Source organism: Nonomuraea sp. NPDC003727 (assembly GCF_053586935.1).
The window spans coordinates 1-55148 of sequence record NZ_JBSFNE010000029.1 but is presented as its reverse complement, the minus strand read 5'-3'; the positions used below and the strand labels follow the sequence as shown (position 1 = coordinate 55148).

Genomic DNA, 55148 nt, shown 5'->3' with positions numbered 1-55148 from the left:
GGGACCACCTCGGTCAGGACGGCGGCTGCCTCGTCTTCATAACCCATGTGGTGCTGCGCGTGCGCGCGTTTGGTGAGGTAGGTGGCGCGGTCGCGGACTTTGGTGGTGGGGAACTGCTTGAGCGCTGTGACCAGGTGGTCATCGGCCTGCTGGTACAGGCCCAGATCGAGGTAACAGCTGCCTGTCTGGGCGTGAAATTCGGCCTCGTCGAAGTAGGCGATGAAAGCGGGATCGTCGTCGGTGGTGCCGTGCCCGAGGTAAGTGTCGGCGGCGGCAATCAGGCGTTCACACTCTGCGACTTGCCGCAGCGCGGCGCAGGCGCGTGCTTGCCGGAGCGCGAGCATCGCGTTCGTCCGCGGCGTGGCATGACCAGCGCCCGCGCGGGCCCGTTGGGCCAGGTGCAACGCTTCAGGAAGGAGTCCGAAGTCGTAGCACTGCAAGCTCATGGACTTGAAAATGTTGGCGCCCTGGACACGATCACCAGCGGCGTGCGCGGCGTATATGGCAGCGGTCCAATAGCGCTGGGCGGCTGCATGCAGTCCGGCATCGAAGCAGGCAAAACCCGCCACCCGGCCCAGTTCGGCGGCCAAGCCGTGCAGCCGGCGCGCGACATTGGCGCTGTAGGAGGCCTTGTCAAGAACCTCATTGACCATGCCGAGCTCGGCGTCGATGAGCCTGCGAGCGCGCTGGCCGCCGTATGCGGCCTCCAGTAGGCGCAGGCGAGGTAGTCACTGGCTGCGTCCTTGGGCCGACTCACCCACCGTCATGGCCAGGCGCGTCGTGGCTTCCCACGTCGCCTCGGGGGCCGCGCCAATCGCCCGCCTTGCGGTGCCGAGCAGTTCCACTGCCGACGAGTAGCTATCGGTTGGCGCGTCAGGAATGGCCCATGTTGGCGCGCCGATTCGCTCCATCCGCTCACGAGCCACGTCCTGCTCGCTCCATCGGTGTGCGAGGGCGACCAGGTCGTCCGTGCTGAGCTCCACAGTTCTCCTCGCATGCTGGCATGGCCGCGCGCGCTGGGCGGGTCGCCGAACTCGCTGCGGCTCGGCCGGAGATCAGCCGAACTGTACACGAAACACACACGAAGATCATCTGTCAGGATGGGCTGGGGCCCGCCGTAAGGTCTCGCTCACCTTCGGTCAGCGCGCCGCGATCGCCCGGCTGCGCCAGGACGGCCGCGCTCAGGTCGATGAGAACGCCCTGTTCGCCATGGTGGAGCAGATGCGGCAGATCACTGAGGACGCGGCCGCCAAGACCCGACGGGCCCGGCGTGAGGTCGAGCGCCGCTCGGCGACCCCCGCGCCGCACGCAGCAGGGCCGCCGTTTCCGCCGCCGGTCGAGGGGCGCGCGGATGAGGAGCCGGTGCGGCCGTTCGAGGTGATCGAGCAGTGGTGAGCCACGAGCCGGACGGCAAGCCGGACATTGTGCCGGAGTTCGAGATCGAGCTGGAGCCAGGGCGGGTGGAGGATCTGTCGCACCTGCATGAAAGCGCCCGGCCGGTGGCCCGGCTGCCTGCCGCCGAGCGGCTGGCCCGGGTCCGGGCGGACTGGTGGATCGGCTACACCCGCGCCAGGCAGGCGCTGGAGCAGTTGCACACGCTGCTGGCCTGGCCGGCCAAGCAGCGGATGCCGAACCTGCTGGTGATCGGGCCGACCAACAACGGCAAGTCGATGATCGTGGAGAAGTTCCGGCGCTCGCATCCGCCGATCTCACACCCGGAGGCGGAGGAGATCCCGGTGCTGGTCGTGCAGATGCCCTCCGACCCGCACGTGGCCCGCTTCTACACCGCGCTGCTGAGCGCGCTCGGCGCGCCGCTGCGGCCCCGTCAGCGGCTGGCCGAGCTGGAGCAGCTCGCGGTTCGGCTGCTGCGGCAGGCCGGCGTGCGGATGCTGGTGATCGATGAGCTGCACAACGTGCTGGCCGGGCGCGACGGGGCGCGCCGCGAGTTTCTCAACCTGCTGCGCTTCCTGGGCAACGAGCTGAAGATTCCGCTGGTCGGTGTCGGTACCCGGGACGCCTACCTGGCGATCCGCTCCGATGACCAGCTGGAGAACCGCTTCGCCCCGTTTGTGGTGCCGCGCTGGGAGCCCGGCCGGGAGGCGAGCACCCTGCTGGCCAGCTTTGCTGCTGCCTTCCCGCTGCGCCGTCCCTCCTTTCTGGCCACCCCGGAGATGACCGAGTACCTGCTGGCCCGCAGCGAGGGCACCATCGGGGAACTGGCCGCGCTGCTCACTGAGGCCGCCGTCGCGGCGATCGAGTCCGGCGAGGAGGCCATCACCCAGCGCACCCTGCTGCTGGCCTCCTACGCCGGCCCGACCGAGCGGCGCCGCAAGTTCGAACGCGAGCTGATATGACGCGCGCGGACTGGCCGGAGAGTCTGCGCCGCTGGCCCGTTCACCCCGAGCCCGCCCCTGGTGAGGCTCTGTCCTCCTGGCTCGGTCGTCTCGCCGCGCTGTATCGGCTGTCGGTCGAGCAGCTGCTGACGTACAACCTGGGCGCGGCGTCGGCCGAGTTCGACCGCGGCGCGGACCTGGACTACCAGGTGCCTGCGATCATCGTGCACGCGCTCGCCGCGCGGACCGGCGTCGAGGTGGACCGGCTGCGCCAGATGACGGTCGGCGGGTGCGTGCCGTGGCTGGCCGACACCCTGAATTCCTTCGACGGCCCGCAGGCCTTCGCCGCCTATGTCCGGCAGGAGTCGGTGCTGCTGCCACCGGGCAAGGCCGGATACCACGTGGTCAACCGCTGGCGGCCCTGGCTTCCGGTGACCGGGCGTCCGTGGCGAACGGCCCGGCGCATCTGCCCCACCTGCTCGACCGACCCGGGGCGCGGCGTCGTTTTGCTGGCCGCGCTCCCCCTCATGACCAGTTGCGCAGAGCACGGCTGCCGCCTGGAGAACCTCCACGATGTTCGCCGGGCCCACCGCTACGGCGAGCCGACGCCCCCACGCCCGGCCCCGGCCGCCGTCGCTGCGCTGGACCGGCTCACCTTCGAAGGCATCACCACTATGGGCGTCACCCTGCCCGGGCGGAACGTGCACGTCGGCGAGTGGCTGCGCCTGTTGCGGACGCTGCTGGACGAGGTCAGCATGGTCGACTCCCGGGCCGGTCCCGGCGCGGCCGCCGTCCTGCACCAGATCTGGGACGCCGCCGGCCTGCCGTTCCGGGCGGGGCTGTCCTTCTGGCGGCCGTACGAGCGGCTGAGCGCCCCCTACCAGGAAGCGATGCTGCACGCGGCGGCCACCGCGGTGCAACTGGCCGCGGACGGGACGATCATTCCCGGCGGCACGCTCGGCCCGGCGCTGCAGCCTGCTGCCCACCGGAACGGGCACCGATGACCAGGTGGAACGGCCCGACCTTAGTTTCGCGTCGCCTGAGGCCTACGAAAGAGGCGCACGCTTTGCAATTTCGCCAGGCAATCCAGCGACGACGCAGCAGATAACCTAGCCTTCGTGAAACGTCGCCCCCCTCGCTCGCTGGACATCAGTCTCGACGATGGACGCATCATTGAGGCAGGCATCGACATAGGATCTGGCGCCCGCATGAGACGACCGGAGTTGCTTGACGAGATTGGGCGGCGCCTCTTCGAGAGCTGTCCTATCTGCGGCGGGCCTCCAGAGAAGGACGAGCATGTGCCCCCCAAGAGTATTGGTGGGGTCATCATGACGCGGACCTGCCGTGGCTGTAATCAAACCTTCGGGGGTCGTGTAGAAGGCGGAGTGAAAGACTGGTTCTACGGCGCGACCAGCGAGGTCGAATTAGCTTCTGAAAACGTGCGAGGCTCTCGAAGAGTCGGCAAGATACAGATCATGCCAGCGCGGGGTGGAGGCTTCCTCGTGACTATGGGGGGAGGAAGCGAAGACGACTTCCGGGCCATGCTGCTGAGCAAGCAGGTGGTCGTCAGAGGCCGAGGCCCCGATCCCAACATACTCCGCCTTGCCTTGTTGAAGCATGTTTACCTGGCGCAGTGTCTACGGTCCGGAGTCCCGGAAGGAGCCCTGGCGGATCACATTCGAGAAAGCATCGTAGCGGCGCGGGGACGCCTCACGGCGCGACCCCATGCCAGTAAGTCCGGTAGCGCTCGGGCTCACCGTTGTTCGTTTCTCCGTAGATGAACGTCTGTCAGCGTCCCCGCTCGTGGCTGCACGTATCGAACTTCCGGACGGACCAATGGATGGGGTCATCATGCTAGGCCGCTTCTTTGTGTCCTGGCCTGCCTATCCTCCGGCGGACATCCAACCTATCGATAATCCGTGGATTGAATACGTTCTCGAAGTGGGGGACCCGGTCACCGGGACCATCGTTCGGAAAGGCTGACACCCGAGTGAGGCATCGGGCGCGCAGGCGAGACGAGGATAAGGAATCGCTGGACTCCGTGATCACCCGGCCACGGCCGCGGATGTGGTGGAGGCCTCGTCGTGATCGCGCAGCATGCGCAGGACGGTGGCCGGGGAGGGGTGCTGGCCCTTCTTCTTGCCCTTGGTGATGACGAGGCGAGCGGCGATGTCGCGCAGGCTGAGGTTCTGCCGGCGCAGGTGCAGGGCCATGGAGAGCATCGCGTCGTCGGTGACGGCGGCGCCGCCGATGGTCTTACCGCGGGCACGGGCGGATTCGTGGCCTTCCAGGGTGCGGTCGCGGATGTACTCGCGTTCCATCCCCGACAGCGCAGCCAGCACGGTGAACACCACGCCGGACGGGTCATGGCTGCCCTGCAGCTCGCCGGTGAGGAACTCCAGGCCGATGCTGGCGGCGCGCAGCTGCTCGGCCAGGGCGGCCAGATCGAGGCCGCGGCCGAGCCGCTTGTGCTCGTGCACCACGAGCGTGACCGCCACCCCGGCCGTGCGGAAGTCGTGGGCCAGGGCGACGGCCTTGTCGAGCTCGGGCCGGACCGTGGCCCGGGTGGAGATCTTCTCGGCGAAGACCCGGGTGACCCCTGCGGCCTTCAGCGAGTCGAGCTGGGTGTCCAGGGACTGGCGGACAGTAGAGGCGCGGGCGTACCCGATCCGCACATGCCCGGCCGGTTCGGCGCCGACCGTGGCCGGGCGGGGCAGCTCGATCCACAGCGTGCCCGGCTTACGGCCGGCCGGGGTGGCCACGCTGAGCGCCTTGGCGAGCGCGGGCACGAGCCGGAAGCGGGCGGTGTGGTACTGGACGGCGACCTTGCCCTTGCCGGTCCGGCAGGGCGATCCGGCCGGGGCGGCGCAGGAGGTCATCGGGCAGGCGTGGGCCTCCACGCGGAGGTAGTCGTCATCGGACACCACCTGATCGTTTCATGGATGCGTTTCAATCATCCATCTGTTTGCACCGACCTATGAAACGGTGTTCCCCCTGGACGGGCCCGGCCGAAGATCGTGTTTCATGGGTCGTCGCCTGTGAAACAGAGGAGCGGAGAACGGACGACGGAGGCTGGCCTGCCTCGCAAGTCAGGTCTCTCAGGGAAGGTTGACCGAGCGGCCGTCGGGCTCGGCCGGGTCGATGTGCCAACTGAGGATCCGTTTGGGATGGATGCGGATGATCTCTGGCGCGACCGTTCCCGGCGGGCCGGGTGGGTTGTCCACGGCGAGGGTTTCCGCCCGGCCGCGGATCTCCACACCCCGGCCCATACCCGGTTTGATCGCCTCGGGGCCGTCGGGCGTCATATCGTCTACGACGAAGCTCACTCGCGGGTTGGCCTGGATGTTGCGCCAGCGCTGCGTGCGTGCCACCCACGGTCCACCTAGATCGATGGTCCCGTCCGGGTTCAGGCGGAAGCCCAGCGGGCGCACGTGCGGTGTGCCGTCCGGGCCCAGGGTAGCCAGCCGTCCCATGGGCTGCCGGTCGAGGTAGTCGCGTTCGGCGTCGTTGAAAATCATCTCTTCTTTGCTCGCCTTCTTCCTGTGCCGGTCGGTCCGATCGGCCGCCGCTGCCGTGCTGCGGCCGCAATCTCGCTACATCTGATCGAAGATGCCGGCGACCTTGCCGAAGACCCGGATCGCCGCCTGGAGATCCTCGGGGGGCACGTCCGACATCGCTTCCTGCCAGCGTTGCCGCCACCGTTCGCGCGCCTCGGCGACGAGCTCGTGCCCGCGATCGGTCAGTACGATCTGCATCGCGCGCCGGTCGGTGAGGCTGCGCTCGCGTCTGATCACTCCCCTGGTCTCGAGAACGTCCAGCATGCCGGTCATGGTCGCCGGGGTGACGTCGGCATAGTCGGCCAGCTGACGGGCGGTGGCATGTCCCGCTTCAGCCAGGCCGTCGAGGGCGCGCAACTGCGTTCCGGACAGGGCGTCGCCGCTGGCCTGCTCGCGGCCGCGCTTGCGCCGGAACGCGGCGAACATCGCGGCGACCGCCAGTTCCACGTTCTCGAGCTCAGTGTTCACATTCGGATCCTAACAGTCAAGACCCTAATGGTGTGGACCTTTAGTATATGGGTCCATAATGTACGGAACCTAACTAATGGAGCCGGAGGTCTCCCCATGACTGAATCCCTGGCCCCGCCCACCCCTGCGCCCCGGCTCGGCCGCGGCGCGGTGACCGCGGTGATGGCGGCGCTGATGCTCGGCCTGCTGCTCGGCGCGCTGGACCAGATGATCGTGGCGGCGGTAATGCGCACCGTCGCCGATCAGCTGAACGGCCTGACCCTGCAGGCGTGGGCGACCACCGCCTACCTGATCACCGGCGTGGTGTCCACGCCCCTGTACGGGCGATTGTCGGACATCTACGGCCGCAAGCCCCTCTACCTGATCTCGATCTCGCTGTTCCTGCTCGGCTCGATCTTGTGCGCGGCGGCGCAGTCGATGTACGAGCTGGCCGCGTTCCGCGCCGTACAGGGACTGGGTGCCGGTGGCCTGATGGCGCTGGCGTTCGCGATCCTGGCCGACATGCTGCCGCCGGAGGCGCGCAGCCGGTACCAAGCCTGGTTCGGGGCGGTGTTCGGGATCTCCAGCGTGGCCGGTCCCGTGCTCGGCGGCATGTTCGCCGGCATGGACGGTTTCCTGGGTGTGACGGGGTGGCGCTGGGCGTTCCTGGTCAACGTCCCGATCGGCATCGTCGCCCTGGTGCTCGTCGTGACGCTCTACCGGTTGCCGCACACTCGCACCGATCACCGCATCGACTACGGCGGCGCTGCGACGCTGCTGCTGGGACTGGTGCCCCTGCTGATCGTGGCCGAGCACGGCTCCAGCTGGGGCTGGACGTCGCCGCGCACGCTCGCCCTGATCGGGGTGGGCGTCGCGGGGCTGCTGGGGTTCGTCCTGGTCGAACGGCGGATGGGCGACTCAGCGCTGCTGCCGCCGCGGCTGTTCGCCAGCCCGCAGTTCACGATGAGCAACGCGGTCAACGTCGTCGTCGGCATGGGCGTGTTCGGCGGGCTGTCGGTCCTGCCGCTCTACCTGCAGATCGTCAAGGGCCTGTCCCCGACCGAGGCGGGCCTGATGCTGATGCCGCAGACCTTGGGCATCGTCGCGGCCGGCCGGTTGTGCGGCTCCTTCCTCACCCGTACGGGACGCTACAGGGGCCTGCTGATCCTCGGCCTGGCCGTCATGACCGCCTGCGCGTTCGGTTTCGCGCAGCTGACCCCCGGCACATCTCTGTGGTTCACCGGCCTGATCACGACCGTCATGGGCCTGGGCATCGGCCTGTGCTTCCAGGTCATGCTGATCGCTATCCAGGCGTCCGCCCCGACAGGCACCATGGGCGCCGCCAGCGCCTCCTACACTTTCTTCCGGCAACTCGGCGGCACCGCCGGAACCGCGATCTACCTGTCGGTCCTATTCGCTCTCGCCGAGGGCCGCATTACTGCCGCCTTCCACCAGGCAGAAAGCACCCCGGCGTTCCAATCAGCCCTGCACGACCCTGCGGTGACCGCAGATCCCAGCGCACAGCATCTGGTAGCCAGCCTGCACGATTGGTCCGACGTCGACCTCAACAACACCTCCTACCTCGACCATCTCGACGCCCGCCTGGCCCGGCCCGTGCTGGACGGCATGGCCAGCGCGATGGACACCGTCTTCATTGTGGTCGGCTGCGTCATGGCCACAGGTTTGGTCCTCGCCCTGTTCCTCAAGGACAAGACTCGTGATTGACCTGGAGATCTGGTCGGACGTGATGTGTCCCTGGTGCTACATCGGCAAGAAGCGCCTGGACCGCGCCCTCGCGCACCCTGAGGAGGTCCGCATCACCTGGCGCAGCTTCCAGCTACGTCCCGACCAGCCGCCGACTCCTGGTGCCACCCTTGCCGAGATGATGGCGCGACGCTTCGACCTCGGCGCACTGGACCTCACAGAGATGTTCCAGCGGATTCGGCGGCTGGGCGCGGCCGAGGGTCTGGAGCTGAACCCCGCCACCGCCCGCCCGGTCAGCTCCTTCGACGCCCACCGTCTGATCCACCTGGCCACCGCCCACCGCCTTGCCAACGTCGTGGTCGAACGACTCTTCCACGCCCACCTCACAGACAACATCAACGTCGCCGACCCTCAAGTCCTCCACACCCTCGCCATACAGGCCGGTCTGCCCGCCGCGGTGGTCCGCGCCGTTCTCGACACCGACGCCTACGCCGCCGACGTCCGGGCCGACGAGGAACGCGCGGCCCATCTCGGCGTCCGCCAGGTCCCCACGTTCGTCATCAACGGCACACCCGTCCTCTCCGGAGCCCCCGACCCCACCGAGTTCCAAGCACTCCTGACGAGCGCGACGGTGCGATAACACCTCGCGGTCGTCCTGGCCCCTTCTCCGCCCCCCATGCGAGCCGACCGCGGCCCACCTACTCCGGCCGTTTCCCGCTCGCATGGCACAGGCGGCCCGGCCGAACCATGCCGGGGCGAGGCCAAGTGGCGGCCGATGAGGCGCTGGCAGGCCAGAACCTGAACGCGGCCACGGGCCGCGAAGGTCGGCCAGTACGTCGCGGCCGCGGGTGGCTGCGGTCTTCCAGTCCAGCGGCGTCGGCGCGCTCCCACCGGCCGTGGTCGCCGGGGTTGCTCCCAGCATCACGTGCAGAGAAGTTCTGACATCCGTGCAGCCAGCTCCTGAAAACGACACCGGGCGTACCCGACCGGTGTGTCGGCACCGGGGTTGCGGGACGTTTCCGAGACGATGCTCGGCATGACGACCGCCCCAGTAAGGGCTACTCCTGCGGCCCGAAAATCTCCTCGACGAACAGCGTTGTGGGCAGGTCGGTCAACGCCTGAATCCGCACCTAACCCAGTGCCGGCGGGTGCTCGGCTGGACGGCGTCCCCAGGCCGAGATCAGCGGCGCGAGTGTCAGGTCGAGTTCGCCCGCGTGGATGGCGGCCAAGTGCGCGTCGATCTCGACGTCGTCGGCCAGGCCGGCCGCGAGCAGCTCGCCGCGCACGTGCCGGATGGTCGCCGCCTCCAGCCGGTCGCAGGCCAGCCCGCCGACCGGGAAAGAGCCCGCCGCGGCGACATCTACCAAGCCGGCCTCACGCAATGCCCGCGGCAGTGTCCGGCCGTAGCGCAGGTCCGCGCCGCGGCGCGTCAGCAGCTCCCGGACCGCGTCGCGCAGCCGGTTGGCCCGCCGCTGCGCCGGGCCGCTGTCGTCCAGGCATGCCAGTGGCTGCAGAGCGGTATCGGCGTCCTCGACCAGCAGCCAGCCGCCGGGCCGCAGCGCCGCCGCCATCGTCGCCAACGCCCGAGCCCGGTCGGGTACATGGACCAGCACAAGCCGGGCGTGCACTAGATCGAACGTCCCCAGCTCCGGGGGCGGATCAGCGGCGACGTCGTGCCGGCGCACCTCGTACCCGCCGCCTGCCTTCAGCCACGACGGGTCGATGTCCGTGGCCAGCACGTGCCCGGTCGGACCGACGGCCGCCGCGAGCGCCTCCGGGATACTGCGGCCACCGGCCCCCACCTCCCAACAGCGCGAGCCAACCCTGACCCCCAGTCGATCGAAGTGCCCCAGCGTCACATCGTCGAACAGCTCGGCCAGCCAAACGAACCGCTCGCCCGCCTCGGCGCGCGCGTTGTCCAGCAGGTATCCGCGGGCGGGAGCGGGCTCTCCACCGAGCGCGGTAGTCCCGCCTATCGGATCCGGTCGGCCACCGACGTGCGGCGGGCGGGGCGAGGAGGTCATCACTTCATGGTCACCTCCTCAGACCACCAGCGCCACGACGACGGGAGAGGGATATCTCACACATCCAGCGAACCCCGCATGTCCTACTGCACGGTTCTGCACCGTGACGCGCCGGAAGGGGTACATGTATTCGGCCCCCACAGTCAGCGCACCAGGCGCGGGACAGCGCGCTGACCGGAGTGTCGGCTACGGCCGGTTCGACCTCGTACCAGACGCCTTCGATCACGACGTAAAGTCGGTGGATCCAGCAGATGCACGTCCCCGTTCATGACGGGTGGTACCTCTTCTCCAGTTCGGGATCCGGGGCGCGCCACTCGCAGGGCTTGGCGCCGGTGGCGACGTCGCGGTGCTGTTACGCGACGCGCACATCGGTCGATGGGCCTGAGCGTTGTTTTTTCGCCGGAAGCTACGGGTGGCCCCGTAGGCGGGTTGGCCGACGTAGGCCAGGAGCGATGGCGACAGCCTGGCGGGGTCTGCGGCGAGCTGGTCGGCGGTGTCGAGGCTGATGGATAGATGTTGGCTAGCAGCGGGGAGATGACCCCTCCCTGCGGAGTCCCGGTGAGAATCTCCGCAGGCCACCGTGGAGTTCGACAACCCCGGCGCACAGGAACGCGCTGACCAGCCGCATAACCTTGCGGTCCTTGAGCCGTTCGCCCACCAGATCCATCAGGACATGATGATCGACGTTGTCGAAGCAAGCCTTGATGTCGCCCTCGATGGCCCACTCGTAGGCGCCCGGCTTGCAGGTGAAATGGCGAATCTCGGCGATGGCATCCTGAGCCCGACGTCCAGGCCGATACCCAAACGAAGCTGGGTAGAAATCGACCTCGAAGATCGGCTCCAGGATCAGCTTGAGCGCCATCTGCACCACCCGATCGCGCAGCGTCGGGATCCCCAGATAGCGGACAGCGCCGTTCTTCTTGGGAATCACCGCCTGCTGACCGGCAGCGCTCGGAACGTCCCATCCTTGAGCAAGGACCGCAGGTCCTCCAGAAACGGGATCACTCCGAGGCGTTCCTCGACGTAGTAACGCGTCACCGCGTCCACGCCCGCTGTCCTGGCACCCCGATTGCCAGCCACCCGCTCCCAGGCCACCAACAGCGTGGCCCGGTCATAGATCAAGTTGAATACATCATCGAACCGGCGTGCCGGTTCTTCCCATGCCCATCGGTGCAGCTTCAGCTGATGATCGAGTACCCGCCGCTGGCCACCTCTTCCGGCCATTCATGCGGCGGCGCGTCGTTATTCAACAACGTTCCTTCCCGACAGCAGTGCTGCTGCCATCGCGCTGTCGCCCTTCCCCATGCACACGGCTTTCCCGTCCTCGGAGTACTACGGCGACTCCGCCACGACCCGACATCATCAGCGGACGTCGCGCCTTTTCCGGACTATTCAGCTGCGCGCGGGCGCGAGGCCTCGGGGCCAGCGCCCCTGAAGGGGGCCATGCCCGAGGACCTACTGACGGCCTTGTTCCAGCCTCACCCGAGGTCAGTCACTTGTAGGCGTGACCGAGCCGTCACAGGGGCCGGCGGCCGCGTTGAAGCAGTCCGGGGTGCAGGTTGTGCTGTGCGCTGACGGCACGTTCCTGAGCAAGCAGCGCATCACGCAACGCATCGTGGAGCTGGGGATCGACGCGGTGTCGGTGTCGCTGGATTCGGCCGACGCCGTTTACGACGACACCTGGCCTCCCCCGCCGAACAAGTGCGACGGCTGGCAGCGCGTCGTCGACGGCGTGCGCACTGCTGGCCGCGCGCGGTCCCGCCTCAGGGCCGCGGGTGGGCCTGTACACCGTGGTCACCCGTCTGAACCTGCCGGACATCGTCGCCATCCCTCGCCTTGCGGCTGAGCTCGGCTGCGACTACGCCGTGCCGCAGCCCGTCTCCCTCGATGACGACCCTGTCGCAAAGCATCGGATGAGTCCGGCGAACAGCCGCTTCCCGACATCGGCCAACCGGAAAGGTCGATGCATCTGCGGACACAGCCGGTCTGTCCTTCGCGGCCAACCTTTCGATCTTGTTCGGTCATCTTCCGATGCTTGCCCGGCCCGCAGCGGCCGCAGCAGCCGGGTTCGACGTCGCCGAGATGTGGTGGCCGTGGAACACTCCCGTGCCCAACGACTCCGAACTGGACGCCCTGTGCGCTGCCCTTGCTGATGCCGGTGTGCGGCTCGCGGCCCTGAATTTCGACGCCGGGGACATACGATCGGGGGACTGCGGCCTGCTGTCCAGCCCCTCGCGAGCCCGCCGCTTGCGCGACAACATCGATGTCGCCGTCGGCCTGGCCCAGGCCACCAGATGTCCGATCCTCAACGCCCTGTACGGCGACCGCGAGGACGCAATCCCCCAGGAGTCACAGGACGAGGTCGCGATGGAATGCCTGACACAGGCCGCACAGACCGCGCACGCCGCAGGCGCCTTGGACGTTGTCGGCGCGGGGGCCGGCGTTCACGCGTCACCTCCGGCGCCCAGCGGCTGTGCCGTCCGGCCGGAGGTCCGGCCCGCCGCGGGCAGGGCGACACCGATCATGGTGTCAATCTCGGCGAGTTGTTCCTCGGTCTGCTTTTCGGTGCCCTCGGGGCGCATCGGCCCGCGACCATACCGCCACCGGTCCGCGCGATCGCCGCGGCGAGGTGACCGGCGGCACGTCGGCGGGTAGCAGACGATGATGAGAGCGCCGACGTCTCCTCGCGTCGCCTACCCGGTGATGTACCACCACTGGTCGACGATGACCTTCCTGCACTGGCGGTACCCGCCCGCCGTAGTCCGGCCCCTGGTGCCCGACGGGCTGACGGTCGAGACCTTCGACGGCGCGGCGTGGGTCGGGCTGACCCCGTTCCTCATGGAGGGGGTGCGGACGCCGGGACTGCCCGCGCTGCCGTGGCTGTCGCGCTTTCCCGAGACGAACCTGCGCACCTACGTCCGTGACGAGCGGGGCCGCGGCGGGATCTGGTTCCTGTCGCTGGATGCGGGACGGCTTCCCGCCGTCCTTGGCGGCCGGGCCGGCTACGGCCTGCCGTACTTCTGGTCGGACATGTCCGTCCGCGCCGACGAGGCGCGCGTGCGGTACCGGTGTCGCCGCCAGTGGCCCGAGCCGAGCGGGGCGCGCTGCGACGTGGACGTGGCGCCGGGCACGGAGCTGGCCGAGCACGAGCGCGACGCGCTCGCCCACTTCCTGACCGCCCGGTTCCGGCTGTTCACCCTGATCGCGAACCGGGTGGCCGCGGCCGAGGTCGAGCATCCGCCGTGGCCGCTGCGCAGTGCCCACGTGGTGCGCCTGGAGCAGGATCTCGTCGAGGCGGCGGGGCTGCCCGCGCCGGACCACTCGCCCCTCGTGCACGCCTCGCCCGGGGTACCGGTGCGGGTGGGGATGTGGGGCTGGTGAACCACCGATTCTTCACTGTGTGACCTGTATCGCATACTTTGTCGGGTAATTTCGGCCAATCTTCCACTCAGTACATTTTTTCCGCTCCTGTTGTCCGGCCTGGCCCGGGACCGGCCCCCGGAGCTGCCCTACCGTCGTAGCCCCGAGACGAGGAGGCGGCACCGGTGAACTGGCACATCCATGACTACCGCGAGGACGATCTCGCGGCCGTGGTCCACCTGATCGACACCACGGCCGGGCTCGGCCAGGAGTCGGTGTTCTCCCTCGCCGAATGCATCGGGGCGCTGACGTCGCGGCAGCCCGCCGTCGTGGCCGTCCACCGCGGCGTGCCCGTCGGCGCGGCGCTCTCCCACGTGGCGGGCGAGCGGGCCTGGGTGATGCGGATCGCGATCGCCTCCGCCTGGCGTGGGCGCGGCCTGGCCAGCGCGCTGCTGCGGGAGCTGGAGCGGCGGCTGGTCGACGCGCGGGTCCGGCGCATCGCCTACGTCCTGCCGGAGGAGGAGCTGATCGGCGAGGGGCTGGTCAACGCCGGCTACACCCGGCGCCCCGCGGTGGCCTACTTCGAGAAGGCCGAGCCGGCCGGCGGCCTCGGCGCCCACTGGCTGGCCGAGCTCGGCGGCCGCTTCCTGCCGAGGGACCTGTGGGACAAGGTGGCCGGCATGGAGGTGGAGAAGGACCTGATCGAGCGGCGCGTCGTGCTGCCGCTGGCCGAACCCGAGCGGGCCGCCAGGCATGGCGTGCGCCCGCCCAGGGCGATCGCCCTGTTCGGCCCGCCCGGGACCGGCAAGACGACCTTCGCCCGCGCGATCGCCTCCCGGCTCGGCTGGCCGTTCGTGGAGCTGCTGCCGTCCCGGTTGGCCGGCGACGGCAACCTGGCCGAGGCGCTGCGCACCGCCTTCGCGCGGATCGCCGAACTGGAGCGGGTGCTGGTCTTCATCGACGAGGTCGAGGAGATCGCCGCGGTGCGCGCCGAGCGCCCGGAGGCCGGCAGCCACGGCATCACCAACGAACTGCTCAAGCTGATCCCCGGCTTCAGGGAGCGTGACGAGCGGCTGCTGGTCTGCGCCACCAACTCCATCCGGTCGCTGGACCCGGCGTTCCTGCGGCCAGGCCGTTTCGACTACGTGGTGCCGATCGGCACGCCCGACGCGGCCGCCCGCTCGGCCATCTGGACGCGGTACTCCGACGGGCGGCCCAACGTGGATCTGGACAGGCTGGTCGCGGCGAGCGAGCTGTTCACCCCGGCCGACATCGAGCACGCCGCCAGGACCGCGGCACAGGCCGCCTTCGAGCGGGACCTCGCCGGCGCCGCGCAGTCGGCGGACCTGCCCGCGGGCGCGGGTACGGCCGACTACCTGGCGGCGATCGGCCAGTGCAGGCCCACCGTCACCGCCGAGATGATCGAGGAGTTCGGCGCCGACATCACCACCCACGCCAGGCTCTGAACGGCGGGCGCCACCCGATCGCCACCGAATCGCCACTCTGGGCGGACCGTGGCCGGAGGAAGGGTTAGCGCAAAGGCGCCCCTGGTGAGAACAGCTCCGCCGCGGCCGTCCCTGATCCGGGGTCGCCGCGCCCGCGGAAGGAGATCACTCATGCGCGCCGTCACCTACGACGCCTACGCCGCCGACAACTCGCGGCTCAGGGCCGGCGAGATCCCCGATCCCAAGCTGGGGCCGGGCGAGGTGCTCATCGAGGTGCGCGCGGCCGGGGTCAACCCGGTGGACTGGAAGGTCATGGCCGGTCTGCTGGACGGGATGATGCAGACGATCTTCCCGGTCGTGCCGGGCTGGGACGTCGCCGGGGTGGTGCGCGCGGTCGGCCCCGACACGCCGGAGTTCGCGCCCGGCGACCACGTCATGGCCTATGCCCGCAAGAGCGTCGTGCAGGCCGGGACGTTCGCCGAGCTGGTCACGATGCCGGCCCCCGGGGTCGCGCGCAAGCCGTCCGCGCTCGACTGGAACCAGGCCGGAGGGCTGCCGCTGGCGGGGATGACCGCGCAGCGGACCCTTGACCGGCTGGAGGTCGGTCCCGGCGACGTCCTGCTGGTGCACGGGGCGGCGGGCGGCGTCGGCGGTCTCGGCGTGCAGATCGCCCGCGACCGGGGCGCCCGCGTCATCGGCACCGCCTCCGAGGCCAACCACGGCTACCTGCGCGAGCTGGGCGCCGAACCGGTGACCTACGGGGAGGGCCTGGCCGGGCGGGTCCGCGAGCTGGCCCCGGACGGTGTGACGGCGGTGGCCGACTTCGCCGGCGGCCAGCTCGAGGCGACCCTCGCCGTGCTGGCCGAGGGCGGCCGGCACGCGTCGATCGCCGACAACACCGTGGAGCGGCACGGCGGCCACTGGATCTGGGTCCGGCCGGACGGCGCCAAGCTGGCCGGGCTGGCCGAGCTGGCCGACCGGGGCGCGCTGACGGTCGAGGTGGCGCAGACCTTCCCGCTGGAGCAGGCCGGCGCCGCCTTCGACGTCAGCCGGAGCGGCCACGGCCGCGGCAAGCTGGTGATCACACCGTGACCCGCCCGGCCGCCGGGTTCCGGACGGCCGGGCGGATCAGGGGCGATCTACCGGAGTCCGGCGCCGGCCACGATGTCGGCGACCGTCGGGTCGTCGCCGAACGCCCCACCCTCCAGGGTGGTGTTGGCCGCGAGGATCACGCCCTCCGGGGGCCGGCCGGGGTCGGCGTCCCAGACGTTGCCGATGAAGGCCACGTGCTCCAGCGGCGGTGACACCTCCAGCACCACCGGCTTGTCGGCCCTGTGGACGACGTTGCCCTGGACGGTGACCCAGGTGGCGCCGTAGTCGGTGTAGAGGCCGAAGTTGTAGGGCGTGATCGTGTCGCGGACGACGTTGCCGCGGACCAGCGCGCCGGTGGCGTACGAGCCGCCCTGCCTGCCCGAGATGTAGATGCCGCCGCCGTCGGCCAGCACCTGCATGGTGTCGTGCACCAGGTTGTGCACCAGCTGGGCGCCGCTGCCCTCGTAGACGACGATGCCGTTGTGCGGCACGTCGTTGATCTGGTTGTGCGCCACGACGGTGTCGGTGGTGCCGGACACCAGCATGGCCGGCGAGCCGCTGTAGTCGCGGCCGGTGTGGTGGATGTGGGTGTTCTCCACCCGGTGGCGGCGGGCCCCCGCGCCGATCACCACGCCGCCGCCCGACACGTCGTCGACCACGCTGTCGCGCAGCACGTTGTCCTCGCCGTCGCCGCGGAACTCCAGCGCGACCCCGCCCAGCCGGGTGAACCGGCAGCCTTCGAGCGTGACCCGCGAGCAGCTTTCGAAGATCACGTTGCCGGGCATGACGGCGCTCTCTCCGGGGATGGTCACCTGCGCCTGGCCGTCGGCGAAGGTGACCGTCTGGAGCGGGCCGCCGTCGTGGTAGCCGTTGCCGTGGTAGTGCAGGAACCCTTCGGGGGCGCTCGGGCGCAACCATGTCGCCTCCGCGAAGGTGATGCCGCGGAAGGCGACGTCGCGTACGTCGCGGGCGTGCACCAAAGTTTCCAGCACCGGCGCGACCACCTCGTCAAGCCGCTCGCCGGGCCGCGGCAGGTAGTGCAGGACGCCGTCGGCCAGCGCGAAGGCGCCCTCGGTCAGGAAGGCGGGGCTGTTCTCGGCCGAGGTGGGGTTGTCGGCGCCGTTGGACTCCCCGGCGCCGGGGCCGTCCCAGGAGATGACCGAGTGGTAGAGCCGTACGGCCCAGCCGAAGGCCGGTTGCGCCATGGTGACGGCGCTCGACCGCTCGTCCCCGGTGATCCCGGCCACCTGGCAGCGGGCCTCGGACCAGGGGTAGACGCCCCGGTAGACGAACTCCACCTGGCCCGGCCACGACTGCGGCCGCGGGTCGCCGGTGACGTAGCCGGTCTCGGTCCTGGTCAGGCCGTGGTCGAGGGCGATGGCCGCCCGCGCGGCGCGGCGCCCCGAGACGTAGAGCTGGCGGGTGGCCAGGCGGGGGACGTCGGCCGTGACGGCTCCGTTCGCGTCCTCGCGCCAGCCGGTGATCCGCCGGCCGCCGCTGATCACCACCGTCTCCTGGGCCGAGGTGCCGTAGCCGTAGGCCTGGTAGACCACGCCAGAGTCGGCGGCCGACAGCCGCAACGGTTCGGCGAGGCGGTAGGTTCCGGCTCTGAGAGTGATCACAGTGCCTGGGGAGGCCGCCGCGCGGGCTCGCTCGAGCGTGGCGAACGGGTGCTCGAGCGTGCCGGGGCCTGAGTCGTCGCCCGACGGATCGACGAAGAACATGACAGTGCTCCTCTCCGGTAATGTGTACAGCATATACACGGGAGAGATCATGACAGATCCGGAACGCAGCACCGAACTGCTGTGGGGCGCCAGGAGCCGGCTCAGCCTGGAGCGCATCGTGCGCGCCGCGGTCGAGCTGGCCGACGCCGAGGGGCTGGCAGCGGTGTCGATGCGCAGGGTCGCCGAAAGCCTCGGCTTCACCACCATGTCGCTCTATCGTCACGTGCCCGGCAAGGGCGAGCTGGTCGACCTCATGCGGGACGAGGTGATGGGCGAGCAGGACGCCGCCGACCCCGATCCCGACCAGGGCTGGCGGGCGGAACTGGAGTCCTGGGCGCGCGGCATGCTGGCGCTCTACCGGCGGCACCCCTGGCTGCTGGAGTCGACCGGAGCGCGCCACGTGCCAGGGCCGAACGCGCTGGCCGGCTTCGAGCGGGCACTGGCCACGGTGGTGCGCACCGGCCTTGCGCCCGCGCAGGTGGTGGCGGCGGTGACCCTCGTCGGCGGGTTCGTCGAGAGCGCCGCCCGGCAGGTGGCGGCGGCCGAGCAGGCCGAGCGGCGCACCGGGGTCAGCGAGGAGGACTGGTGGGGGCAGCGCGACAGCCTCTTCCAGCACCTGGACCGGTATCCGACGCTGAGCCGGATCTATCTGGCGGGCGGGTACAACGAGCCGCTGGACCTGTTCGAGTTCGGCCTGGAGCGGGTGCTCGACGGCATCGAGACTTTGGTGCGTTACGAAATTCGTGATGAAAGTCGGTGCTCGGTGTGCGGCCGGGCCGTGGAGGGCGCCACCAGGGGCAGGCCGCGGGCATACTGCTCGCCGGCCTGCCGGCAGCGCGCCTACCGAACCCGCCAGGGCTGATCGCGGTGGGGCTCAACCCCGACGGCACGCTGGACGCCTTCCCACCCCTGCGCGGGTAAGGGGACGCGCCATCCGCCCGGTCACCTGCGGTGGCGGCTTCGACCGCGCGTCCCGTCACTACCCATCACCTTCGGCCACCTGACGTCGATCAGCTGACCTGCGGCCACAGGCTCGGCGGCGCCGGGGCGGCACGACGGCCGTGCGGCGGGCGGCCCGGTAGCCGTCGCCCTTGACGGTCAGGGCGGCGGGTTACTCGCGGAGCATGAACGTGTGGTGCCATCGCCTTGCCGGATCAGGCCACGTTCCTGAGGAGCGTCGAGACAGCCCGATCCGGAGCTTCACGCGCTCCCCTTCAGGTCCAGGACGGGGGCGAACGGGTCGTCGAAACGGTCCCACTGCCCGGCTCCCGGCAGGGCGTCGCCCTGGTCGATCAGGCAGGAGTCGAGCAGGGCGTGCAGGCGGTGCCGGTCGAGATCGGGGCCGGTGAAGACCAGGTGCTGGACCCGGTCGCCGATGACGGGGTTCCAGTCCAGGGCGGCGGCCGTACGGCGGGCCGGCGCGGCCAGCTCCCAGGCGGCCTCGGGCAGCGCGGCCAGCCAGGGCCCGGCGTCCTCCACGGAGACCACTCCGGCCACGGCGTCCCAGGCCAGCATCCGTTCGTGCCGGTTGGCCAGCCAGAACCGCCCGCGGGAGCGGACCGAGGTGGTGACCAGCTCGTCCATGGCCTCGAACAGGCGGCCCGGATGCAGCGGGCGCAGGCGGCGCCAGACGACCGTGGTGATCTCGCCGGTCCGCGCGTCGCCGGGCAGCTGGGCGGTGGCCGGATCGACGCGCTCGGCCAGCTCGTGCACGCACAGGGGGGAACCGGTGGCGTCGGGATCGACGGCGATCGGGGTGTGCGGTGCCAGATGGGCCAGGACGGCGGTCGAGAGCTCGACGTCCTCGTCGTCACCGCCGTGCAGGGACAGGGCGGTGGCGTATTCGATCTGCCGGGCCAGCACCTCCGCGAGATAGCGCTGGTCGCCGGCGGCGGCCTGGTGGCCGGAGGCGGTCAGGCGGTCGCCTCGGCAGATGTCCACGGGCATGCACTCCGCGTCCAGCGCCGTCAGGACACAGGTCAGGCGGAGCAGGTCGGCCGCCTCCCCGCCGGCCAGCGCCTCGGCCACCGAGCGCGGCTCCACCGAGTCCCACAGGTCGACCACCAGCAGGGGTGCGGTCGTGGCGTGCCGTACGAGCTCGGGGAGCAGGTCCTCGCGGACGGCGCAGGTGACGCAGCCGTGAGCCAGGCGCACCTCCGTCCGATCCAGGACGCCGGAGCTGTCGCGGACCACGCGCTCGACCCGGCCGGCGGCGAGGTCGCGCAGGTCGTGATGGATCGCGATGGCTCCGGGATGCCGGCGGAGCAGCCGCTCGACCGCGGCGGCCCGGGCGCCGCCGTACAGGCCCGCGACGAGGACGACGGGGGTGGGCACAGGACCTCCTGAGTGCAGAATGAAAATGGTTGTCGTTATCATGGCACACGCCGTCAACCCCGAAAGGACTGAGGATGGCCAGAAACGAGCTACGCCCGGTGATCAAACTGCGCTCCACCGCGGGCACCGGCTACACGTACGTGACCACCAAGAACCGGCGTAACGACCCTGACCGGCTGACGTTGCGCAAGTACGACCCGACCGTCCGCCGGCACGTCGAGTTCCGGGAGGAGCGATGAGAAAGGGCATCCACCCCGTCCGCACCGGCCGCAACCGGGTTCTCGACACGACCGGCCAGGTCGAGCGCTTCCGGCAGCGCTACGGGAGGACCTCGTGATCTGCCAGCTCACCGGAGTCAGGCCGGCCTTCGGCAACAACGTCTCCCACTCCCATCGGCGCACCCGGCGCCGCTGGAACCCCAACGTCCAGCGGCGGCGCTACTGGCTGCCGAGCGAGAACCGCCATGTCCGGCTCACGCTCAGCGCCCGCGCCATCAAGACGGTGGACAAGATCGGCATCGAACGCGCCGTGGCCCGCATCAGGGCCCGGGGAGAGAAGGTCTGATGGCCAAGAAGAGCAAGATCGCCGCCAACGAGCGCAGGAAGGAGATCGTCGCCCGCTTCGCCGTACGGCGGGCCGAGCTGAAGGAGGTGATCCGCACCGGCACGCCGCAGGAACGGGCCGCGGCCGTGCGAGAGCTGAACCGGCAGCCCCGCGACGCCAGCCGTACCCGCGTCCGCAACCGCGACGCCGTCGACGGCCGGCCGCGGGGACATCTGACCAGGTTCGGGCTGTCCCGGGTGCGCTTCCGCGAGATGGCGCACCGGGGCGAGCTGCCCGGCGTCACGAAGGCGAGCTGGTAGGCATGGCCGTTCCCAAGCGGAAGACCTCGCGCGCCAACACCCGGCACCGGCGGTCGCAGTGGAAGGCGAGCGCGCCCGACCTGGTGCCGATCGTCGTGAACGGCAGGCAGGTGCTGGTCCCCCGCCGGCTCGTCCGCGCCTACCAGCGCGGCCTCCGCACCATCCGATGAGCTGATCGACGGTGGCCCGGTGAACGCGACCGGGCCACCATCGCCGCCGCATGGGCGCCGCCCACCCACCTTGGACGCGGTCGCCGGTAAAGACGCAACCTGGTCGAACGGTGTTTCACCAAGCTAAGCAGTGGCGAGCCGTCACCACCCGCTTCGACAAGCTCGCCGGCCGCTACCTCGCAGGCGTCGCCATCGCCTCGATCGTGCTCTGGCTTGGCCACACCGAATCATCAGACGGGTCTTAGCGCAGCCACCGCAGAGCTGCGTCGGCGCAGTCCTCGGGGCTGCTGTTGAAGGCGATGGCCGCGTCGGGCGCGTGCTGCCGGACCAGGTTGACCACCTTCTCGAAGAATTCGAGCAACGGCTCGTGCTTGCGGATGCCGCCCCCGATCACCGCGCAGACGTAGTCTTCGCGGGTCAGCGCGTCCACGATCGCTTCTTCGGGGTTCTCGTCGAGTGCCACCAGGCACCAGTCGGCCTCGATACCATGATCGTCGAAACGGGCCTGACCGCGTGCTATCGCCGCCTGGACCGGCTCCGGGTCCCAGCCCTGGATCTTGGCCGGGTCGAGACCGACCACCAGTACTCGTGCCGCTGTCACGGGTCCTCCTCGCAGAACATCTCTCCGCCGGCGCGATGGTTGACGGTGGTGCCCGGGTCCATCGGCATTGTCGATCGCCTCTGGAGGGCGCCACGTTATCCCGATCTTGCCACGCGCGCTTCTTGATGTGCTCTCGTCAGAGTGACAGGACGTTGCGTTAAGGCCCGTAGCGTTCAGGAACCTCTCGCCACGACGCGCCGGTCCGCAGCCTCCCACAAGATCCCGTTGATGACCTCGCGGTGATCGCGCCAGGACGTCCCCTGCCGGTCGGGTGGCGGGCCGGCGTCATGGCCGGGCCGGCGGGCGGCGGGCGCCCCCCCTGCCGGCCTTGCCCAGGACATACTCCGGTGCTCCCGGCGCGGAAGTGGGCTATGGTCGGCCTCATGGCGACCTTCTGGCGCACTCGCGGTTCGACCGCCTTCATGGCGGCGGTCGGCCTGCTTCTGCTTGCCTTGGGCCTGGTCGCCGTCACTCCCACCTGGGCCGGCGGCATCCACCATCGCGCCGCCTTCGCCATGGAAGTCGTGACGCCGGGGGCCGAGGTGTCGACGCTGTCGACGCTGCCAACGGCCGCGGTCAGAGGCACCGAACACCTGCCGCGCCTGTGGCCGGCCGGGAACCGGACGCAATCCGTTCCCGAGACGCCGGGTCTGACCTGGCCCGCCTCCGGCTCCGCGGCCATCTGCGACCCCCAGCAGTCCGGGCATCGCACCGCGGGATCGCGTAGCCCGCCGCTGGCCTAGAGCCTCTCCTTTCTCTTCACGCGTCGTGTCCCGCGACGCTCTGCTCAGAGCGTGGCGGGACACGACGCGATGTCGCCATGCCGCGCGTCCCCGACGCGACGTTGCCATGTCGCCCATCTCTCCCATGTCGCATGTCGCATGCCGCTGTCGCATGCCGCTGTGCCGCGCCCGGGATGCGGGCAGGCGTGTCCGTTTGCCGGTGGTTCGGCGCCGTTTGGCCGCGGTTCGGCGCCGCGCCTCATGGGCCGCCGCCGCGCACCCGCGGCCTGGGCCCGTGGCGTCGGCGACCTGACCGCATGGGCGATGCCGCGCGCCCCGAGAGCAGCGCCTGCGGCATCCGCGATCTGACCGACGGCGTCAGCGCCGTCCCCTCGACCCGTACAAGGAAGCACTCATGACTCACGACAACGAATCCGTCCTGCTCAGCGACGTCCAGGTCCAGGCCATCACCGAGGACCTGCGGGAGCAGCTGATGTGGCGCACGTCGCGGCTGGACGAGCTCAGGGTCCTGGCCGAGAACATCGACAAGGGCGACGGCTCCCTGCAGGGCGTGCTCGCCGATCTGGCCGCGACCGAGCGGAGCATCGCCGAGATCCAGCTGTGCCTGGAGCGGGTGTCCGGCCGGTCCTACGGGCAGTGCGCCGACTGCGGCACGGCCATCCCGTTCGAGCGGCTGAAGATCCGGCCGCTGACGCGGCACTGCGTGGCCTGCCGCCGGCGGCACGAGACCCGCTGACCGGCCATGCCCGGCAACCACGGGGCTCCGGCGACCAAGGGCCTGGTGACCCAGGTGACCAAGCGGGCCAGGTGACATGACCACACGGGCCATGTGACCACACGGGCCACGTGACCACACGGGCCCGACAAACCGGACCCGATGACGGCCAAACGGGTCCGGTGAGGACCGATGCGGGCCAAGGTGCCTGGTGAGGACCGACGACGACCAAGGGGTCCGGTGAGGACTGAAGCGGGTCCGGTGACCCCGCTGGTCCGAAACCGGCCTGGGGACCAAACAGGTCCGGTGACCGAGCAGGCCCGGTGGCCCAGCGGATTCGGTGACCGGGCGGGCTCGGTGACGGCCGCCCGTCAACGTGGCGGCCGTCACCGGGGCCGACACCGCGGCCGTCACCGCGGTCGCCACTCGCACGTCGTCCGAACCGCCGTGGCCGTCACCGTGGCCGTCACCGCGGCCGTCGCCCGGACCGCCGTGGCCGTCACTGTGGCCGCCCAGAGCACCTCGACGGCCGGCCAGACCACGTCGCTAGCCAGTCAGAGCACCTGGACGCCGGTCAGACAGACCACGTCGACGGCCGATCAGACCACGTCGACGGGCGGTCAGAGCACCCCCACGGGCGGTCAGAGCACTTCGATGCCGATCAGGCAGGTGTCGTCGTCGGTGTCGGAGTTGCTGTGCGTGAGGAGCCGGTCGAGGCTGTGCTCCAGGGTGGTGCTCAGCTGCTCCAACGTGGCGAGCAGGTGTTCCTGCGAGCGTTCCAGGGTGACGTCGCGCCGTTCGATCAGGCCGTCGGTGTACATGAACAGGGTGTCGTCGCGCTCCAGCTGGACGACTCCCTCGTCGTAGTCGGCCTCCGAGATCACGCCGAGCATCAGCCCGTTGATCAACGGCAGCTCGGCCGCCCCGCCGTCGCGTACCAGCACCGGCGGCAGGTGGCCGGCCCTGGCCCAGCGGAGCACGCGGGTCTCCGGGTCGTACAGGCCGCAGATGGCCGTCGCGGTGACGCGTTCGGTCAGGTGGTGGGTGACCAGGTTGAGCCAGCCCATGAGCTGCGCCGGGCCAGCTCCGGTGGTGGCCAGGCCGCGCAGCGCGTTGCGCAGGACGACCATGCCGGTGGCCGCCTCGATGCCGTGCCCGGCGACGTCGCCCACCGACAGCAGGACCTTCTTCGACGGCAGCACGACCGCGTCGTACCAGTCGCCGCCGACCAGGTGGCCTTCCTCGGCGGGCCGGTAGCGGACGGCGATGTTCAGGCCGAACGCCTCCACCGGCCCCTGGGCCGGCGGCATGATGGCGTGCTGGAGCTGCAGCGTGAGCCGGTTGCGTTCGGCCGCCTGCTGCTCGGAGTGGGCCAGCTGGTCGCGGGTGGCGGCCAGCGCGACCTCGGTCCAGTGCTGGGCGGAGATGTCCTGGTAGGCCCCCCGTACGGCCAGCAGCCGGTCGTCGGCGTCGAAGACGGGTTCGGCGACGACGCGGATGTGCCGGGTGCTGCCGTCGGGACGCTGGAGCCTGAAGGTGGTGGAGGCGGGCCGCCGGTGGTGGAGCACGGTGCGCAGGAAGCGGCCGATGGCATCGGCGTCGTCCGGGTGGGCGTGCTCGCGCAGGTGCTCCAGCGGGATCGGCCGCTCGCCCGGCTCCAGTCCGTGCAGCTCGTGGAGCTGGCTGTTCCAGGTGATCTCGCCGGTCTGGGCGTCCTCCTCGAACCCGCCGATCCGGCCGAGCCGCTGGGCGTGCTGCAGCAGGCTGGCCAGGCGCAGCGACTCGTCCCGCATCCGCCAGATCAGCAGCACGCAGTCGCCGTGCCGGGTGATGCTCACGCCGGCCACGCTGGTCAGCGGCACGTGCTCGATCAGCGCGGTGAGCGTCATCCGCTCGGTGCGGAAGGCCTCGCCGGTGGCGTGCACGTGCTCGATCTTCTCGAACAGGCCGTGTTCCTCGGCCGCCGTCGGGTAGGCCTCCAGCAGCAGGGCCCCGGCGACCACGGTGCGGGGCCGGCCCGCGGGGTCGGCGAAGCGCGGGTTGGCGTGGTGGATGCGGAAGTCGGTCAGCAGCCCGCCGGCGTCCAGTTCGGGGCGCAGCACGAGGGCCGGGTCGGCGAGCGCGTCGGCCAGTTCGACCAGTTCGGCCAGGTCGGGCGCCGGCGCGGGCGTGGCCGCGCGGTCTTCCAGGGTGCGCGCGCACAGCTCGGCCAGGGCCTCCACCTGGCGGTGGATCGGTGCCGGCTGCCGTTGCAGCGGCTGCGGCCAGCTGATCTCCAGGACGCCGAGGATGCGGCCGCCGGTGCCGGCGGGCACGACGACGCGGCCGGCCGGCACGGCCTGGCGGTGGCCGATGGACGGCAGGCCCGACTCGCCGAGGTCGGCGAACCACACCGTGCGCCGTTCCATGAGCGCGCGCCGGGCGGGCGTGGCCACGCCGGGTGGCACGTAGCGCCACCTCCTGGCCTCCTCCACGCTGTGCCCGGCGAAGCCCACCAGGGTCAGCGAGGCGTCGGCGCCGGCCGACCACAGCACGACCGCGGTGGCGCCCAGCGGCGTCAGCGCGTGTTCCAGCAGGGACTCGGCCACCATCTGGCTGTCGGCGGCGCCCAGCATGCCGCTTTCGGCCTCGCGCAGCTGCACCGCGACCGAGCCGCCGCCGTCACCGCCGCCGTCACCGTCACCGCCGCCGTCACCGTCACCGCCGCCGCTGCCGACACCGCCGCCGCCACCGCCACCGCCACCGCCGTCATCATCTTCGCCGCCGTCGCCGCCGTCGAGCCGCGGCCGCTCGACGAGCAGCTCGCGCGCGACCTGCGTCAGCCGGTCCTGCGCGGCCTGGTTGATGAGGTCGGCGGCCAGCTCCAGCTGGGACAGTCCGGCCTGCTCGGCGAGCGTCGCGAGCTGCAGGGCCGCCTCGGTGGGGCCGCAGTGCAGCCGCTCGACCAGGATGCCCTTGGCCAGCTCGATCAGCGCCCGGCCCTCGGCCGCGTGCTGGGCGCGCGCGATCTCGTCGCGCAGCCGCTCGATCGTGGCGGCCAGCCTGCCGACGGTGCCGGCGTGGCGCGGGGTCGGCTCATCGGGCCTGGTAGGGGTCGGCACGCTCTGCTCTGCTCCTTCCACGGGGACGGCCTCCACGGGCTAGCGTGCGATCCACTGCTGGATGCGGGCGAGCAGGCTGTCGGAGTCGACGGGTTTGGTGACGTGGCCGCTCGCCCCCGCCGCCAGGCTCTTCTCCTGGTCGCCCGGCATCGCCTTGGCGGTGACCGCGATGATCGGCAGTTCCGCGTACTGCGGCATGGCCCTGATCGCCGAGGTGGCTGTGTAGCCGTCCATCTCCGGCATCATCACGTCCATCAGCACGAGGTCGATCTCGGGGTGGGCGATCAGCGTGTCGATGCCCGCGCGCCCGTTCTCGGCGTGCAGCACCCGCATGCCGTGGATCTCCAGGATGCTGGTCAGCGCGAACAGGTTGCGCGCGTCGTCGTCGACCACCAGCACGGTACGGCCGGCCAGCGTGCCGCCCTGCTCCCGGCCGGCGGGCCGGCCCTCCTTCTCCGAACGCACCAGCGGCAGCACGTCGCCCGGCTGGTCGGCGGTCAGGTGCAGGGCGATGCGCTCGCGCAGCTCGTCCAGGCTCGACAGCAGCTCCAGCGGCTGGCAGTCGGCGCGGGACCGCAGTTGCCGTTCCTGCGCCAGGTCCATGCGCCAGTTGTTGTAGGCCAGGATGGGCACCCCGCGCAGCGCGGTGTCGCCGTCGATGGCGTCCAGCAGCCCGAAGCCCGCCCTGCCCGGCATGTCGAGGTCGAGGACGATGCAGTGGCAGGGCTCGGCGGCCAGCGTGGCCGCGGCCTCCTGCGCGCCCGCGGCGGTCACCATCTCGATGGGGCCCTCCATGGGGGCGGTGCCGACGTCGCGGCCGGCCAGGTCCGCCAGGACGCTCTCGGCCACCAGCGACAGCAGGCCGCGCGGCCGTTCCTCCACCACCAGCAGCCTGCGCTGCGGGTGCGGCGGCTGGGGCGGGGGCTGGTCCTGCTGTCGGTCGGCGCGGCGCTCGGCGTCGCCGCGGCCGGCGTGCGGCGCCGCGGGGTCGGCGGGCCGCTCGGTGAAGTCGGGTCTGGCGACCGGCAGGAACAGTGTGAACGTGCTGCCCTCGCCCTGCGTGCTCTGCGCGGTGATCGCGCCGCCGAGCAGGTAGGCGATCTCCCTGCTGATGGACAGGCCGAGCCCGGTGCCGCCGTACTTGCGGCTGGTGGTGCCGTCGGCCTGCTGGAAAGCACCGAAGATGGCTTCCAGCTGCTGCTCGGCGATGCCGATGCCGGTGTCGATGACGCGGAAGGCGACGGCGGGGCCGTACGGTCTGACCGAGGCGGGGAGCTGTGCCAGGGGAACCGGTTCGATGCGCAGCTCGACGCTGCCGGTCTCGGTGAACTTGACCGCGTTGGACAGCAGGTTGCGCAGCACCTGGCGGAGCCTGGAGTCGTCGGTGAGCAGGCCCTCGGGCACCCCGGGCGCGGTCGTGATGCGGAACTCGAGGCTCTTGTCCGTGGTCATCGGCCGGAAGGTGGCCTCGACGTAGTCGAGCAACTGGCGCAGCGACACCCGTTCGGGGCTGATGTCCATCTTGCCGGCCTCCACCTTGGACAGGTCGAGGATGTCGTTGATGAGCTGCAGCAGGTCCGATCCGGCCGAGTGGATGACGCTGGCGTACTCGACCTGCTTGGGGGTCAGGTTGCGGGTGGGGTTCTGGGCCAGCAGCTGCGCGAGGATGAGCAGGGAGTTCAGCGGCGTCCGCAGCTCGTGGCTCATGTTGGCCAGGAACTCGCTCTTGTACGTGGAGGCCAGCGACAGCTGCTGGGCGCGGTCCTCCAGCTCCTGCCTGGCCTGCTCGATCTCCAGGTTCTTGGTCTCGATGTCCTGGTTCTGCGCGGCCAGCAGCGCCGCCTTCTCCTCCAGCTCGGCGTTGGAGCGCCGCAGCTCCTCCTGCTGGTTCTGCAGCTCCTCCGAGCGGGACTGAAGCTCGGCGGTCAGCCGCTGCGACTCCGCCAGCAGCTCGTCGGTGCGGGCGTTGGCGACGATGGTGTTGACGTTGGCCCCTATCGTCTCCATGAGCTGGTCGAGGAAGGCCCGGTGCACGGGGGTGAACGCGTACAGCGAGGCCAGCTCGATGACGCCGAGCACCTGCTCCTCGACCACGATGGGCAGGACGATCAGGGACGTGGGCACGGTCTGGCCGAGCCCGGAGGAGATCCTGACGTAGCCGGGCGGGATCTCCTCCATCGCGATCGTCCTGCGGGTGCGGGCCGCCTGGCCGACCAGCGACTCGCCCATCCTGAACCTCGTGACGGAGTCGCCCGCCGGGTGGCCGTAGGCGCTGATGAGCTGCAGCTCGGTGCCGGTGGGCGCCTCCTCGGCCAGGTAGAAGGCGCCGACCTGGGCCGAGACCAGCGGCGCGAGCTCGTTCATCACCAGCTCGGCCACCGTGGACAGGTCCCGGTGCCCCTGCATGAGGCCCGACATCCGGGCCAGGTTGGACTTGAGCCAGTCCTGGTCCTGGTTGGCCCTGGTGGTCTCGCGCAGCGACTTCACCATCGAGTTGATGTTGTCCTTGAGCTCGGCCACCTCGCCGGAGGCGTCGACCGTGATGGAGCGGGTCAGGTCGCCCGAGGTGACGGCGCTGGTCACCTCGGCGATGGCGCGCACCTGGCGGGTCAGGTTGCCGGCCAGCTCGTTGACGTTCTCCGTCAGCCGCTTCCACGTGCCTGACACGCCCTCGACCTCGGCCTGGCCGCCCAGCCGTCCCTCGCTGCCGACCTCGCGGGCCACTCTGGTGACCTCGGCCGCGAAGGACGACAGCTGGTCGACCATGGTGTTGATCGTGGTCTTGAGCTCCAGGATCTCGCCGCGGGCGTCCACGTCGATCTTCCTGGTGAGGTCGCCCCTGGCCACGGCGGTGGTGACCTGGGCGATGCTGCGCACCTGGTTGGTGAGGTTGTCGGCCATGGAGTTGACGTTGTCGGTGAGGTCCTTCCAGGTGCCCGCGACGTTGGGCACGCGGGCCTGGCCGCCGAGCTGGCCTTCGGTGCCGACCTCGCGGGCCACGCGTGTCACCTCGTCGGCGAAGGCGGACAGCGTGCCGACCATCGTGTTGATCGTCTGCGCGAGCGCGGCCACCTCCCCCTTGGCCTCGACGATGATCTTCTGCGACAGGTCGCCCTTGGCCACCGCGGTCGCCACCTGGGCGATGCCGCGCACCTGGTCGGTCAGGTTGGAGGCCATGAAGTTGACGTTGTCGGTGAGGTCCTTCCAGGTGCCCGACACGCCCCGCACGGTGGCCTGGCCGCCGAGCTGGCCCTCGGTGCCGACCTCGCGGGCGACGCGTGTCACCTCGTCGGCGAAGGCGGACAGCTGGTCGACCATCGTGTTGATGGTCTCCTTGAGCTCGAGGATCTCGCCGCGGGCGTCCACCCTGATCTTCTGCGTCAGGTCGCCCTTCGCGACGGCGGTGGTGACCTCGGCGATGCTGCGCACCTGGGCGGTGAGGTTGTCGGCCATGACGTTGACCGACTCCGTCAGGGCCTTCCAGGTGCCGGAGACGCCCTTGACGTCGGCCTGGCCGCCCAGCCGTCCCTCGGTGCCCACCTCGCGGGCCACCCTGGTCACCTCGTCGGCGAACGACGACAGCTGGTCGACCATCGTGTTGAGCGTGTTCTTCAGCTCCAGGATCTCGCCGCGCGCCGAGACGGTGATCTTCTGGCTGAGGTCGCCGCGCGCCACCGCGGTCGCCACCTGGGAGATGTTGCGCACCTGGGCGGTCAGGTTGCCGGCCATGGCGTTCACGGAGTCGGTAAGATCTTTCCACGTGCCTGACACACCCGGCACGTCGGCCTGACCGCCCAGCCGTCCCTCGGTGCCGACCTCCCTGGCCACCCTGGTGACCTCCGAGGTGAACAGCGACAGCTGGTCGACCATGCCGTTGAAGACGTGGGCGATCTCGCCCAGCAGGCCGTCGGCGTCGCCGGGCAGTCGCGTGCCGAAGTCGCCGTCCCTGACGGCGGTGAGCCCGGCCAGCAGCTGCCGCAGCTCGAGCTCTCCCGTCTGGCCGACCTGCCGCGCACCCGACCGGCTGCCGCTCACGCTGTCGCCCGCCCCCTCAATATCGTTGCCATGAGACAAATATTTACAGGAGGCTAGCGCAGAGGATCATGTATCGACAATCCGTAGCGGTGACCAACTATTTGCTATGGTGCAAAGAACCTCTCCATCCGCTAGGAATGGCACGTGGCACTCCGAAACGGCCTGAACGCCGTCTACCAAGCGATGCGCGCCGCTGCGCCGTACGCTCTGGCCGAAGCGGTCCGCGATGCGCTCATCGGGCACGGATCCGCGCGGAGCGTGGAGCTCCTGCTGGCCGACTACGCGCTCGTGGCACTGCGACCGGTGCTCGCCGACCCCGACCCGGCGACCCCCGAGATCCGCATCGACTCCAGCGCCGCCGGGCGCGCCTTCGCCTCCCAGCAGCCGCTCTGGGAGGACGCCCACAGCACCCTCTACCTGCCCGTCACGGCCTGCGGCGAACGGTTCGGCGTGCTCGGCGTCCGCCTGCCCGCCCCGCCCGAGCCCGACGAGATGCCCGACTTCGGCGAGGTGGCCGCCGCGCTCGCGCACGGCCTGCTCGGCGCGGACCGGCTCACCGACCGCTACCAGCGGGCCCGCCGCCTGGCCCGGATGACGCTGGCCGCCGAGATGCAGTGGGGCCTGCTGCCCGGCTACGGCCACCGCGGTACCGGCTACCGGCTCGCGGGCCAGCTCGAACCGGCCTACGCCGTCTACGGCGACAACTTCGACTGGAGCTGCGGCCCCGGCTCGCTGACCGTCTCGATCACCAACGGCATGGGCGAGGGCATGCGCGCGGCGCTGCTCACCACGCTGGCCGTCACCGCGCTGCGCAACGCCCGCCGTTCGGGGGCGAACCTGGAAGAGCAGGCCGGCCTCGCCGACGAGGCGGTCTACGCGCAGTACGGCGGGCGCGAGCACGTCTCGACCCTCCTGCTCCACTTCGACGCCGTCACCGGGCAGCTGTCCGCCGTCGACGCCGGCTCCCCGCGCATGATGCGCCTGCGCGGCACCGACGTCGAGACGATCAAGCTGGAGCAGCAGCTTCCCCTCGGCATGTTCGGCAACACCGCCTACACCGAACAGAGTGTCACGCTCCAACCCGGCGACCGGCTCGTCGTCATGACCGACGGGGTGTACGACGCGCGGTCGCGGCAGGACGGCTCCTTCGGCGAGGCGCTGCTGGAGTCGGCCGTCAGATCCACACGCCTCCAACCGGCCGACGAGGCGGTCCGTACCATGATTCGTGGCATGCTGACCTTCAGAGAAGGCGTGGACGTCTTCGACGACGCCGTCGTGGTCTGCCTTGACTGGACGGCCGAGCAGCAGGCTGATGACCTTCCCCCCGCCAGGGGCGACGTCATGTGACGGACGCGCCCTCGGCTCGAACCTGGATTGCCGCATGAACGACCATCACGAGCTCGGTCACCTCGACCCCGCCACCGGGGCCGCCGTCGAAAGCGCCGCCGCGGCGCTGATCGCGGTCTGGGCGTACTCCCGCCACTCCGCGGCCACCCAGGTCTCCTCCACCCAGCTCCAGGCGCTGCTGACCATCGAGCGCCACGGCGAGATCAACCTCGCCAGGCTGGGCGAGGCGCTGGGCGCGCTGCCGTCCTCCACCAGCAGGCTGTGCGACCGCCTGGAGGCGACGGGGTGGGTACGCCGCGCGGCCTCCCACGACGACCGGCGCGAGCTGACCATCCGCCTGACCGCCTCGGGCAAGGCCCTGCTGGAGGAGCTGCGCAAGCGGCGCCGCGACGACCTGGCCCAGGTGATGGACCAGATGCCGCCCGCGGCCCGCAAAGCTCTCCTGCGCGGGCTGCGGGCCTTCACCGCGGCCGCCGACCGGGTCACCGACCAGCGGGTCGACCGTTCCGACGAGAACTGGACCCTCATCGCGGGACGGTTCCTGGCCTGACCGGGACGGCGTCAGCTCACTGGAGCAGCCGGGCCGAGCGGACGGCGGGGGCCAGCGGCCGCCCCACCCTGGCCACGTGCAGGAGAGTCCGCGGATCGGCGACGCCCAGCCGCTCGGCCAGGCGATCGCGGGTGGCGGCGCAGTCGATGATCTGGCTGAGCGGGTGCGTGGCGTAGCCGAGCGCGGACAGCACCAGCCACTGCCGCATCAGCGCGCGGCCCGCCTCGACCTGGTCGTCCACGGCCCCGACCAGCACCAGCACGTCGCCGTCGTGGTCGAGCAGCCCGCGGGCGGCGCCCGCCAGCAGCCTGGGCAGGCCGACCCGGCGCAGCGCCGGATAGGCGGCCAGGGCGGCGCGCAGACCTGCCGTCTCGGCGGCGCTCAGCCCCAGCGCCTGGTGCGTGAGGCCGTCGAGCCGGTAACGGGGATGAGCCGGGGTCAGCCGCAGCCACGCGCGCAGCTCGCCGGTGACCGCCGCGTCGGACCACTGGCGCACGTCGGCCGCGTGCAGCAGGTCCGCCACGTCACGGCAGGCCAGGCGGCGCACCTCGAGCCGTCCCTGGCCGCGCAGCCGCTCCAGGACGTCGGCGGGCAGGCCTCCCGGGTGGTAGGCGCCGCGGTTGGTGCCGCGCCGCCGTACGTCCGCCGTGGTGAAGGGGGTCTGGTACGGCTGCGCCGTGCCGTACAGGAAGCCCACCCTGCCCGGGCCGGGGTCGGGCCGGAAGCCGACGCGCAGACCCGCCGAGGCGCAGACGATCAGGCAGCACTCGACGAACGCGCCCAGGCTGAGGCGCAGGTCGCGGCCGGTGGGGTCGCCGATCGGCAGGCAGCGCTCCGGGTCCCACCCGACCATGGCCTCGGCCCCGTGGTAGGTGAGGGTCCACGGCTGGGTGTTGTGCGCGCTGGGCGCGCGCCAGAAGTCCGGCTCGAGGGCGCGCAACTCGTCGATCAAGTGAGGTTCTTCTCGTAGAAGGTGTAGCCGTGCAGGGGGCGGCCGCCCATGGCGACGTACTGCGCGGCGGAGGCCGGGTTGACGCGTTCGACGTAGGTGCTGCGCAGCGCCAGGTAGCCGCCGCGGCGCAGTCCCTCGTGCAGCTCGCGGGACAGCAGACGCATGTAACCGTGGCCCTGCTCCCCTGGGACGGTGCCCTTGATGATGAGCACGGCCTCGCGGCGGTGCCGCTTGCGGACAGCCAGCAGCCTGAGCTGGTTGAGAAGGTGCAGGTTCCCACCGACCTCCGCGACGAAACGTGAGATGTCGGGCACGCAGAGCACGAAAGCCACCGGACGGCCCGCCTTCGTCAGGTACAGCAGCAGCGACTCGTCCAGCAGGAAGGCCAGGCCGTCGGTCTGCTCGGCCAGCTGCTCGGCCGAGATCTCGGTGTAGTAGCCGAGCTGGGCGAAGCTGGCGTTGAGCATCTCGCGCAGGATCGGCAGCTGCCGGCCGACCCGCCTCCTGTCGCCGCGGTGGATCCGCAGCCCCTCCGCCGCGATGCGGGAGTCGTCGAAGGCGAACACCGGCTCGTCGGGCACCGGGCAGATCCAGGTGTCGGACTCGAACCTGCGGGTGAACCCCGTCCGCTCGTAGGTGCCGGGGTAGTACGGGTGGTTCCAGGCGCTGTCGATGAAGCCGCGCTCGCCGAACCCCGAGGTGATGACCCCGCCCGACTGGTTCGGCAGCAGCGACACCGGGCCGAAGACCGACTGCCTGCCCGCCGCGCGCCCGGCCGCGCAGATGCCGTCCAGCAGTTCCTCCCCCGCCTCCTGCGTGAACTCGGTCAGCCCGAACAGCTGCGCGGCCGTGCCGAGCTTGGCGTCCAGGGCGGCGTCGGTGTGCAGGGTGGTCCGCCCGACCACCTCTCCCCCGCGTTCGAGCAGGCACAGCCGTACGCCCCGGCGATGCCAGGCGCGGACGGTCGCGTGCAGCGGCGGCACGAAACGCGGGTCGCCGCCGTAGATCCGGTCGGTGAGCCCGAGGAAGGCGCGCAGGTCGCGCCCGGACTCGACGGGACGCAGGCTCACCCGCGGCTCACCCGCGGCCCCTCGCCCTCCTCGGCGGACAGCGGCGTGAACGTCTCGATGTGCGCCATCGGACCGCCCTCCGCCCGCCAGACGCCGTTGGAGTAGCCCTCGGGCTCGGCGTTGTAGAGGCGGATGTATCCCCCGGTGGCGTTCCTGGTGCCGTCGGTCACCCACTGCATCAGCCTGCGGTGGTGGCGGCTGCGGGCGAAGCGCAGCAGCGCGTCGCGGTCCTCGAAGAAGGCCAGCGTGCCCAGCGTGAAGGGGAACTCCCAGTAGACCTTGTGCCAGCGGTAGCCGCGCATCCGCTTCATGTCGCGCACCATGCGGAACCAGGTGAAGGTCAGCGTGATGATCGACAGCGGCCCGCGGTAGCGGGTGGCGCCGACGAACATCGCGGTGGCCTGCCCCTGCGGCGGCGCCTTGCTGAAGTCGGTGGTCCTCACACGTCCTCCACCAGGTAGACGTTCTTCATCTTGGTCAGACCCGCGAACGGGCCCTCGCCGCTGTCGAAGATCCGCACGCGCAGGTCGGCGGCGGTCGGGTCCTCCTTGAGCGACTCGGCGAAGTCGCGCGAGACCCGCCGCAGGTGGGCCACGACGCCCTCACGGCAGATGCCGGCCAGAGCGTCGCGGTCGGGCTCGGCGCCTTCGCGCAGCTCGACGTTGATCACCGGGCGGTACTCCAGGCCGGGCAGCTCCTCCAGCGACAGGCAGAACCTGGAGATGCTCGCGGCGTACGGGTTGCCCTGGTAGAGGCCGTACTCCACGTCCTGCGGGTAGAGGTTGGCGCCCATGTAGGAGATCGTCGAGTCCTTGCGGCCGAACAGGAACAGCAGCGGCAGGTTCATCCGCTCGTCGGTCCAGGTGGCCGGGTAGTCGGCGCCCAGCGCCCGCCTGACCTCGGCCAGCGTGTGCAGCCTGGCCTCGTCGCCGACGTTGTAGCGCAGCTTCGGCTGCAGGCAGCTCTTGGTGTTGATCGTGCACAGCAGCTCGCCGGAGCCGTTGACCTCCAGGAAGGTCTCCAGCGGGTTGTAGTGGAAGATCATCGGTAGCCGCTGCTCGCCCGGGCCGAGCAGGGCGTCACGCAGCCGCTGGTCGGTGGCCAGGCGCTTGCGCAGCCGTACGGTGAAACCGCTCTCGGCGCCCATGCCGATCGTAAGGTCGCTGGCGCCGTACCCGGAACGGACCTCCTCGAAGCGCTCCTCCAGGTAGTCGCGCAGCGCCTCCGTCATGCCCTCGCCACCGACCATCCCCCGGATGCGGTAGTCCTTCCAGGGGAAGCCCGCGGCGTCGAGCCGGTCGCGCAGGTGCTTGAGGAAGGGCGGGTAGGCGGCCACCACGTAGTCGTAGCCGGGGCCGAAGTGCTCCAGCGTGTCGGCGATCTTCTCCAGGTCGGGGCCGGTGTTCTTGACCATCGCGATGCGGGCCATGGCGGCGCCGGTGGTCGTGCCGGTCGCCCAGGCGCCCATCGAGTAGGCGTTGATCACGAACAGCTTCTCGCCGGGGAAGACCAGCTCGATGTATCCGGCGGCGTTGCGGTAGATGCCCCGCAGCTCCCGCGGCCCGCGCACCCAGTTGTACGGCTTGCCGCTCGAACCCGACGACTCGTCCACGATCACGCCTGGCCGGTGCAGCCTGCCCTCCTGGCACCGGCTCTGCTCGTCGTAGACGGCGGCGTAGTTCTGCTTGGTCGTCTCGGGGAAGTCAGCCAGCCGCCTGGCTTCCTCGGCGCCGTGGCCGCGCACGAAGTCGCGGTAGGCGGGCACGTCCACGGCGGCGAACTGGCAGGCCACCCGGGCATGGACGCGGGCGAGCCGGTCGAGGGCGGGATGGTAGGAACGGGCCACGAACCGCCAGACGGCGGGATGCAGGCTGCCCAGCCGGTAGGCGCCGGTGAGCAGCCACGAGTACGCCTGCAGCCTGGCCCGGCGCCAGCGCTGTCGGGCGGTGAGCGGCCCGAGGCGCGGGCTCTTGCGCGTCATACCGGCGTAACTTAGCGAATACCTATCGATATCCGGTCAAGGGCCCGGAAATGTGGCGCGGGCGGCCGGACGGCTCGGGTGTTTCGCACATCCGGCCAGCCGCCTTTACAAAGTAGATCTCATGTGACGCCCGACCGGGCGACCGGTGCGCTCCAGGGCGTAAGGACTTCGTGAGAAATGCCGGCCGAGAGCGGCCTTACGGTGATCACGACCCCCTCCCGCCCCTCCCGAAGGGACCTTCAGCATGCGCCGACACCTCCGCCGTCTCACAGCGACGGCCGTGGCCCTGGCCGCGACCACGTCATTAGCGTCGATCACCTCTCCGCACGCCGCGGCGGCGGGCACAGCGGCACCCCTGCGCGCCGTCCACCTCGGCACCCTCGGCGGCACGTGGAGCATCGCCCGCGGTATCAACAACCACGGCCACGTCGTCGGCGACAGCCCGGTGGAGTCCGGGCTCAGCCACGCGTTCCTCTGGAAGAACGGCAAGATGACCGACCTCGGCACGCTCGGCGGCGGGACCAGCTTCGCCTCCGACGTCGACGACGACGGCCGCGTCGTCGGCTGCAGCGAGTTGCCTTCGGGTGAGTGGAGTCCCTTCCTGTGGCAGAACGGCACGATGACCGATCTCGGGGCGCACGGCGCACCCGGCTTCTGCGGCGCGGACGTCGCCCGCGGGCACATCATCGGCACTTTCGCCCCCACCCCCGGCTTCGCCGAGCAGCGCGCCTTCCTGCTGTCCGGTGACGTCAAGACCGTCATCGACCGCCGTCCCGGCCTGACGGCCAACGCCGTCAACGACAGCGGCCAGGTGGTGGGCGCCGACAACTACATCGTGGACGAGAGCGGCTTCCCGCTGTCGACGTACCGGGCGTACCTGTGGCACGACGGCACCGGCCGGGAGCTCGGCACGCTGGGCGGGATGAGCTCCCCCAGCTCGATCAACAACCTCGGCCAGGTGGTCGGCAACTCGGACACGGCCGACGGCCGACGCCGCGGCTTCTTCTGGGACGGCTCCTCCATGACGCCCCTTCCCCTGTCCGCCGACGCTTCAGGCGCCGGCGCCGAGGCCATCAACGACCGCGGCCAGATCGTCGGCTCCTCCATCAAGGCCGGCGAGGTGTACGGCTTCGCCACCCTGTGGGCCGGCCCCACGGCCCCGCCCCGGACCCTGCCGCTGCCCGCCGATGTGAGGGTGGACTCCTCCCGAGCTTTCGACATCAACAACCAGGGCTGGATCGCCGGCTTCATCGACTACCACTGGAACACCGGCCTCAACACGCAGGCCGTCATCTGGCGCTGACCCTGGCCTCCAGGTGGGCGGGTGGGTGCCTCCGCGCCCGCCCACCCTGGTCGCCTGCCGTGACCTCGGGTCTTGGACGAATCGCCGCTTGGGTCTTGCGCGCGCGCCGGAAGGACCTTACCCTGCGGCGTTAGTTAGGAAGTCTTCCTAACTATCCCCCTGGAGGACCCGCGCATGACATCTCGTCTGAGAGCCGCCGCCCTGGCCGCCCTCCTCGTCCACCCCATCCTGTCAGCACCCCCGGCAGCGGCCGCCACCGCGCGGGCGGACGTCCTGCTGTCGCAGGGCAAGCCGGCCACCTCCTCCTCCGTGGAGGGCAGCGGTTTCGGCGCCGGCCTGGCGGTCGACGGCGACACCGGCACCCGCTGGGCCAGCGCCGAGGGCCACGACCCCGAATGGATCAGCGTCGACCTCGGCGCCGCCGCCACGATCAGCAGGGTCCGGCTCACCTGGGAGGCGGCCTACGCCAAGGCCTACCGGATCCAGACCTCCGCGGACGGCTCCACCTGGACCGACGCCTACTCCACCAGCACCGGCGACGGCGCCGTCGACGACCTGACCGTCACCGGCACCGGCCGCTACATCCGCCTGTACGGCACGACCCGCGGCACGCCCTACGGCTACTCGCTGTGGGAGTTCGAGGTCTACGGCAACACCGGCGGCGGCGACACCACGGCCCCGACCGCCCCCGGGAGCCTGCGCGCCACGGCCACCACCTCCAGCAGCGTCTCGCTCGCCTGGAACGCCGCCACCGACAACGTCGGCGTCACCGGGTACGACGTCTACCGGGACGGCACCCGGGTCGCCACCGCCACGGGCACCACCCACACCGACACCGGGCTGAGCGCCTCGACCGGCTACTCCTACACCGTCAAGGCCCGCGACGCCGCCGGGAACACCTCTCCGGCCAGCACCGCGATCACCGCGACCACCCAGGCGAGCCAGGGCGGACCCGCCGTCCCCTTCGGCAGCCACACCATCCCCTACGCCGCGGGGATGCTGCGCCCCTCGGGCGACCAGGCCACGCTGGACCAGAAGGTGATCGACTACTACCGGCGGTGGAAGGCCGCCTTCGTCCGACAGAACTGCGGCAACGGCTGGTACCAGGTCATCTCCCCCGACGCCGACCACCCCTACGTGGGTGAGGCCCAGGGCTACGGCATGGTGATCGCCGCGACGATGGCCGGAGCCGACCCCGACGCCAAGAAGATCTTCGACGGGCTGGTCAAGTGGATGCTGGACCACCCCTCGTCCATCAACCCCGACCTGCTGGCCGCCGAGCAGGACACCTCCTGCCAGAGCGTCGAGGGCGGGGACGCCGCCACCGACGGCGACATGGACGTCGCCTACGGCCTGCTCCTGGCCGACCGCCAGTGGGGCAGCTCAGGCACCTACAACTACCGCAACCTCGCGATCAGGCACATCAACGCGATCAAGCGCGACGAGCTGAACCCGTCCACCAACCTCCTCAAGCTGGGCGACTGGGCCGATTCGGGCGACCAGCGGTACTACGTCTCCCGCGCCTCCGACTGGATGGTGGACCACTTCCGCGCCTTCCGGAAGGCGACCGGTGACGCCACCTGGGACACCGTGCGCACGGCGCACCAGAACCTGATCGCCTCGATGCAGGCGAACTACGCTTCGGCCACCGGCCTGCTGCCCGACTTCGTGGTCAACACCAACACCACGCCCAAGCCGGCCTCGGGCAAGGTCCTGGAGCACGTCAACGACGGCTACTACTGGTGGAACTCCTGCCGCGTCCCGTGGCGCATCGGCGCCGACGCGGTGACCGGCGGCGACGCCAAGTCGCTCGCGGCGGCCCGCAAGCTCAACTCCTGGATCAGGAGCAAGACCGGCGGCGACCCCGGCAAGATCGCCATCGGCTACCGGCTCAACGGCGCGCAGATCTCCAGCGGCAGCGACGCCGCCTACTTCGCCCCGTTCGCGGTGGCGGCGATGACCGACTCCGGCAGCCAGGCCTGGCTGGACTCCCTGTGGAACAAGATGGTCGCCACCCTGATCGACTCGGAGAGCTACTTCGCGGCCAGCATCCAGCTCCAGGTCATGATCACCGTGACCGGCAACCACTGGGTCCCCTGACGGCCGACCCCGGCCGGTGTGGGTGACCCCGCACTCCGCCCGCACCGGCCCCACCCACGCCGGCCCCGGCCGGACCCGCCGTCAGTCGCCGGCTCCGGCCGGCGCCGCTGCGGTTCCTGCTGCCCGCCGGCACCGCGGGCACGGCGTGGTGGACGACCACGTCGGGAGCTGCGCGTCCGGCCATCCAGCGGGCCCCGCGCCAGATCATCGTCACAGCCGCCGCGATCCTGCCCGGGAAGGCGCGGCGCGAGCGCTGTCTCGAGCAGTGGCTCGCCGACGGCGAGGGGCGGCGGAGCTGGGGATCAGCGCACTGTCCGTGGCGTTCGGGGCCGTCAAGGCCGCGGTGGCGATGAACCTGACCCGCCGCTCGGCCGTGGCGCTCGGACTCGCGGTCGTGCTGGTCGTCGGCGGGATCCGGCTGATGATGACCACGTCCGGCTGGGTGCCCGCCATAGCCATGGCGGGCGTGGAGTTGCCGTTCCTGTTGCTGATCATCCCAGGTTCACCGACCGCGACACGCCGCAGCCCCACTGATCTCAACTCCTTACCGCCCTTCGCCGACGCGCTTACGAGCTGACCGGAACTGCGATGGTGCCTTGCGCCACGGCACACAGGGTCTCGAGACCATCAGGGCCCACGGTCGACAGCTCGCACTGGCAGACGACGCGGGTCCGGCCGGCGCGGACGACATGCGCGCGTGCGCGCAGCATCGCGCCGACGGCGGGCCGCAGATAGTCGATGGTGAACCCGGAGGTGACCAGGTTCGCGCCGGCCACAGTGCCGGCGGCGAAGGTCAAGGCGTTGTCTGCGGCATAGGCCAGGACTCCACCGTGAAGGAAACCGTTCTGCTGGCGCAGGTCGTCGCGAATGTCCAGCTCCAAGGTTGCCTTTCCGTCGCCGAAGGCGACCAGCCGTGCGCCCAGTAGAGCGCTGAACGGCTGGGCCGCCAAGACCTTGCGGGCGATCTCTATGGTGGGCAATGCTTCTCCATTCTCAACGTCGGCCATAGGTACTAACGAGAGGCCAGAATAGGAGCGGTACGAATCGCCGCGGTCTGGCCCTGGCGCAGACCCTCGCGGTCGAGCGGTCCGGAGATCGACATCATCCCGCCACGTGATCCCGACTGCCCTGACGGCCGAGCCTCTTCACCTACCGCCGTGACTCGGCATGGGTAGCCATGCTCCCGACTCCGGGACCTCTTGAGCCCGGAGCCCAGGATGCGCGTTGGCTCGGTGAAGGGGTCAGCGGTCGCACCGGCGGCGGTGAGGGCGGGTGCGGCGGGCGTAGCTGATGGCGGCCATACCAAAAGCCACCCCCCACAGCCAGTACATGGGAACAGAAACCCAGTAGAACCGGTCAGGCAGCCCCTGGCCGAAGCCGAGGTCATCCGCGCCGCTCACCAGCGTGCCCAGCATCTTGGTAAGGATCATCCCGAAGTGCACGGTCATCGCGATGGATATCCCGGCGGCCGGCCCAGGACCAGCCAGCGCGGAACAGAGCGGCCTACCACGCCCGGCACCCAGCCAGGGAAGACCCTGCCCCAGGCGTGCACCAGCGACCACGGCAGCACCGTGCCCGCCAGCACGAAGCCGACCTCGAACAGCACCAACGAGACGCCGACGCCCAGCCCTGCGCTGTCGAAGCCCACGACCAGCTGGGCGATGACCCGAACCGCGCAGCCCGCGGTGGCGGCGTAGGCCGCCCCTTTCGCCCACCTCGGCGCGTGCCCGCGCGACCTCCGTCGTGCGGCCACAGGCGAGGCAACCGCCGCGCAGGCGCCGCGCGTGCATCAAGGCCACAGCGGCTACCAGCGCTCCTCCCGTCAGGCACGCGGTACGGCTGAGGAAGCCCAACGGAAAGAACCGCACGCCGATGCCGGGCAGCAGCCCACCGACCACGTCCAGCAGGAACAGGGCCGCGGCCACGATCAACGCCCCGCTCACGATCCACGCCCCGGCCAGCAGGACGCGACGGGCCACAATCGACCGCCGCAGCCGCGCGAGCCCGACCGTGACCGCCACCGCGGCCAGACAGAGCACGACCGCCTTCCACCCGGAGAAAGCGATCAGATCGACGCCTACCGGAGACATCTGTGGCGGGCTGTCGACGAACGCCCAGTGCGCCTGGAGCGTGCCGTACAGCAAGGCTCAGGCAAGCACCGCGCGCGGCGCCCACGAGTTCCAGGCCGGCGCCGGCCCGTCCTCGGCGGAGGTCATCGGGGCACCGCCCGCAACGGGAGCTCGCGCGTCGGGCGGCGCTGCAGCTCGCGCGTGCTCAGGAACAGCAGGACGGCCCACACCGAACAGTAGCCGCCGAACAGCGCGCCGCCCCGGTCAGTGAACAGCCCGGTGCCCAGCATGCCGACGCCGCCCACGGCTGCCATCGCCGTGACCAGCCAATGCAGCGCGAGCAGGATCCTGCGCGGCCACCGCCCCGGCAGGCTGAGCCGGCCAATGATCAGGACCGCGATGATGAGCAGCGCGCTCCCGGCGTTGGCCCACTGCGCCAGCGCCACCTCCCCAGGCCCGTACACCTGGTAGCTGTCGGGCGACACGCGCGGCCCGCCCGTGACGCCGAGCCGCCCATCCAGGGCGTACGACACCTTCGACGCCACGTACAGGCCGGTCCATGCCATCGCCGCATACGCAATCCTCATGGCTCCTCCTCGGCTACCACTGTGCTGCGACGTCCACCGGACGGGTCTCCCCCGGCAAGGGGATCCGCCTCCCTCACGCGGGGGGCATCTCACTGCACAGGATGGGAATCCGCTAAGCAGCCGATCTTCGGAGCTCTTGCCTCACATGGAGCAGAGTGCCGATGGGGCCGACGCTGTGCGGCATCCCAGGTTCCGGCATGCTCATCGCCAGGCGAGCACATCGTAAGCTCGCGCCAGGTCATCGGCCCACGGCGTGTCGTGATCACGCTCAAATGCGCTGTACAGGCGCTCTCTGACCCGGTCGCGATGCAGCCAGGTGAGGACCGCGGCGGGCAGATGCACTCCTCTGACCCACCCGGTCACCAGGTCGGCGAGATGACGGTCTGCCGCTGGTCCGCGAATGGCGTCCCAATCGTCGAGGAACAGGCTCACGCTGTCGGTGAACTCGCCGACCACGCTGAGGAATTCGGCCGTGTCGCCAAACGAGCCGACCTGCGGTGGATACTTCGCCAACAGCGACCGCCAGACCGCCATGAGGTAGCCGTCGACAGCCTCCCGCTCAGCTGCGGGCCAGGCCCGCCAGCCCAGCCGGACCAGCAGGCCCAGGACCATACTCGGGTACAGCTCGTTTCCCGTGACGAGCCGCTCCAGCAGCAACGGCAGCAGACTCTTCACGTCGTCGTCGGTCCCGACCGTGTTCCCCAGGCTGATCGTCAGTGCGAACAGGTCATGCTCATCCACCCGCACCGAACCGCGACAGTGTGGACACCCGTCAAGGACCGCCCGGCGCGGGTAGCGGGCGAACACCTCCCGAAGCCGTCCCACAGCCACGCCCAGCCCCTCGTCCACCGGCCAAGTGTCGCACCCGGTATCCGCCACGGTCGCAGACGGGTCGGAAGCGCCCGCCGGGCTCGGAGCGCAGCAGGGCGGATGGGCGGGCCGCAGCGTGGTCGTCATGCTGCTCCGCCGTGAACTTTCCTTCTATGGGCCGCGTTGGGACTTGCGAGGGTGTCTGTCCGCGTCGTTCCTCGCGGGCCTTCCCTCAGTCGTCATGAGTGCGGTTGTAAGCCCCGAGTTCTCCCTCCTTGGTGCACGCCTGTATGGGCTTCCCGTTCTTGGACGTGACTCGGTTCGGGCGGCGGTCGAGCCTGTGTGTACCGGGGCCAGGTTGACGGGACCTTCTCCACGGCGTTCGAGGTACCGGCCAGGCCAGCCGGCGCCGCCGTACGGCCAGCCACGCGGGCGCGGTGCCGGGGGCGCGGCGGAAGCTGATGGCTTTGGCCGCAGACCACCGTGTGCACCTGGACGCCGAAGACCCCATCCCGAGTAGACGTCTGAGCCGCGCCGCGCCCCCATCGAAGAGGCGCACGTTGGATGAGGCTGACGGCTATCGGCTTGCCGCGATCACCGCGTACAAGGGCGGCAACCCACGCCAGGCTCGTCCTGCGCGGGATCGAGGCTTCCGAGGATGCCGCGGAACGTCACGGCCGCCTCGTCACCGGCATGGAGGCCCTGGTCTGGCAGGGCGAGCTGCACGGCATCCCGGAGGAGTCGTCGTCAGCAATACCTTATTTCATCTAGGTAAGATAGATCTATGGCGGGCATTGAACGAGTCACACAGCCCACGTTGGACGTCCTCGAAGTGCTGGTTCAGGCCCAGCAACGGAGTGAGGAGATGCACGGCTGGGCCATCATGAAAGCCACCGGCCGCGCCGGTCCCACCGTCTACAAGGTCCTCGACCGGCTCGAAGACGCCCACTGGGTCAAGGGGAGATGGGAAGAACTCGCCGACGACCAGCCCGGCCCGCGTCGCCGGTTCTACGAGCTGACCGGCGAGGGTGTGCCCGCCGCCCGCGCTCTCCTGGCCCAGCGCCGCCCGTCCGCGCTCACGACCCGCCCGGCGCTCGGCTTCGCGCCGCTCGCCTGGCTGAACACGCTACTGGCCGGAGGAGCTCGTTGAGCGGCTGGGAGATCATATTCGCCTTCGTCGCGGGCCTGATCGTCAACGAGATGTGCGACGTCTCGCCGTGGCTGGCGAAGAGGCTCGTCCGCTGGTCCGCTTACCTTCGGTATCGGGACTCCATACGCGCGCAGGTCCGCGCCGAGGAGTTGATCGCGCTGATCGACTCGCGGCCCGGCAAGCTGCTCAAGCTGTTCACGGCCATCGGATTCCTAGGTGCCGGCACGGGGGTTCGCGTCTGGGATCACCTCCGAGACCTACGAAGAGGCGCAAGGTTCCGGAGAAGCGACCCCGGGCTGGCTACTCTCACGCTCGAGAGAACGGTGAAACTAACCTGGGGCCGCCGCCGCAGCCCGTTTCCGTCGCGGAGGAGAGTTGGCGCCGTGCCACCAAGCGATTGAAGGCGTGAGATGAGGCGAGCAGATCTTCCCCAACCGGGCCGCGATCATCCGGCTGGTCGGGGCTGTACTGGCCGAGCAGACCGACGAGTGGGTCGAAGCACGCCGCTACATGGGCCTGGGCATCCTCGCCAAAGCCCGCGTTCGGGTGATTCCCGGCGACACACCAGCCCAGAACCGCAGCACCGGCCCATGGTCGAACGCTCCATCGCCTGGCTGATTGGGCCTGAAAGCCGCTGCCGCCGTCTGCACCATCGCGACACCGCCGCCGCCCACTGGTGGCTGCGCACCCGCATGGCCGCGCTCAACCTCCGCCGTCTGCTCAACCTTGGCCTGCGCCGAGTAGCCGGCAGCACCTGGATCCTGCCCACCTCCGCCTGACCCTCCCTTCACCGCGTACGGGCCGCGGCGATCACCTCCTGGACGGCGTCGAGGACCAGGCCGGGCCGCGTGATGTGCACGTAGTGGTCGGCCGTGTCGGCGACCACCAGCCGGCCGCGCGTCGACAGGGCGGCGAGGTCCGCAGCGCGTGCCGTAGCGGTCGCCTCCTGGCCGGACGGGGAGATCACCACGACCGGCAGGTCGCCCCACGCCCGCGGCCGGACCGTCGCGCGCACCTGTGCGGCGCCGTCGGCGGCCGCCCACGCCTCGGCCCGGGCGGCCGCCATGCTGCCGGAGCCGTAGACGACGACGGCGTGCTCGCGAGCCGCCCCGGTGGCCGAGGCCGGCACGAAAGCGTCGCCGAACAGCCGGAGCAGGCCCAGGCGGGCGGCGAGCTGGTAGGCGGTGAACTGGACGGCCAGCAGCGGCCGGGAGACCTCGATCGCCCCGGCGGCCGTCTCGTCGGTGACGTCGACCAGCACCAGGCCGGCGGTGAGTTCCGGCCGGCGGTCGGCGAAGATCCGCACGCTGTTGCCGCCGAAGGAGTGCGCGACCAGGACATAGGGACCCGCCTCACCCGCGGCGGCCAGCAGCGCGTGCAGGTCCTCGGCGGCCCGCTCGGCGGTCGGCGGCGACGGGCTCCGCCGGCTCCACGCGTATCCGGCCCGGTCGTAGGAGCACACCCGGTTGCCCTCCGACAGCCGCCGCTGGATCGGCTCCCAGCTCGCGCTCGACTCGGCCAGGCCCGCCTCCAGGACGACGGTGGGCGCGCCGGTCCCTGTGCAGTGCAGGTGCAGGCGGTGGCCGCCGACGTCGACCAGCCGTCCCGGCATCCGGTGGCGTGCGGCGTCGCCCTGCCGGGCGACCGTCTCGTACAGGAATCCCCCGCTCACGGCCAGCACGAGCAGGCCCGCGGCCCACAGGGCGCCCCGCCGCAGCAGCCGCCGCCGCGGCCGTGCCGCCGGCGCATCTCCACGCGTCATGCCTCGAACCTAGGGACGCGGCCCGCCCGTCACCTCCTCCGCGCAGACGGAGCCGCCGCTACGACCCGCGCCCCGGCCGCCGCCGCCCTCTCCTCCGGCAGGACGACGCGGCCGTGGGAGCGCGGTCCCAGGGCCGGTCCCGGGCCCCGGGCCGGCCGCGCCGGTGGCCGGCGCGGGCGGCCGGCGGCTCTAGACGCACCGTCCGGCCAGCCAGGCCCGGTAGTCCTTGGTGTAGTTGGTCATCACGCTCTTGGGGGCCTGGTTCAGGACGGCCTGCCAGCGGGCCGTGTTGCCGCGCCAGTCCGGTGGCGGCTCGTCCCATCCGACGCTGTCGGTCCACCGGGCGGCCGACCCCTTGAGCAGCCCGGGATGGCGCCTGGCGAGCTCGCCCTGGATCCAGGAGTCGGTCGAGTAGACCAGGATCCGCTGCCTGCCCTGCCGTTCGACGATCGGGTCGGAGATCTCCTTCCATCCGCGCGCCGCGTGGCCGGAGGTGAGGACGGCCTTGGTCTCGGGCTTGATCTCGAGCAGGGCGACCAGGTTCCTGGCGGCCACGTGGTCCAGCCACTCCCGCAGCGTGTACACCCGCTCGCCGGTGTAGGGGCCGCGGGAGACGCGGCGGCTCTGCAGGTTGTCGCTCCCGTAGGCCCACCAGATGTCGGTGATGTCGCGCCGGGTCCCCGTCAGGCCGTTGGTGGAGGTGTTGTGCCACATCACCGCCTTGGTGCCCTCCCTGGTGAGCTGGACGTCGGCTTCGACGCCTGCGGCACCCCAGGACTTCTGGTCGTCGACGGCACGACCGCTGTTGGGCTGGCGGACCTGGTCCTTGGCCATGTCGGCCGGGTCGTGGGGGTAGCCGCCGTGCCCGAAGACCAGCGGGCAGGCCGGCGCGCCCGCGACGGCCGGCGGGGCGCCGGTGAGGGAACCGGCCACGAGCCCGGCGGCCGCCAACGCGACGCCGGTCCTGCGCTTCGTCATCTGCCACCCAGGGGAATCGTTCGGCACAACGGACGATCTACGTGGCGGGAGCCTAGTGATCCCGCTGACCCGCGATCAAGCACCGGGCGTCAGCCGCGGGACCGGGCGTGGACGATCAGCGCCCACACGAAGCAGCCGAACGAACCGGTGGCGGGACCACCAGGCCGCCCATGAACAGGATCATGAAGACCGGGTTGAGGATGGCCACGTTGATCTTCTGCATGGCCTCGCCGACGGCCTACCGCCAGACGTTCAGGCCGCGTGCTCAGGTGGCGGCCGTCATGGAGGAGGCGCCCTCCGCCGGCCGCAGGCGGCGCCGGGCCGGTTCGCGCCCGCGCGGCTGGCGGGGCGCGGCGGTCGCCGGCGGCGGCGCCGGAACGGGGCAGGTGACGGGCGAGCCGTGGGCGACCGTGATCGGCTTGCCGTGGTGCAGGAGGGGCAGCGGGTCGCCGTCGAGCAGCGTGTAGGTGGCGCTGCCCTGGTCCACCCGCACCGCCAGCCTGCTCCCCCGCATCACGATGGTGAAGCCGAGCCGCGACAGCCCGTCGGGAAGGCGCGGCGCGAAGGTCAGCCCGCCGCGCCGGCTGCGCATGCCGGCCAGGCCGTTGACCAGGGCCATCCAGCTGCCCGCCAGCGAGGCGATGTGGAGCCCGTCGCGGGTGTTGTGCTCCAGGTCGTCGAGGTCCATCAGCGCGGCCTCGGCCACGTAGTCGTAGGCCAGCCGCAGGTGCCCGACCTCGGCGGCGAGCACCGCCTGGACGCCCGCCGACAGGGAGGAGTCGCGGACGGTGAGCCGTTCGTAGTAGTCGAAGTTGCGGGCCTTCTGCTCGGGGGTGAAGGCGTCGCCGCGCCGGAACATGGCCAGCACCAGGTCGGCCTGCTTGACCACCTGCTTGCGGTACAGGTCGAAGTAGGGGAAGTGCAGCAGCAGCGGGTACTGCTCGTCGGTGGTGGCCGCGAAGTCCCACACCTCGTGGCCGGTGAACCCGGCCGCCTGGGGGTGGACGCCGAGCGTGGCGTCGTAGGGGACGTGTATCGCCTCCGCCGCGTCGCGCCAGCCGGCCATCTCCTCCTGGTCGACGCCGAGCTCGCGGGCGCGTTCGGGATGGCGGCCCGCGGCCTCGGCGGCGGCCACCAGGTTCTGCTGGGCCATCAGGTTGGTGTAGACGTTGTCGTCGGAGATGGCGCTGTACTCGTCGGGTCCGGTCACCCCGTCGATGTGGAAGCGGCCCTGGGCGTCGTGGTGCCCCAGCGACCGCCACAGCCGCGCGGTCTGCGCCAGCAGTTCGAGCCCGATCCCGCGGTCGAAGTCCTCGTCCGCCGTGCAGTCGACGTAGCGGACGACCGCGTCGGCGATGTCGGCGTTGATGTGGAAGGCCGCGGTGCCCGCCGGCCAGTACCCCGAGCACTCCTCGCCGTTGATCGTCCGCCACGGGAAGCCGGCGCCGCGCAGGCCGAGCTGGCGTGCCCGCTCCATGGCCAGCGGCAGGGTGGAGTGCCGCCAGCGCAGCGCGTGCGCGGCGCTGTCCGGCAGGACCTGGGTGAGCAGGGGCAGCACGTACGCCTCGGTGTCCCAGAAGCTGTGCCCGTCGTAGCCGGGCCCGGTCAGCCCCTTGGCCGGGATCGCCCTGCCCTCCGCCCGAGCGCCGGCCTGCAGCACGTGGAACATCGCGAAGCGCACCGCCTGCTGGACCTCGCCGTCCCCTTCGACCTGCACGTCCGCGTTGCCCCAGAACGTGTCGAGGTAGGCGCGCTGCTGGGCCAGCAGGCCGTCCCATCCGGTCTGCACCGCGCCGGTGAGCGCGGCGGCCGCCTGGTCGCGTACGGCAGGCTCCGACCGCGCGGCCGACCAGCCGTACCCGACGAACTTGACCAGGCGCAGCCGCTCCCCCGGGCTGAGGAACACCGTCACCGTCACCCGGCCGAGGTCGGGCCCGCTCTCGGCGCTGACCAGCACGTTGTCCGGCCCCTCGACGACGTGGTCCATGCCCGCCGCGACGATCAGCCGGCTCTCCCTGGTGCGGTGCAGCAGCCCTGCGCGAGCGTCCTTGGCGCCGTGCTCCAGGCCGAGCAGCGGGGCCTGCAGCGCGGCGGCGACCCGGGGATCGCCGCCGGGCGGCGGGAGCGGCTCGTTGGCGACGAGTTCCGACTGCACCACCAGCCGCACCGGGCGGGCCAGGGTCTCCACGTCGTAGCAGATGGCCGCCACCGAGCGCTGCGTGAAGGACACCAGCCGGGTAGAGGACACGCGCACCACGTCGTCGGAGGGCGAGGCCCATTCGGCCCGGCGGTGCAGCACCCCGGCGCGCAGGTCGAGCAGCAGCTCGTGCGAGCGCAGCTCCCCGTAGCGGACGTCGAACGGCTCGTCGTCGACGAGCAGCCGGATCAGCTTGCCGTTCGTCACGTTGATGACGGTCTGGCCGGACTGGGGGTAGCCGTAGCCCGCCTCCGCGTACGGCAGCGGCCGCAGCTCGTAGACGCCGTTGAGGTAGCAGCCCGGCAGGCCGTGCGGCTCGCCCTCCTCGAGGTTGCCCCGCCAGCCGATGTGGCCGTTGGACAGCGCGAACAGCGACTCGTAGTGGGCCAGGACGTCCAGGTCGAGGTAGGTGGCGCGCAGGCACCACGGCTCGGTGGGGAAGGCGGCATGGCTGATCACGGGTGCTCCAGGAGCTCGGCCAGGTCCTTCACCACGACGTCGGCGCCGTGCGCCCTGAGCTCGGCCGCCTGGCCCGCCCTGTCGACGCCGACCACGAACCCGAAGCCGCCGGCCCGGCCCGCCGCCACTCCCGCGAGTGCGTCCTCGAACACCGCGCAGCCGGCCGGGTCCATCGCGAACGCCCGTGCGCCCGCCAGGTACATGTCCGGCGCCGGCTTTCCCGCCAGGTGCTCCCGCTCCGCCGTGAGCCCGTCGACACGCACCTCGAACAGGTCCTCGATGCCCGCGGCGACCAGCACGTCGCGGCAGTTCGCGCTGGAGGAGACCACGGCGCGGCGCAGCCCCGCCTCCCGCGCCGCCTTGACGTAGCGCACCGACCCCTCGTAAGGCCGCACGCCGTCCTGCTTCATCTTGCGCAGCAGGATCACGTTCTTCCTGTCGGCCAGCCCCTTCACGGTGTCGGCCCGCTGCGGGTCGTCGGGGCTGCCCTCGGGCAGTTCGATGCCGCGGGAGGCGAGGAAGGCGCGGACGCCGTCGGCGCGGGGCCTGCCGTCCACGTAGTCGTCGTAGTCGGCCACCGGGTCGAAGGGCACGTACGGCTCGCCGCGCGCCCTGGCCCGCTCTCTCAGGTAGCCGTCGAACATCTCCTCCCACGCGGCGGCGTGCACCGTGGCCGTCCGGGTGAGCACGCCGTCCAGGTCGAACAGGCACGCCCGCACGCCGCCGGGCAGTCCCAGGTCGTTTCCCTTCACCGCATTCCCCGTTTCCCCGCCTCCGGCCCCCGTGGCGTGATCCCCTTCCGCGCCGGGCGGCCGGCGGCTGCCCGGCCCGCTCAGGGCTGCTGCGACGGCAGGACCTGGTCGTAGTCGATCTCGACGTGGCGCGGCCCGCGCAGTACCGCGCTGGGACGGTAGGGCGGCGGGTCGGTGACCAGCCGCGGGTTGACCAGCCGGCTCACCAGCTCGCGCAGGGCGATCTGGGCCTCGAGCCGGGCCAGCGGCGCGCCGAAGCACTGGTGGATGCCCCCGCCGAAGCCGAGGTGCTGGATGTAGGGGCGGTCCGGGTCGAAGCGGTCGGGATCGTGCACGTGCGCGGGGTCGCGGCTGCCCGAGGCGAGCGCCAGGATGATGGAGGAGCCCTTGGGGATGTCGACGCCCGCGACGGTGATGTCGTCGAAGGCGACGCGCTGCGGCAGGAAGTGCACGGGCGGCTCGAAGCGCAGCAACTCCTCGACGGTGTGGATGATCAGTTCGGGCTCCTTGCGGAGCCGGTCGATCATCCACGGGTTGCGCAGGATGGTGAGCATGCCGTTGGCGATGAGGTTGACCGTGGTCTCGTGCCCGGCGAGCAGCAGCAGCGCGCAGGTCGCCATCACGTCGACGTCCGACATCGAGCCCTCGGGACCGCTGTAGGTGACCAGGCCCGACATGAGGTCGTCACCCGGATCGCGGCGGTGGGCCTCGGCGAGCTCGCCGAGGTAGCGGCCGAGCTCGAGCCTGGCGGCCTGGTGGCGCCGTTCCCGCTCCTCCGCGTCCCCCTCGCCGGGGCCGATGCTCTCCACGATCGCCGTGGCCCAGGTGTGGAAGCGGGGCTCGTCCTCGCGCGGTACGCCGAGCAGGTGGCAGATCACCGTGACGGGGAAGGGGTAGGCGACGTCGTCGACGACGTCGGCCCGCGTGCGGCCGTCGAGGCCGTCGACCAGGCCCGTGACGATCCGCTGGAGGTCCCCGCGCAGGTTGTCGACCACGCGCGGCGAGTGCGGCGGTCCGAAATGGCGCATCGCCAGGCTCCGGAGCCGGTCGTGCTCGGGCGGATCGCGCATGATGAACGAGGGCGGCAGCCCGCCGGTGGGCGGCGGCTCGTTCAGGTTCTCGGCGTCGGAGCTGACCCGCGGGTCGTGCAGCAGCGCGACGATCGCGTCGTAGGTGCTGACGACGTAGCTGCCGTCCTCCTGGCGCGCCACGGGCGTCTTGCGGAGTTCGGTGTACAGCGTGTATGGGTCGGCCCGGTTGGCGAACTGGAGGATCTGCTCGTAAATGCTTGCCGGCGCCACGAAGGTGCCTCCCTGTCTTGTCGTTCGAGGGTGCTACTGCGAATGCCGTACGAGCGTGACGCGGCGTTCGGCCGGGTCGTGCCCGGTCACCACCACCGTCGCGCCCTCGGCCGGGGCCAGCCGCTGCGGGACCCCGGCGGGCACCGGCCGCACCTCCTGTGTCCGGCCGACCATGCGGGCCTCCGGCGGGAACGGCGCGGCCCGCTCGATCTGGTCCCGGTAGAAGTCCAGCCACATCGCCTGGTCGAAGGTGACCGCGGCGGTGATCCTGCCGCGAAAGCCGTAGACGGCGACGAACCTGCGCCGGTCCACCGAGCCCTGCACGATCGCGATCTCGTCGGCCACGGTCGGCACGCCGACCGACTTGATGTTGACGCCGAACTGGATGGACCAGAAGACCGGCAGCGACAGGTGTGGCCAGCGGTGGGCCTGGTCGCTGAGCATGTTGTGGGCGGCGATCTCGGCCTGGGCGACCGCGTTGCCCCAGTGCTCCAGCGCCATGAACTGGTAGTGGTAGACCGGGTGCGGGAAGCGCGCCACGTCACCGGCGACGAAGACGTCGTCGGTGACCAGGCCGTTGATGTCGAAGGCGCGGCAGCCCGCGTCGGTGGCCACGCCCCAGGGTCCTGCCGCCAGCCCGGAGCCCTGCAGCCATTCGACGTTGCGGATGGCGCCGAGCGCGACCACCGCCACGTCGGCCTCGACCCGGCTGCCGTCGGACAGCTCCGCCCCCACCAGCCGGCCGGCGGCGTCGCCTTCGAGCGCCCTGACGGTGACCCCGCACCGCAGGTCGACGCCCGCCTCGCGCTGCATGTCCGCCGCGACGGCGCCGATCACCTCACCCATCGAGCCGTGCAGCGGCGCCTGCCCGGCCTCGACGAGGGTGACGGGCAGATCGAGGTCGCGGCAGACCGAGGCCACCTCGCATCCGGTGAACCCGCCGCCGATGACCAGCACCCTGCCGACGCCGGCGGCCAGCCGGTCCCGCACCTGGCGTGCCTCTTCGAGGGTGCGCAGCACGTACACCCCGTCGAGCGCGGCCTCTTCCGGTTTCGGCCACGGCCTGGCCCGCGCGCCGGTGGCGATCAGCACCTTGTCGAAGTCGATCGTCCGGCCGTCGGCGAGGCGGACCTGCTTGGCGCCGAGGTCGAGCCCGGTCGCGGGGGTTCCCGCCACCCATTCGACGTCGATCTCCCGCAGGTGGGGCAGCATGGTGTGCTCGGCGTCGACCATGCCCTTGAGCACCTGCTTGGACAGCGGCGGCCGGTCGTACGGCTGGTACGGCTCGTCGCCGACCAGGGTCACGGTGCCCTTGAAGCCGTCCCTGCGCAGGACACCCGCGGCGCGGCCGCCGGCCAGGGACGCGCCGACGATGACGATGTGCCCGCTGCGCTTGAACTTGCCGTCGCTGTCACTCGTCGGGTGTGACAGCTCGGGGTCCACGGTTCGGTGCTGGGTGGCCATCCGGTCGAGGTGGATGGCCTGCACGGGACAGGCGGCCGCGGCCTGGAGCACCCGCTCGCGCTGGCCGTCATCGGGGTCGGTGTCGTAGAGAAGCGCTTCCTGGCCGAGCATGACGAACGCGTCCGGCGCCAGGAAGGCGCACTGCCCGTATCCCTGACAGCGTGTGAGATCAACGACTACGCGCACGGCGACTCCCCCCGTCGTTCCAGGCGGGCATCCGCCGCCCAGGCCGATCTGACACCTCCTTACCCGGCGCTTCGTTGGCGGTAAGTGAAGAAAAGTCATCGTTTGGGCATTTTCGCCGCATCGATGCGCTCGATGGGGATGGTCAACAGGAGCCACTCCTGGAATCTTGAATGCGCGTTCCAGATATGGGGTAGAGTGAGCCGCGTGGCGAGAACGAGGGAGTTCGACACCGACGCGGCGGTCGAGGCGGCGATCGGCGTCTTCTGGAGCAAGGGCTACGCCGCCACCTCCATCCAGGACCTGGTGGAGGCGACGGGGATCGGCCGCGGCTCGTTGTACGCCGCCTTCGGCAGCAAGGAGGGGCTGTACGAGGCGGCGCTCACGCGCTACGCCGAGCGCTCCTCCGCCGACATCGCCGCCCGCCTGGACAGCGCGGCACCCATCCGCGAGGTGCTAAGGGATGTGCTGATCGCGCTGGTGGAGGCCACGGTCACCGATCCCGGGCGGCGTGGCTGCCTGATCACCAACACCGTGACCGAGCGGCTGCCCGCCGACCCGGTCGCCGGCAGGGTGGCGGGCGGGGCGCTCGACCGCAACGCCACGGCCTTCACCGCCGTGCTGCGCCGCGCCAGGGAGCGCGGGGAGCTGCCGCCCGACGCCGACGTGACCGCGATGGCCGACCTCCTCGTGACCACGATCCAGGGCCTGCGCGTCCAGGGCAAGGCGGGCGCCGACCGGCGGCGGCTGGTGGCCGTCGTCGAACTGACGCTTTCTGTACTGTTCATTCACGATTGGAGTTCGATATGACCAGGGTCGCAGTGCTGGGCACGGGGATCATGGGCGCGGCCATGGCGCGCAATCTGGCGAGGGCGGGCCACGAGGTGGCGGTCTGGAACCGGACGAGGGAGAGGGCGCTGCCGCTGGAGGCCGACGGCGCGGTCGTCGCCGCCGGCCCGGCCGAGGCCGTGGCGGGCGCGGACGTCGTGATCACGATGCTGAACGACGGTGACGCGGTCCAGGAGGCGATGTCGGCGGCCGCGCCCGGGCTGCGCGCCGGGCAGGTGTGGGCGCAGATGAGCACCGTCGGCGTCGCCGCCATCGACCGGCTCGCCGAGGTCGCCCGGTCACACGGGCTGGTGTTCGTGGACGCGCCGGTGCAGGGCACCCGGCAGCCCGCCGAGGCCGGGACACTGGTCATCCTCGCGGCGGGGCCCGCCGACGAGCGGCTGGAGCCGGTCTTCTCCGTGATCGGCGCCAAGACCCTGTGGGTCGGCGAGGTGGGGGCGGCCACCCGGCTCAAGCTCACGACGGTCGGCTTCGGGATCTCGCTGACCTCGGTGGTCGCCGAGGCGCTGGCGCTGGCCAAGGGGCTCGGCGTGGATCCGGCGCTGTTCGGCGAGGTCATCACCGGCGGGCCGATGGACAACCCGTACCTGCAGGCGAAGGTGAAGGCCATCCTGGCCGGGGACTACACGCCCAGCTTCACCGTGCGCAACGCCGAGAAGGACACCCGGCTGATCGCCGAGGCGGCGGCGGGCGCGGGCGTCGCGGTGGACCTGGCCGAGGCCGCGGGCGAGCGGTTCAGGAGGGCGGAGGCTCAGGGACACGGGGACGACGACATGGCGGCGAGCTACTTCGCGAGCTTCGCCCCGAATGCATCCGATGACCAGGGGCCCCTCCCCGCAGGCGCGTGAAGTCGCGCGGCGAGGAGACCACCTGGCACAAGCCCGACCACCAGGCGGTGGAGGCCTCGATGGAGATGTCGGCCTGCTTCCTGGCCACCGGGTAACCGAGAGCACCGCGATGGGCCTGCGCGTGCTGGGCACGGCGGCCGGCGGCCTCCCCCAGTGGAACTGCGCGTGCCGGGCAGCGGCCACCTGGC

The 55148-nt window shown here is 71.0% G+C and carries 57 protein-coding genes and 1 pseudogene (1 of these 58 running past the window's edge); 30 read left to right on the top strand and 28 right to left on the bottom strand.

Translation table 11 applies throughout. The features are described 5' to 3' along the window. Positions 1–653: the 5' portion of a hypothetical protein gene (locus ACWDLG_RS41270; RefSeq protein WP_449930516.1), read on the bottom strand. The gene continues 121 nt to the left of window position 1, outside the view; only the first 653 of its 774 coding nucleotides appear in the window; its start codon is at positions 651–653; its stop codon lies off the left edge, out of view. Between the two features lie 75 nt (positions 654–728). Further along, complete coding sequence (locus tag ACWDLG_RS41265; protein WP_449930514.1) at positions 729–983, bottom strand: hypothetical protein; 255 nt, start codon at positions 981–983, stop codon at positions 729–731. Between the two features lie 226 nt (positions 984–1209). On the opposite strand from ACWDLG_RS41265, the gene ACWDLG_RS41260 reads away from it, so the two are divergent. From ACWDLG_RS41260 to ACWDLG_RS41245, 4 genes are all read left to right on the top strand, one after another. Continuing rightward, entirely contained in the window at positions 1210–1395 is a 186-nt protein-coding gene (locus ACWDLG_RS41260; RefSeq protein WP_449930512.1) for a hypothetical protein, read from the top strand. Further along, the gene (locus ACWDLG_RS41255; protein ID WP_449930510.1) at positions 1392–2354 is read left to right on the top strand and encodes a TniB family NTP-binding protein; all 963 of its coding nucleotides are present in this window, start codon (positions 1392–1394) and stop codon (positions 2352–2354) included. Before ACWDLG_RS41260 ends, ACWDLG_RS41255 begins: the two co-directional genes overlap by 4 nt. After that, the gene (locus ACWDLG_RS41250; protein ID WP_449930508.1) at positions 2351–3337 is read left to right on the top strand and encodes a TniQ family protein; all 987 of its coding nucleotides are present in this window, start codon (positions 2351–2353) and stop codon (positions 3335–3337) included. Before ACWDLG_RS41255 ends, ACWDLG_RS41250 begins: the two co-directional genes overlap by 4 nt. A gap of 204 nt (positions 3338–3541) precedes the next feature. After that, positions 3542–4114 (top strand): HNH endonuclease, encoded by a 573-nt coding sequence (locus ACWDLG_RS41245; protein ID WP_449930588.1) that lies wholly within the window; start codon positions 3542–3544, stop codon positions 4112–4114. Positions 4115–4378: 264 nt separating this feature from the next. On the opposite strand, the gene ACWDLG_RS41240 is transcribed toward ACWDLG_RS41245, so the two are convergent. The 3 genes from ACWDLG_RS41240 to ACWDLG_RS41230 all read right to left on the bottom strand — a co-directional run bounded on the left by ACWDLG_RS41240 (position 4379) and on the right by ACWDLG_RS41230 (position 6337). Beyond that, positions 4379–5257 carry a recombinase family protein gene (locus ACWDLG_RS41240; protein WP_449930506.1) on the bottom strand — a complete coding sequence of 293 codons (879 nt, stop codon included), beginning with the start codon at positions 5255–5257 and terminating at the stop codon, positions 4379–4381. A 174-nt stretch (positions 5258–5431) separates the two neighbouring features. Further along, positions 5432–5851, bottom strand: coding sequence for a PPOX class F420-dependent oxidoreductase (locus tag ACWDLG_RS41235; protein WP_449930504.1), 420 nt, complete (start codon positions 5849–5851; stop codon positions 5432–5434). A 75-nt stretch (positions 5852–5926) separates the two neighbouring features. Next, positions 5927–6337 carry a MarR family winged helix-turn-helix transcriptional regulator gene (locus tag ACWDLG_RS41230; RefSeq protein WP_449930502.1) on the bottom strand — a complete coding sequence of 137 codons (411 nt, stop codon included), beginning with the start codon at positions 6335–6337 and terminating at the stop codon, positions 5927–5929. Between the two features lie 117 nt (positions 6338–6454). Here ACWDLG_RS41230 and ACWDLG_RS41225 point away from each other — a divergent pair, with 117 nt between their 5' ends. Together ACWDLG_RS41225 and ACWDLG_RS41220 are read left to right on the top strand one after the other, a co-directional pair. Then, positions 6455–8062 carry an MDR family MFS transporter gene (locus tag ACWDLG_RS41225; RefSeq protein WP_449930500.1) on the top strand — a complete coding sequence of 536 codons (1608 nt, stop codon included), beginning with the start codon at positions 6455–6457 and terminating at the stop codon, positions 8060–8062. Beyond that, on the top strand, positions 8055–8681 hold the full coding sequence (locus ACWDLG_RS41220; protein ID WP_449930498.1) for a DsbA family oxidoreductase: 627 nt from the start codon (positions 8055–8057) through the stop codon (positions 8679–8681). Before ACWDLG_RS41225 ends, ACWDLG_RS41220 begins: the two co-directional genes overlap by 8 nt. 490 nt (positions 8682–9171) lie before the next feature. Here ACWDLG_RS41220 and ACWDLG_RS41215 read toward each other — a convergent pair whose 3' ends face one another. From ACWDLG_RS41215 to ACWDLG_RS41205, 3 genes are all read right to left on the bottom strand, one after another. After that, a complete protein-coding gene (locus ACWDLG_RS41215) occupies positions 9172–10065 on the bottom strand; it encodes a methyltransferase domain-containing protein (protein ID WP_449930496.1) in 894 nt (297 codons plus the stop codon). A gap of 520 nt (positions 10066–10585) precedes the next feature. Continuing rightward, positions 10586–10996, bottom strand: coding sequence for a reverse transcriptase domain-containing protein (locus ACWDLG_RS41210; RefSeq protein ID WP_449930494.1), 411 nt, complete (start codon positions 10994–10996; stop codon positions 10586–10588). Then, positions 10993–11187, bottom strand: coding sequence for a hypothetical protein (locus ACWDLG_RS41205; RefSeq protein ID WP_449930492.1), 195 nt, complete (start codon positions 11185–11187; stop codon positions 10993–10995). The genes ACWDLG_RS41210 and ACWDLG_RS41205 overlap by 4 nt, the downstream gene beginning before the upstream one ends. 430 nt (positions 11188–11617) lie before the next feature. On the opposite strand from ACWDLG_RS41205, the gene ACWDLG_RS41200 reads away from it, so the two are divergent. The 5 genes from ACWDLG_RS41200 (at position 11618) to ACWDLG_RS41180 (ending at position 15962) form a co-directional block, all read left to right on the top strand. Further along, positions 11618–11911 carry a hypothetical protein gene (locus tag ACWDLG_RS41200; protein ID WP_449930490.1) on the top strand — a complete coding sequence of 98 codons (294 nt, stop codon included), beginning with the start codon at positions 11618–11620 and terminating at the stop codon, positions 11909–11911. Positions 11912–12078: 167 nt separating this feature from the next. After that, positions 12079–12720, top strand: coding sequence for a TIM barrel protein (locus ACWDLG_RS41195; RefSeq protein ID WP_449930488.1), 642 nt, complete (start codon positions 12079–12081; stop codon positions 12718–12720). 6 nt (positions 12721–12726) lie between these two features. Further along, entirely contained in the window at positions 12727–13446 is a 720-nt protein-coding gene (locus tag ACWDLG_RS41190) for a YqjF family protein (RefSeq protein ID WP_449930486.1), read from the top strand. Between the two features lie 164 nt (positions 13447–13610). Next, positions 13611–14891, top strand: coding sequence for an ATP-binding protein (locus ACWDLG_RS41185; RefSeq protein WP_449930484.1), 1281 nt, complete (start codon positions 13611–13613; stop codon positions 14889–14891). Between the two features lie 150 nt (positions 14892–15041). Next, the gene (locus ACWDLG_RS41180) at positions 15042–15962 is read left to right on the top strand and encodes an NADP-dependent oxidoreductase (protein ID WP_449930482.1); all 921 of its coding nucleotides are present in this window, start codon (positions 15042–15044) and stop codon (positions 15960–15962) included. Positions 15963–16009: 47 nt separating this feature from the next. Here ACWDLG_RS41180 and ACWDLG_RS41175 read toward each other — a convergent pair whose 3' ends face one another. Continuing rightward, the gene (locus tag ACWDLG_RS41175; RefSeq protein ID WP_449930480.1) at positions 16010–17686 is read right to left on the bottom strand and encodes a right-handed parallel beta-helix repeat-containing protein; all 1677 of its coding nucleotides are present in this window, start codon (positions 17684–17686) and stop codon (positions 16010–16012) included. Between the two features lie 49 nt (positions 17687–17735). On the opposite strand from ACWDLG_RS41175, the gene ACWDLG_RS41170 reads away from it, so the two are divergent. Then, positions 17736–18548, top strand: a complete 813-nt coding sequence (locus ACWDLG_RS41170) for a TetR/AcrR family transcriptional regulator (RefSeq protein ID WP_449930478.1) — start codon at positions 17736–17738, stop codon at positions 18546–18548. 338 nt (positions 18549–18886) lie between these two features. Here ACWDLG_RS41170 and ACWDLG_RS41165 read toward each other — a convergent pair whose 3' ends face one another. Next, positions 18887–20020 carry a GTP-binding protein gene (locus ACWDLG_RS41165; protein WP_449930476.1) on the bottom strand — a complete coding sequence of 378 codons (1134 nt, stop codon included), beginning with the start codon at positions 20018–20020 and terminating at the stop codon, positions 18887–18889. A gap of 74 nt (positions 20021–20094) precedes the next feature. Between ACWDLG_RS41165 and rpmG the strand changes: the two genes are divergently transcribed. Genes rpmG through rpmF form a run of 5 tightly spaced genes read left to right on the top strand, consistent with a single transcriptional unit; the run spans position 20095 to position 21053 of the window. Beyond that, positions 20095–20259, top strand: coding sequence for a 50S ribosomal protein L33 (rpmG, locus tag ACWDLG_RS41160; protein WP_449930474.1), 165 nt, complete (start codon positions 20095–20097; stop codon positions 20257–20259). After that, positions 20256–20357, top strand: a complete 102-nt coding sequence (locus ACWDLG_RS41155) for a 50S ribosomal protein L31 (RefSeq protein ID WP_449930472.1) — start codon at positions 20256–20258, stop codon at positions 20355–20357. The genes rpmG and ACWDLG_RS41155 overlap by 4 nt, the downstream gene beginning before the upstream one ends. Next, complete coding sequence (gene rpmB / locus ACWDLG_RS41150) at positions 20354–20584, top strand: 50S ribosomal protein L28 (RefSeq protein ID WP_449930470.1); 231 nt, start codon at positions 20354–20356, stop codon at positions 20582–20584. Before ACWDLG_RS41155 ends, rpmB begins: the two co-directional genes overlap by 4 nt. Next, positions 20584–20883: a 30S ribosomal protein S14 gene (gene rpsN / locus ACWDLG_RS41145; RefSeq protein WP_449930468.1), complete on the top strand. Its 300-nt coding sequence runs from the start codon at positions 20584–20586 to the stop codon at positions 20881–20883. Before rpmB ends, rpsN begins: the two co-directional genes overlap by 1 nt. A 2-nt stretch (positions 20884–20885) precedes the next feature. Then, a complete protein-coding gene (gene rpmF / locus ACWDLG_RS41140) occupies positions 20886–21053 on the top strand; it encodes a 50S ribosomal protein L32 (protein ID WP_449930466.1) in 168 nt (55 codons plus the stop codon). Between the two features lie 241 nt (positions 21054–21294). Here rpmF and ACWDLG_RS41135 read toward each other — a convergent pair whose 3' ends face one another. After that, positions 21295–21654 (bottom strand): hypothetical protein, encoded by a 360-nt coding sequence (locus ACWDLG_RS41135; RefSeq protein WP_449930464.1) that lies wholly within the window; start codon positions 21652–21654, stop codon positions 21295–21297. Positions 21655–22037: 383 nt separating this feature from the next. Here ACWDLG_RS41135 and ACWDLG_RS41130 point away from each other — a divergent pair, with 383 nt between their 5' ends. Continuing rightward, entirely contained in the window at positions 22038–22397 is a 360-nt protein-coding gene (locus ACWDLG_RS41130) for a hypothetical protein (protein ID WP_449930462.1), read from the top strand. Between the two features lie 394 nt (positions 22398–22791). Then, positions 22792–23133, top strand: a complete 342-nt coding sequence (locus ACWDLG_RS41125) for a TraR/DksA family transcriptional regulator (RefSeq protein WP_449930460.1) — start codon at positions 22792–22794, stop codon at positions 23131–23133. A 620-nt stretch (positions 23134–23753) separates the two neighbouring features. Here ACWDLG_RS41125 and ACWDLG_RS41120 read toward each other — a convergent pair. After that, positions 23754–26213: a SpoIIE family protein phosphatase gene (locus tag ACWDLG_RS41120; protein WP_449930458.1), complete on the bottom strand. Its 2460-nt coding sequence runs from the start codon at positions 26211–26213 to the stop codon at positions 23754–23756. Positions 26214–26252: 39 nt separating this feature from the next. Next, positions 26253–30248, bottom strand: coding sequence for a HAMP domain-containing protein (locus tag ACWDLG_RS41115; protein ID WP_449930456.1), 3996 nt, complete (start codon positions 30246–30248; stop codon positions 26253–26255). Between the two features lie 144 nt (positions 30249–30392). On the opposite strand from ACWDLG_RS41115, the gene ACWDLG_RS41110 reads away from it, so the two are divergent. Both ACWDLG_RS41110 and ACWDLG_RS41105 read left to right on the top strand, forming a co-directional pair. Further along, positions 30393–31595, top strand: a complete 1203-nt coding sequence (locus ACWDLG_RS41110; RefSeq protein WP_449930454.1) for a PP2C family protein-serine/threonine phosphatase — start codon at positions 30393–30395, stop codon at positions 31593–31595. A gap of 34 nt (positions 31596–31629) precedes the next feature. Further along, complete coding sequence (locus ACWDLG_RS41105; protein WP_449930452.1) at positions 31630–32145, top strand: MarR family winged helix-turn-helix transcriptional regulator; 516 nt, start codon at positions 31630–31632, stop codon at positions 32143–32145. 16 nt (positions 32146–32161) lie between these two features. On the opposite strand, the gene ACWDLG_RS41100 is transcribed toward ACWDLG_RS41105, so the two are convergent. The 4 genes from ACWDLG_RS41100 to ACWDLG_RS41085 are packed head-to-tail and all read right to left on the bottom strand — an operon-like array spanning position 32162 to position 36148. Continuing rightward, a complete protein-coding gene (locus ACWDLG_RS41100) occupies positions 32162–33097 on the bottom strand; it encodes a hypothetical protein (RefSeq protein ID WP_449930450.1) in 936 nt (311 codons plus the stop codon). After that, on the bottom strand, positions 33094–34167 hold the full coding sequence (locus ACWDLG_RS41095; protein WP_449930448.1) for a hypothetical protein: 1074 nt from the start codon (positions 34165–34167) through the stop codon (positions 33094–33096). Before ACWDLG_RS41095 ends, ACWDLG_RS41100 begins: the two co-directional genes overlap by 4 nt. Continuing rightward, a complete protein-coding gene (locus ACWDLG_RS41090; RefSeq protein WP_449930446.1) occupies positions 34164–34610 on the bottom strand; it encodes a DUF4188 domain-containing protein in 447 nt (148 codons plus the stop codon). Before ACWDLG_RS41090 ends, ACWDLG_RS41095 begins: the two co-directional genes overlap by 4 nt. Next, the gene (locus ACWDLG_RS41085) at positions 34607–36148 is read right to left on the bottom strand and encodes a phenylacetate--CoA ligase family protein (protein ID WP_449930444.1); all 1542 of its coding nucleotides are present in this window, start codon (positions 36146–36148) and stop codon (positions 34607–34609) included. The genes ACWDLG_RS41090 and ACWDLG_RS41085 overlap by 4 nt, the downstream gene beginning before the upstream one ends. A 244-nt stretch (positions 36149–36392) precedes the next feature. On the opposite strand from ACWDLG_RS41085, the gene ACWDLG_RS41080 reads away from it, so the two are divergent. The 3 genes from ACWDLG_RS41080 (at position 36393) to ACWDLG_RS41070 (ending at position 40128) form a co-directional block, all read left to right on the top strand. Continuing rightward, entirely contained in the window at positions 36393–37451 is a 1059-nt protein-coding gene (locus ACWDLG_RS41080; RefSeq protein ID WP_449930442.1) for a hypothetical protein, read from the top strand. Between the two features lie 174 nt (positions 37452–37625). Beyond that, positions 37626–39551: a glycosyl hydrolase family 8 gene (locus ACWDLG_RS41075; RefSeq protein ID WP_449930440.1), complete on the top strand. Its 1926-nt coding sequence runs from the start codon at positions 37626–37628 to the stop codon at positions 39549–39551. Positions 39552–39867: 316 nt separating this feature from the next. Further along, entirely contained in the window at positions 39868–40128 is a 261-nt protein-coding gene (locus tag ACWDLG_RS41070; RefSeq protein ID WP_449930438.1) for a hypothetical protein, read from the top strand. On the opposite strand, the gene ACWDLG_RS41065 is transcribed toward ACWDLG_RS41070, so the two are convergent. The 5 genes from ACWDLG_RS41065 to ACWDLG_RS41045 form a co-directional block, all read right to left on the bottom strand. Continuing rightward, positions 40118–40558 carry a PaaI family thioesterase gene (locus ACWDLG_RS41065; RefSeq protein WP_449930436.1) on the bottom strand — a complete coding sequence of 147 codons (441 nt, stop codon included), beginning with the start codon at positions 40556–40558 and terminating at the stop codon, positions 40118–40120. The genes ACWDLG_RS41070 and ACWDLG_RS41065 overlap by 11 nt on opposite strands. A gap of 234 nt (positions 40559–40792) precedes the next feature. Further along, complete coding sequence (locus ACWDLG_RS41060) at positions 40793–40999, bottom strand: hypothetical protein (protein ID WP_449930434.1); 207 nt, start codon at positions 40997–40999, stop codon at positions 40793–40795. Continuing rightward, a complete protein-coding gene (locus ACWDLG_RS41055) occupies positions 40996–41304 on the bottom strand; it encodes a hypothetical protein (protein ID WP_449930432.1) in 309 nt (102 codons plus the stop codon). Before ACWDLG_RS41055 ends, ACWDLG_RS41060 begins: the two co-directional genes overlap by 4 nt. Positions 41305–41763: 459 nt before the next feature. After that, entirely contained in the window at positions 41764–42207 is a 444-nt protein-coding gene (locus ACWDLG_RS41050; protein WP_449930430.1) for a hypothetical protein, read from the bottom strand. A 201-nt stretch (positions 42208–42408) separates the two neighbouring features. Further along, positions 42409–43056 (bottom strand): hypothetical protein, encoded by a 648-nt coding sequence (locus tag ACWDLG_RS41045; protein ID WP_449930428.1) that lies wholly within the window; start codon positions 43054–43056, stop codon positions 42409–42411. A 745-nt stretch (positions 43057–43801) separates the two neighbouring features. Between ACWDLG_RS41045 and ACWDLG_RS41040 the strand changes: the two genes are divergently transcribed. The 4 genes and pseudogenes from ACWDLG_RS41040 to ACWDLG_RS41025 all read left to right on the top strand — a co-directional run bounded on the left by ACWDLG_RS41040 (position 43802) and on the right by ACWDLG_RS41025 (position 44946). Next, a complete protein-coding gene (locus ACWDLG_RS41040; RefSeq protein WP_449930426.1) occupies positions 43802–44167 on the top strand; it encodes a PadR family transcriptional regulator in 366 nt (121 codons plus the stop codon). Continuing rightward, positions 44164–44568: a hypothetical protein gene (locus tag ACWDLG_RS41035; RefSeq protein WP_449930424.1), complete on the top strand. Its 405-nt coding sequence runs from the start codon at positions 44164–44166 to the stop codon at positions 44566–44568. The genes ACWDLG_RS41040 and ACWDLG_RS41035 overlap by 4 nt, the downstream gene beginning before the upstream one ends. A 22-nt stretch (positions 44569–44590) precedes the next feature. Further along, positions 44591–44785, top strand: a pseudogene (locus tag ACWDLG_RS41030) (transposase); the annotation flags it as partial. Continuing rightward, positions 44758–44946 (top strand): hypothetical protein, encoded by a 189-nt coding sequence (locus ACWDLG_RS41025; RefSeq protein ID WP_449930422.1) that lies wholly within the window; start codon positions 44758–44760, stop codon positions 44944–44946. The pseudogene ACWDLG_RS41030 and the gene ACWDLG_RS41025, both read left to right, overlap by 28 nt. Before the next feature lie 8 nt (positions 44947–44954). On the opposite strand, the gene ACWDLG_RS41020 is transcribed toward ACWDLG_RS41025, so the two are convergent. From ACWDLG_RS41020 to ACWDLG_RS40995, 6 genes are all read right to left on the bottom strand, one after another. Next, a complete protein-coding gene (locus ACWDLG_RS41020; RefSeq protein ID WP_449930420.1) occupies positions 44955–45929 on the bottom strand; it encodes an alpha/beta fold hydrolase in 975 nt (324 codons plus the stop codon). 189 nt (positions 45930–46118) lie between these two features. Then, positions 46119–46907 carry a glycerophosphodiester phosphodiesterase gene (locus ACWDLG_RS41015; RefSeq protein WP_449930418.1) on the bottom strand — a complete coding sequence of 263 codons (789 nt, stop codon included), beginning with the start codon at positions 46905–46907 and terminating at the stop codon, positions 46119–46121. A 265-nt stretch (positions 46908–47172) separates the two neighbouring features. Next, entirely contained in the window at positions 47173–49563 is a 2391-nt protein-coding gene (locus ACWDLG_RS41010; protein WP_449930416.1) for a glycoside hydrolase family 65 protein, read from the bottom strand. Then, complete coding sequence (locus ACWDLG_RS41005) at positions 49560–50315, bottom strand: HAD family hydrolase (RefSeq protein ID WP_449930414.1); 756 nt, start codon at positions 50313–50315, stop codon at positions 49560–49562. Before ACWDLG_RS41005 ends, ACWDLG_RS41010 begins: the two co-directional genes overlap by 4 nt. Before the next feature lie 80 nt (positions 50316–50395). Continuing rightward, positions 50396–51616, bottom strand: coding sequence for a cytochrome P450 (locus ACWDLG_RS41000; protein ID WP_449930412.1), 1221 nt, complete (start codon positions 51614–51616; stop codon positions 50396–50398). A gap of 33 nt (positions 51617–51649) precedes the next feature. Further along, positions 51650–53266 (bottom strand): FAD-dependent oxidoreductase, encoded by a 1617-nt coding sequence (locus ACWDLG_RS40995; protein ID WP_449930410.1) that lies wholly within the window; start codon positions 53264–53266, stop codon positions 51650–51652. A gap of 204 nt (positions 53267–53470) precedes the next feature. Between ACWDLG_RS40995 and ACWDLG_RS40990 the strand changes: the two genes are divergently transcribed. Continuing rightward, a complete protein-coding gene (locus ACWDLG_RS40990; protein ID WP_449930408.1) occupies positions 53471–54073 on the top strand; it encodes a TetR/AcrR family transcriptional regulator in 603 nt (200 codons plus the stop codon). Continuing rightward, a complete protein-coding gene (locus ACWDLG_RS40985; protein ID WP_449930406.1) occupies positions 54070–54960 on the top strand; it encodes an NAD(P)-dependent oxidoreductase in 891 nt (296 codons plus the stop codon). The genes ACWDLG_RS40990 and ACWDLG_RS40985 overlap by 4 nt, the downstream gene beginning before the upstream one ends. Positions 54961–55148: the final 188 nt, after the last annotated feature.

Excerpts from the sequence above, each read along its gene's own strand:
- ACWDLG_RS41260 (WP_449930512.1), top strand. The coding sequence starts at position 1,210 with ATGGTGGAGCAGATGCGGCAGATCACTGAGGACGCGGCCGCCAAGACC.
- ACWDLG_RS41250 (WP_449930508.1), top strand. The coding sequence starts at position 2,351 with ATGACGCGCGCGGACTGGCCGGAGAGTCTGCGCCGCTGGCCCGTTCAC.
- ACWDLG_RS41245 (WP_449930588.1), top strand. The coding sequence starts at position 3,542 with ATGAGACGACCGGAGTTGCTTGACGAGATTGGGCGGCGCCTCTTCGAG.
- ACWDLG_RS41235 (WP_449930504.1), bottom strand. The coding sequence starts at position 5,851 with ATGATTTTCAACGACGCCGAACGCGACTACCTCGACCGGCAGCCCATG.
- ACWDLG_RS41225 (WP_449930500.1), top strand. The coding sequence starts at position 6,455 with ATGACTGAATCCCTGGCCCCGCCCACCCCTGCGCCCCGGCTCGGCCGC.
- ACWDLG_RS41215 (WP_449930496.1), bottom strand. The coding sequence starts at position 10,065 with ATGACCTCCTCGCCCCGCCCGCCGCACGTCGGTGGCCGACCGGATCCG.
- ACWDLG_RS41190 (WP_449930486.1), top strand. The coding sequence starts at position 12,727 with ATGATGAGAGCGCCGACGTCTCCTCGCGTCGCCTACCCGGTGATGTAC.
- ACWDLG_RS41180 (WP_449930482.1), top strand. The coding sequence starts at position 15,042 with ATGCGCGCCGTCACCTACGACGCCTACGCCGCCGACAACTCGCGGCTC.
- ACWDLG_RS41175 (WP_449930480.1), bottom strand. The coding sequence starts at position 17,686 with ATGTTCTTCGTCGATCCGTCGGGCGACGACTCAGGCCCCGGCACGCTC.
- ACWDLG_RS41170 (WP_449930478.1), top strand. The coding sequence starts at position 17,736 with ATGACAGATCCGGAACGCAGCACCGAACTGCTGTGGGGCGCCAGGAGC.
- rpmG (WP_449930474.1), top strand. The coding sequence starts at position 20,095 with ATGGCCAGAAACGAGCTACGCCCGGTGATCAAACTGCGCTCCACCGCG.
- ACWDLG_RS41155 (WP_449930472.1), top strand. The coding sequence starts at position 20,256 with ATGAGAAAGGGCATCCACCCCGTCCGCACCGGCCGCAACCGGGTTCTC.
- rpsN (WP_449930468.1), top strand. The coding sequence starts at position 20,584 with ATGGCCAAGAAGAGCAAGATCGCCGCCAACGAGCGCAGGAAGGAGATC.
- rpmF (WP_449930466.1), top strand. The coding sequence starts at position 20,886 with ATGGCCGTTCCCAAGCGGAAGACCTCGCGCGCCAACACCCGGCACCGG.
- ACWDLG_RS41130 (WP_449930462.1), top strand. The coding sequence starts at position 22,038 with ATGGCGACCTTCTGGCGCACTCGCGGTTCGACCGCCTTCATGGCGGCG.
- ACWDLG_RS41125 (WP_449930460.1), top strand. The coding sequence starts at position 22,792 with ATGACTCACGACAACGAATCCGTCCTGCTCAGCGACGTCCAGGTCCAG.
- ACWDLG_RS41105 (WP_449930452.1), top strand. The coding sequence starts at position 31,630 with ATGAACGACCATCACGAGCTCGGTCACCTCGACCCCGCCACCGGGGCC.
- ACWDLG_RS41085 (WP_449930444.1), bottom strand. The coding sequence starts at position 36,148 with ATGACGCGCAAGAGCCCGCGCCTCGGGCCGCTCACCGCCCGACAGCGC.
- ACWDLG_RS41080 (WP_449930442.1), top strand. The coding sequence starts at position 36,393 with ATGCGCCGACACCTCCGCCGTCTCACAGCGACGGCCGTGGCCCTGGCC.
- ACWDLG_RS41075 (WP_449930440.1), top strand. The coding sequence starts at position 37,626 with ATGACATCTCGTCTGAGAGCCGCCGCCCTGGCCGCCCTCCTCGTCCAC.
- ACWDLG_RS41065 (WP_449930436.1), bottom strand. The coding sequence starts at position 40,558 with ATGGCCGACGTTGAGAATGGAGAAGCATTGCCCACCATAGAGATCGCC.
- ACWDLG_RS41060 (WP_449930434.1), bottom strand. The coding sequence starts at position 40,999 with ATGACCGTGCACTTCGGGATGATCCTTACCAAGATGCTGGGCACGCTG.
- ACWDLG_RS41050 (WP_449930430.1), bottom strand. The coding sequence starts at position 42,207 with ATGAGGATTGCGTATGCGGCGATGGCATGGACCGGCCTGTACGTGGCG.
- ACWDLG_RS41040 (WP_449930426.1), top strand. The coding sequence starts at position 43,802 with ATGGCGGGCATTGAACGAGTCACACAGCCCACGTTGGACGTCCTCGAA.
- ACWDLG_RS41025 (WP_449930422.1), top strand. The coding sequence starts at position 44,758 with ATGGTCGAACGCTCCATCGCCTGGCTGATTGGGCCTGAAAGCCGCTGC.
- ACWDLG_RS41020 (WP_449930420.1), bottom strand. The coding sequence starts at position 45,929 with ATGACGCGTGGAGATGCGCCGGCGGCACGGCCGCGGCGGCGGCTGCTG.
- ACWDLG_RS41015 (WP_449930418.1), bottom strand. The coding sequence starts at position 46,907 with ATGACGAAGCGCAGGACCGGCGTCGCGTTGGCGGCCGCCGGGCTCGTG.
- ACWDLG_RS40985 (WP_449930406.1), top strand. The coding sequence starts at position 54,070 with ATGACCAGGGTCGCAGTGCTGGGCACGGGGATCATGGGCGCGGCCATG.